General features: G+C 54.6%; 48 protein-coding genes, 3 pseudogenes and 4 riboswitches (1 of these 55 running past the window's edge). Of the genes and pseudogenes, 21 read left to right on the forward strand and 30 right to left on the reverse strand.

Annotated features, from left to right (window positions below):
• Both AD944_RS17255 and AD944_RS10520 read left to right on the forward strand, forming a co-directional pair.
• Nucleotides 1-304: hypothetical protein (locus AD944_RS17255; protein WP_211263335.1), on the forward strand; the 304-nt coding region annotated here is incomplete at its 5' end.
• 183 nt (nt 305-487) lie between these two features.
• Nucleotides 488-1,624: an MFS transporter gene (locus AD944_RS10520; protein ID WP_045542460.1), complete on the forward strand. Its 1,137-nt coding sequence runs from the start codon at nt 488-490 to the stop codon at nt 1,622-1,624.
• A gap of 72 nt (nt 1,625-1,696) precedes the next feature.
• Here AD944_RS10520 and AD944_RS10525 read toward each other — a convergent pair whose 3' ends face one another.
• From AD944_RS10525 to ribD, 6 genes are all read right to left on the reverse strand, one after another.
• Nucleotides 1,697-4,291: an MMPL family transporter gene (locus AD944_RS10525; protein WP_045542461.1), complete on the reverse strand. Its 2,595-nt coding sequence runs from the start codon at nt 4,289-4,291 to the stop codon at nt 1,697-1,699.
• A 112-nt stretch (nt 4,292-4,403) separates the two neighbouring features.
• Nucleotides 4,404-5,444 carry a lysylphosphatidylglycerol synthase domain-containing protein gene (locus AD944_RS10530; protein ID WP_045542462.1) on the reverse strand — a complete coding sequence of 347 codons (1,041 nt, stop codon included), beginning with the start codon at nt 5,442-5,444 and terminating at the stop codon, nt 4,404-4,406.
• 52 nt (nt 5,445-5,496) lie between these two features.
• Nucleotides 5,497-5,979, reverse strand: a complete 483-nt coding sequence (gene ribH, locus AD944_RS10535; protein WP_045542463.1) for a 6,7-dimethyl-8-ribityllumazine synthase — start codon at nt 5,977-5,979, stop codon at nt 5,497-5,499.
• Between the two features lie 46 nt (nt 5,980-6,025).
• Nucleotides 6,026-7,333 (reverse strand): 3,4-dihydroxy-2-butanone-4-phosphate synthase, encoded by a 1,308-nt coding sequence (gene ribB / locus AD944_RS10540; protein ID WP_082741241.1) that lies wholly within the window; start codon nt 7,331-7,333, stop codon nt 6,026-6,028.
• 14 nt (nt 7,334-7,347) lie between these two features.
• The gene (locus tag AD944_RS10545; protein WP_045542465.1) at nt 7,348-7,950 is read right to left on the reverse strand and encodes a riboflavin synthase; all 603 of its coding nucleotides are present in this window, start codon (nt 7,948-7,950) and stop codon (nt 7,348-7,350) included.
• On the reverse strand, nt 7,935-8,957 hold the full coding sequence (ribD, locus tag AD944_RS10550) for a bifunctional diaminohydroxyphosphoribosylaminopyrimidine deaminase/5-amino-6-(5-phosphoribosylamino)uracil reductase RibD (protein ID WP_082741242.1): 1,023 nt from the start codon (nt 8,955-8,957) through the stop codon (nt 7,935-7,937). The genes AD944_RS10545 and ribD overlap by 16 nt, the downstream gene beginning before the upstream one ends.
• Before the next feature lie 131 nt (nt 8,958-9,088).
• Nucleotides 9,089-9,238: riboswitch (FMN riboswitch) on the reverse strand.
• 439 nt (nt 9,239-9,677) lie between these two features.
• Here ribD and AD944_RS10555 point away from each other — a divergent pair.
• The 3 genes from AD944_RS10555 to petA are packed head-to-tail and all read left to right on the forward strand — an operon-like array spanning nt 9,678 to nt 12,422.
• Complete coding sequence (locus AD944_RS10555) at nt 9,678-10,922, forward strand: cytochrome b (RefSeq protein ID WP_236709212.1); 1,245 nt, start codon at nt 9,678-9,680, stop codon at nt 10,920-10,922.
• Nucleotides 10,923-11,747: a cytochrome c1 gene (locus AD944_RS10560; protein WP_082741227.1), complete on the forward strand. Its 825-nt coding sequence runs from the start codon at nt 10,923-10,925 to the stop codon at nt 11,745-11,747.
• 3 nt (nt 11,748-11,750) lie between these two features.
• A complete protein-coding gene (gene petA, locus AD944_RS10565) occupies nt 11,751-12,422 on the forward strand; it encodes a ubiquinol-cytochrome c reductase iron-sulfur subunit (RefSeq protein ID WP_045542466.1) in 672 nt (223 codons plus the stop codon).
• A gap of 214 nt (nt 12,423-12,636) precedes the next feature.
• On the opposite strand, the gene AD944_RS16795 is transcribed toward petA, so the two are convergent.
• The 3 genes from AD944_RS16795 to AD944_RS16395 all read right to left on the reverse strand — a co-directional run bounded on the left by AD944_RS16795 (nt 12,637) and on the right by AD944_RS16395 (nt 15,170).
• Nucleotides 12,637-12,855, reverse strand: a complete 219-nt coding sequence (locus tag AD944_RS16795) for a hypothetical protein (protein ID WP_145912831.1) — start codon at nt 12,853-12,855, stop codon at nt 12,637-12,639.
• A 27-nt stretch (nt 12,856-12,882) separates the two neighbouring features.
• Nucleotides 12,883-13,446 (reverse strand): peroxiredoxin, encoded by a 564-nt coding sequence (locus AD944_RS10570; RefSeq protein WP_236709213.1) that lies wholly within the window; start codon nt 13,444-13,446, stop codon nt 12,883-12,885.
• 161 nt (nt 13,447-13,607) lie between these two features.
• Nucleotides 13,608-15,170, reverse strand: a complete 1,563-nt coding sequence (locus AD944_RS16395) for an outer membrane beta-barrel protein (RefSeq protein ID WP_082741228.1) — start codon at nt 15,168-15,170, stop codon at nt 13,608-13,610.
• A gap of 373 nt (nt 15,171-15,543) precedes the next feature.
• On the opposite strand from AD944_RS16395, the gene AD944_RS10580 reads away from it, so the two are divergent.
• From AD944_RS10580 to AD944_RS10595, 5 genes are all read left to right on the forward strand, one after another.
• Nucleotides 15,544-16,101: a flavodoxin family protein gene (locus AD944_RS10580; RefSeq protein WP_045542467.1), complete on the forward strand. Its 558-nt coding sequence runs from the start codon at nt 15,544-15,546 to the stop codon at nt 16,099-16,101.
• A gap of 164 nt (nt 16,102-16,265) precedes the next feature.
• A complete protein-coding gene (locus AD944_RS10585) occupies nt 16,266-16,706 on the forward strand; it encodes a hypothetical protein (protein WP_045542468.1) in 441 nt (146 codons plus the stop codon).
• A 202-nt stretch (nt 16,707-16,908) separates the two neighbouring features.
• A complete protein-coding gene (locus tag AD944_RS10590) occupies nt 16,909-17,154 on the forward strand; it encodes a hypothetical protein (RefSeq protein WP_045542469.1) in 246 nt (81 codons plus the stop codon).
• Nucleotides 17,151-17,318, forward strand: a complete 168-nt coding sequence (locus AD944_RS16800; RefSeq protein ID WP_156477257.1) for a hypothetical protein — start codon at nt 17,151-17,153, stop codon at nt 17,316-17,318. The genes AD944_RS10590 and AD944_RS16800 overlap by 4 nt, the downstream gene beginning before the upstream one ends.
• A gap of 228 nt (nt 17,319-17,546) precedes the next feature.
• Nucleotides 17,547-18,248, forward strand: a complete 702-nt coding sequence (locus AD944_RS10595; protein ID WP_045542487.1) for a YfdX family protein — start codon at nt 17,547-17,549, stop codon at nt 18,246-18,248.
• Between the two features lie 242 nt (nt 18,249-18,490).
• Here AD944_RS10595 and AD944_RS10600 read toward each other — a convergent pair whose 3' ends face one another.
• The 7 genes from AD944_RS10600 to AD944_RS10625 form a co-directional block, all read right to left on the reverse strand.
• The gene (locus AD944_RS10600; protein WP_045542470.1) at nt 18,491-19,417 is read right to left on the reverse strand and encodes a LysR family transcriptional regulator; all 927 of its coding nucleotides are present in this window, start codon (nt 19,415-19,417) and stop codon (nt 18,491-18,493) included.
• A gap of 103 nt (nt 19,418-19,520) precedes the next feature.
• Entirely contained in the window at nt 19,521-20,579 is a 1,059-nt protein-coding gene (gene moaA / locus AD944_RS10605) for a GTP 3',8-cyclase MoaA (protein WP_179946482.1), read from the reverse strand.
• 38 nt (nt 20,580-20,617) lie between these two features.
• Nucleotides 20,618-22,921: an FdhF/YdeP family oxidoreductase gene (locus AD944_RS10610; protein WP_045542472.1), complete on the reverse strand. Its 2,304-nt coding sequence runs from the start codon at nt 22,919-22,921 to the stop codon at nt 20,618-20,620.
• Between the two features lie 94 nt (nt 22,922-23,015).
• Nucleotides 23,016-23,480, reverse strand: a complete 465-nt coding sequence (locus AD944_RS10615) for a nitrate reductase associated protein (protein ID WP_035380366.1) — start codon at nt 23,478-23,480, stop codon at nt 23,016-23,018.
• Nucleotides 23,481-23,534: 54 nt separating this feature from the next.
• On the reverse strand, nt 23,535-23,684 hold the full coding sequence (locus AD944_RS16400) for a DUF2474 family protein (RefSeq protein ID WP_006558391.1): 150 nt from the start codon (nt 23,682-23,684) through the stop codon (nt 23,535-23,537).
• The gene (gene cydB / locus AD944_RS10620) at nt 23,671-24,690 is read right to left on the reverse strand and encodes a cytochrome d ubiquinol oxidase subunit II (RefSeq protein ID WP_035380368.1); all 1,020 of its coding nucleotides are present in this window, start codon (nt 24,688-24,690) and stop codon (nt 23,671-23,673) included. Before cydB ends, AD944_RS16400 begins: the two co-directional genes overlap by 14 nt.
• A gap of 3 nt (nt 24,691-24,693) precedes the next feature.
• Nucleotides 24,694-26,127: a cytochrome ubiquinol oxidase subunit I gene (locus AD944_RS10625; RefSeq protein WP_006558393.1), complete on the reverse strand. Its 1,434-nt coding sequence runs from the start codon at nt 26,125-26,127 to the stop codon at nt 24,694-24,696.
• Between the two features lie 337 nt (nt 26,128-26,464).
• Here AD944_RS10625 and AD944_RS10630 point away from each other — a divergent pair, with 337 nt between their 5' ends.
• From AD944_RS10630 to AD944_RS10640, 3 genes are all read left to right on the forward strand, one after another.
• Nucleotides 26,465-27,493, forward strand: a complete 1,029-nt coding sequence (locus AD944_RS10630; RefSeq protein ID WP_045542473.1) for a Dyp-type peroxidase — start codon at nt 26,465-26,467, stop codon at nt 27,491-27,493.
• Nucleotides 27,494-27,504: 11 nt separating this feature from the next.
• Nucleotides 27,505-28,299: a family 1 encapsulin nanocompartment shell protein gene (locus tag AD944_RS10635; RefSeq protein ID WP_045542474.1), complete on the forward strand. Its 795-nt coding sequence runs from the start codon at nt 27,505-27,507 to the stop codon at nt 28,297-28,299.
• Nucleotides 28,300-28,676: 377 nt separating this feature from the next.
• Nucleotides 28,677-29,015 (forward strand): tRNA-binding protein, encoded by a 339-nt coding sequence (locus AD944_RS10640; RefSeq protein WP_045542475.1) that lies wholly within the window; start codon nt 28,677-28,679, stop codon nt 29,013-29,015.
• A 210-nt stretch (nt 29,016-29,225) separates the two neighbouring features.
• Here AD944_RS10640 and AD944_RS10645 read toward each other — a convergent pair whose 3' ends face one another.
• A complete protein-coding gene (locus AD944_RS10645; RefSeq protein ID WP_035380504.1) occupies nt 29,226-30,308 on the reverse strand; it encodes a Rieske 2Fe-2S domain-containing protein in 1,083 nt (360 codons plus the stop codon).
• A 329-nt stretch (nt 30,309-30,637) separates the two neighbouring features.
• Nucleotides 30,638-30,874, reverse strand: a riboswitch (cobalamin riboswitch).
• Nucleotides 30,875-31,295: 421 nt separating this feature from the next.
• Between AD944_RS10645 and AD944_RS10650 the strand changes: the two genes are divergently transcribed.
• Complete coding sequence (locus tag AD944_RS10650; protein WP_045542476.1) at nt 31,296-32,195, forward strand: LysR family transcriptional regulator; 900 nt, start codon at nt 31,296-31,298, stop codon at nt 32,193-32,195.
• A 5-nt stretch (nt 32,196-32,200) separates the two neighbouring features.
• Here AD944_RS10650 and AD944_RS10655 read toward each other — a convergent pair whose 3' ends face one another.
• Nucleotides 32,201-34,459 carry a TonB-dependent receptor gene (locus AD944_RS10655; RefSeq protein WP_236709214.1) on the reverse strand — a complete coding sequence of 753 codons (2,259 nt, stop codon included), beginning with the start codon at nt 34,457-34,459 and terminating at the stop codon, nt 32,201-32,203.
• Nucleotides 34,460-34,542: 83 nt separating this feature from the next.
• A riboswitch (cobalamin riboswitch) is annotated at nt 34,543-34,760 on the reverse strand.
• Between the two features lie 97 nt (nt 34,761-34,857).
• A riboswitch (cobalamin riboswitch) is annotated at nt 34,858-35,074 on the forward strand.
• 128 nt (nt 35,075-35,202) lie between these two features.
• Between AD944_RS10655 and AD944_RS10660 the strand changes: the two genes are divergently transcribed.
• The 3 genes from AD944_RS10660 (at nt 35,203) to AD944_RS10670 (ending at nt 39,227) form a co-directional block, all read left to right on the forward strand.
• Nucleotides 35,203-35,616 (forward strand): hypothetical protein, encoded by a 414-nt coding sequence (locus AD944_RS10660; RefSeq protein ID WP_045542478.1) that lies wholly within the window; start codon nt 35,203-35,205, stop codon nt 35,614-35,616.
• Between the two features lie 63 nt (nt 35,617-35,679).
• On the forward strand, nt 35,680-37,746 hold the full coding sequence (locus AD944_RS10665) for a TonB-dependent receptor plug domain-containing protein (RefSeq protein WP_052427176.1): 2,067 nt from the start codon (nt 35,680-35,682) through the stop codon (nt 37,744-37,746).
• Complete coding sequence (locus AD944_RS10670) at nt 37,746-39,227, forward strand: PepSY domain-containing protein (protein WP_261763741.1); 1,482 nt, start codon at nt 37,746-37,748, stop codon at nt 39,225-39,227. The genes AD944_RS10665 and AD944_RS10670 overlap by 1 nt, the downstream gene beginning before the upstream one ends.
• A gap of 135 nt (nt 39,228-39,362) precedes the next feature.
• Here AD944_RS10670 and AD944_RS10675 read toward each other — a convergent pair whose 3' ends face one another.
• Together AD944_RS10675 and AD944_RS10680 are read right to left on the reverse strand one after the other, a co-directional pair.
• Complete coding sequence (locus tag AD944_RS10675) at nt 39,363-40,139, reverse strand: RBBP9/YdeN family alpha/beta hydrolase (RefSeq protein ID WP_082741230.1); 777 nt, start codon at nt 40,137-40,139, stop codon at nt 39,363-39,365.
• A gap of 36 nt (nt 40,140-40,175) precedes the next feature.
• Nucleotides 40,176-40,832 (reverse strand): peroxiredoxin, encoded by a 657-nt coding sequence (locus AD944_RS10680; RefSeq protein ID WP_045542480.1) that lies wholly within the window; start codon nt 40,830-40,832, stop codon nt 40,176-40,178.
• Between the two features lie 160 nt (nt 40,833-40,992).
• Between AD944_RS10680 and AD944_RS16805 the strand changes: the two genes are divergently transcribed.
• Complete coding sequence (locus AD944_RS16805) at nt 40,993-41,169, forward strand: hypothetical protein (RefSeq protein WP_156105416.1); 177 nt, start codon at nt 40,993-40,995, stop codon at nt 41,167-41,169.
• Nucleotides 41,170-41,194: 25 nt separating this feature from the next.
• Here the strand turns inward: AD944_RS16805 and AD944_RS10685 are convergent, their stop codons facing one another.
• The 4 genes from AD944_RS10685 to AD944_RS17440 form a co-directional block, all read right to left on the reverse strand.
• A complete protein-coding gene (locus AD944_RS10685; RefSeq protein WP_045542481.1) occupies nt 41,195-42,262 on the reverse strand; it encodes an MFS transporter in 1,068 nt (355 codons plus the stop codon).
• 77 nt (nt 42,263-42,339) lie between these two features.
• The gene (locus AD944_RS10690; RefSeq protein WP_169796363.1) at nt 42,340-44,730 is read right to left on the reverse strand and encodes a TonB-dependent receptor; all 2,391 of its coding nucleotides are present in this window, start codon (nt 44,728-44,730) and stop codon (nt 42,340-42,342) included.
• Between the two features lie 7 nt (nt 44,731-44,737).
• A complete protein-coding gene (gene betC, locus AD944_RS10695) occupies nt 44,738-46,129 on the reverse strand; it encodes a choline-sulfatase (protein ID WP_236709223.1) in 1,392 nt (463 codons plus the stop codon).
• Nucleotides 46,047-46,271 (reverse strand): hypothetical protein, encoded by a 225-nt coding sequence (locus AD944_RS17440; RefSeq protein ID WP_236709226.1) that lies wholly within the window; start codon nt 46,269-46,271, stop codon nt 46,047-46,049. The genes betC and AD944_RS17440 overlap by 83 nt, the downstream gene beginning before the upstream one ends.
• 118 nt (nt 46,272-46,389) lie before the next feature.
• On the opposite strand from AD944_RS17440, the gene AD944_RS10700 reads away from it, so the two are divergent.
• Entirely contained in the window at nt 46,390-47,322 is a 933-nt protein-coding gene (locus AD944_RS10700; protein ID WP_045542491.1) for a LysR family transcriptional regulator, read from the forward strand.
• Between the two features lie 377 nt (nt 47,323-47,699).
• Here the strand turns inward: AD944_RS10700 and AD944_RS10705 are convergent, their stop codons facing one another.
• From AD944_RS10705 to AD944_RS10720, 6 genes and pseudogenes are all read right to left on the reverse strand, one after another.
• The gene (locus AD944_RS10705) at nt 47,700-50,489 is read right to left on the reverse strand and encodes a bifunctional aconitate hydratase 2/2-methylisocitrate dehydratase (RefSeq protein ID WP_045542492.1); all 2,790 of its coding nucleotides are present in this window, start codon (nt 50,487-50,489) and stop codon (nt 47,700-47,702) included.
• A gap of 735 nt (nt 50,490-51,224) precedes the next feature.
• Nucleotides 51,225-51,440, reverse strand: a pseudogene (locus AD944_RS17445) (IS3 family transposase); the annotation flags it as partial.
• Nucleotides 51,441-51,555: 115 nt separating this feature from the next.
• A pseudogene (locus tag AD944_RS17770) lies at nt 51,556-52,280 on the reverse strand (IS110 family transposase).
• A gap of 199 nt (nt 52,281-52,479) precedes the next feature.
• A complete protein-coding gene (locus AD944_RS10715; RefSeq protein WP_061474846.1) occupies nt 52,480-52,764 on the reverse strand; it encodes a transposase in 285 nt (94 codons plus the stop codon).
• An 84-nt stretch (nt 52,765-52,848) separates the two neighbouring features.
• Nucleotides 52,849-53,125: pseudogene (locus tag AD944_RS17455) on the reverse strand (IS5/IS1182 family transposase); the annotation flags it as partial.
• A gap of 370 nt (nt 53,126-53,495) precedes the next feature.
• On the reverse strand, nt 53,496-54,266 hold the full coding sequence (locus tag AD944_RS10720; protein WP_045542510.1) for a GntR family transcriptional regulator: 771 nt from the start codon (nt 54,264-54,266) through the stop codon (nt 53,496-53,498).
• A gap of 369 nt (nt 54,267-54,635) precedes the next feature.
• On the opposite strand from AD944_RS10720, the gene AD944_RS10725 reads away from it, so the two are divergent.
• Both AD944_RS10725 and AD944_RS10730 read left to right on the forward strand, forming a co-directional pair.
• Nucleotides 54,636-56,792 carry a TonB-dependent receptor gene (locus tag AD944_RS10725; RefSeq protein WP_236709217.1) on the forward strand — a complete coding sequence of 719 codons (2,157 nt, stop codon included), beginning with the start codon at nt 54,636-54,638 and terminating at the stop codon, nt 56,790-56,792.
• A 5-nt stretch (nt 56,793-56,797) separates the two neighbouring features.
• A protein-coding gene (locus AD944_RS10730) for an NCS2 family permease (protein ID WP_045542496.1) crosses the window boundary here: on the forward strand, nt 56,798-57,671 show its 5' portion. Its footprint extends 479 nt past the window's final position; 874 of the gene's 1,353 nt are visible here — the first part of the coding sequence; its start codon is at nt 56,798-56,800; its stop codon lies off the right edge, out of view.

The raw sequence follows: 57,671 nt of genomic DNA on the forward strand, positions 1-57,671 counted from the left end.
CACTGGCACTGGCACTGGCACTGGCACTGGCACTGGCACGTTATTCAGCCAAGTTCCTGCGTCAACAGCACTGTGCGGTGATCGTCTCGGGTTGGACAATGCCCTCTCCATCCACGAGCGAGACGAGAAAATACCCCTCCCTCCCTGCCGCTCCATGCCTGAAGTGTCGGAACGCGAGGGTGAGCAACGGTCCGTGTTGTTCCCACACAAGGAGACACTTTTCTCCTTCACCTGTTACGTGCTCTCTGGCAGGCTGCCGTCTTCTCCTCTTCCCGTGCCCCGATATGCCTGCATAATGGCATAGTCATTTCGCTTCCGAACACCTTGTGGATCGGATAGCCCCCTCTGTTTTTCTTCTGCCTCAGGGATACTTCGTGACCAATCCGACACTCCTTGTCTCCGTTCCCTCCTGTTTTTACCCCTTCGGTGTTTCAGCAACACGCGCAGCGTGCTGCGCCGGGCTCCCCACAACGAAGGCTGTTCTGTCATGATCGCGCGGCTTCTTGTGCTCTCTCTGGGGGCGGTTGTCTGGCAGGTGACGGAAATTCTGCCAATCGGGTTGCTGACAGATATCGCCCATGGGTTGAATGTCTCGGAAGCGCAGGTGGGTATGCTGGTTACGGGCTATGCGTGGCTGGTCGCCCTGACTGCCATTCCGTTGACCATTCTGACATCCGGCATGGACCGCCGCTTTCTTGTTGCGCTGCTTCTGGCTTTGGTGGGGGCCGTAAACCTGCTCTCAGCCATGGTGCCCAGTTACACCCTCATGGCACTGCTGCGCATTGTGCTGGCGCTGGGGCATGGCGTGTTCTGGTCCATTATTTCCGGTCTGGCCGTCAGGCTCGCGCCCGAACTCCCCATTGCGCGCGCAACGGCCATCGCTTTTACGGGCGTTGCCGTTGCATTTGCGGGCGGTATTCCTCTGGCCTCCGCCATCGGGCACTGGATTGGCTGGCGCGCCGCCTTTTCCCTCAGCGGGGTTCTGGGCGTGGTGGTGCTGGCGGCTGCACTGGTGTTGTTGCCGCCGCTCCCCAGTGCCAAGCGACATATTGATATCCGCCACCTGATACGCCAGCCCGTATTGCGCTACATCGCCCTGCTGACTGCCTGCGCCGTCACTGCCCATTTTACCGCCTACACTTACGTGGTGCCGCTACTGCAAACGCTGGCGCACGCGCCATCAGTCCAGATTCCGCTCATGCTAGTGGTATTTGGCGGAGCCGGTATTCTGGGTAACTGGGTTGGCGGGCGGCTCCCCTTCTCTGCCGGGCGGACAGTCGGGTTCTCCCTGATCGGCCTTGTGGCCAGCTTCGGGCTGCTGGTGCTTTCCGCTCAGTTCAATGCCGTGACCTGGGTTGATCTGACCCTGTGGGGCATGGTTTCCGCCCTTATGAATCTCGGTCTGCAAAGTTACGCACTGGAACTGGCCCCCAGCCAGCACGAAGCGGCCTCGTCATTTTGCGTCACGGGCTTTAACGCCGGTATTGGCACAGGCGCGCTGGTAGGAGGCATGGTGCTTTCTGGTGGCGGGGCCATAGCGGTTATGGTCTGTGGAGCCGTGCTGGCCTGCGTGGCCTGGGTTGTGCTGCAAAAAAAGCCGCAGCGCCAAGCCGCTTCCTCCTGAACTCGTCCATAAAAAAGGCTCCTGCATGGAGCCTTTTTTACGCACAGCCTGATGGCTCGGGGCAATCAGAGCTTATTCCTTATCAATATCCCGCTTGGGCAGCAGAGCAGGCACAAACACCAACGTTGCCAGCAACGTGCAGCCCAGAGAGAGCAGCAACAGCCGCCCCATGCTGGCCGTGCCAGGGTGATGGGAAAGTGCCAGAGAGCCAAACGCGGTGCCTGTTGTCAGGGCAGAGAACAGAACAGCGCGCGCAGTGGGAGACGCCAGCGGGTGCTGCACACCATCCCGCCAGTTCATGACGAAATAGATGTTGAAAGACACCCCAACGCCCAACAGCAGCGGCAGGGCGATGATGTTGGCAAAGTTCAGTGTTTCCGGCAGCAGCACAATCAGGATCACCGTCATGAGGGCGGAAAGCATCAGCGGGGCCAGCACCAGCGCCATATCCCGGATACGGCGCAGAGCCAGAAAGAGGATCAGCGCGATCATGACAATGGCGGCAGCCGCGGCCTGTTCAAACGCCCGCACGATAGAGCGCGCGCTCTCCACAATATCCACGGCTGTCCCGGCAATATCGGGTGCTTCCTTTTGCAGGGATGTCACAAACTTGCGGAGCGCCCCACTGTTGGACATCACACCATTGGGGTGCACTTCCACCAGCGCACGGCCATCGGGCAGCAGGTAATCATCCGCCAGTTCAGGCGGCACGTCTTTCACCGTGACCGGCTTTGCCTGAAGCATCACGCGCAACTGGTCCAGTTCCTGCGGCAGGAAGCGCACCAGCGCCGTGTTGGCATCCTGCACAATCTGGTCAGATGACGTGGCCAGTTTCGCCAAAGCCGCCTGAATACGACGGAGCGGGTCCTGCTGCGGCAGTTTATCCAGAATACCGCCAAGAGCCGTGGCCGTGTTCTGCGCGGCATCCCGCAACGCCTGCGCATCTGGCGCTGGTTTGGGAGACGGCACAATCAGGGTGGGCAGCAAGACCGTCGCGGCGTCCTGAATCAGGGCGAGTTTTTCATCCTGCTTTTCCGGCACGAAGGAGCCCAGCCACATGGCATCATGCACGCCGGGCACTGCGGAAAGACGCGCAGCCTGCGCCTTGGCTTCATCCAGAGATTTCACCAGCAGTTCTGCACTGTAAGGCGAAGACTGCGGGTTTGTCATAAGCAGATGCAGCGCCTTCATACCCTCGGAATTGGGGTTCTTGGTGTGCAGCGGGTCACCATCAAATTGCAGGCGCGGCACAAGGGCCAGCCCTGCCACAGCTACGGCACCAAAAATACCCAGCAGAATCTTGCGGTGATGGCGAATTTTCACATCCACCGGCTGCATGAAGGCATAGCCCATGCTCGGGCAATCCAGCGGTGGGTGAAAGATTTTCAGCAAGGCCGGAAGAAGGCTGGTGGTGCAAACAAATGCCACCATCATGCCAATACCCGCAATTAGCCCAAGCTGGGCCACGCCCAGAAAAGCGGTGGGCGTAAAGGCCAAAAACCCGGCGGATGTCGCCAGCGCAGCCACCAGAATCTGGTGCCCGGTTTCATCACCCGTTTCGGCCAGCGCGGCCAGAATACCCTGCTCGCTTTCTCCATTCTGGTGCTGGGCCCGGAACCGGACCGAGAACTGAATGGCAAAATCCACCGCTATCCCGACAAATAGAATGGCGAACGCGACCGAGATCAGATTAAGCGTGCCCACCGCCACGGCGGCAAAGCCGGTGGTCAGCAGCAGCCCCACAACCAGCGTGACCACAATAGGCAGCACCACGCGCCAGGAATGCACGGCCAGCGTCAGCCATAACGTCACCAGAGCCAGAGACCCCAGTAACCCCGCCACCATGCCTTCGGCCACGGTGGCAAATTCCTCATCATCAAGCTGCACCTGGCCGGTGAGATGCACCTTTACATGGCCGTTGCGCACAAACTCCAGAGACTGCGCCGCCTTGCTCATGGCATCCGCCGCTGCACCACCCGGCTGGAAGGAGCCGTAATCCAGCTTGGGCTTGGTAATGACAAACTGGTAACGCCCGGCAAGATCAGAAAGCTTGCCACCCAGCAGATGCTCCCAGGAGAGAAGCTGAGGCTGGCCTGCCGCCGCTTTTTCCATGTTGTCCGCAAAGCCGGAAAGCGCGGTCTGAAAGCCACCCAGATCCGCCTGCCCCTGCTTCACGCCCTCGGCGATAAGGGAAAGGGTGCCAAACAACCCACGGGCAGAGGGGTCCTGCGCCAGAGCGGACAGGAAGGGCTGGGCCGTAATGGTGTCATTCAACACCTGGGAAAGCGGCTGCGGGTCCAGAAACATCAGGCCGTTGCGCACCAGATACGGGTTTGCATCCGGTCGCTCGGCAAAGTTGAAGTGGGTGTGGTCGGCTGCAAGCCGCTCCGCCAGCAGGCGGGCGGTCTCACGCCCTTCCTCCGGCAGGTCGGCCTCAATCTCCGCAACCAGAAGGTTTTCCTTCTGCGGAAACAGCCGCCCCATTTCATCAGACCGCTGTTTCCACTCCAGCCGGTCAGAGAGCATCTTGCTGGTATCTGTGGTGACCCCCAGAAAATTCATGCCCGCAAAAACGGCACCACCCGAGAGAATGAAGAACAGGGCGACCACAGCGTAAGCGTGACGGGCGCAGAATGTAATGAAACGACCTATGGGTGCGGAGAGCATAGCTGGCGATCAGTTCCCAAAAATTCACGGCGCAAGGCCAAAAGCTGTTTTCGTTTGGCCCAACCGCCCCGCTTCATGCAAGGGATGATGTCAAAAGCAGGCACGTCCCGCGTTACAGACCAGAACGGGAAAGAGGATTTTTACCCACAGACTGAGCGCAGGATGCGGGCCGTTCGGCCCCTTGTGCGGGGGTATCCCACCTGTGTTCAAGCACCTGCCACAGGCAAAGGGACGGCACACCCCATGCAATTTCTCGCACACGTTTGATCAGGGAAAGCGCAATGGCGACGGGAGGCGCCACGCCAAACAGGCTGCCCACCAGAATATAGCCGCCTTCAGAAACACCAAGGGCGCCGGGCACGGCAAAGCCTGCGGATTTTGCGGCCTCACCCACGCCCTCAATCACGAAGCCAACGGCCAGAGAGCGGTCATGACCCAGAAAATGCAGAATCAGGCACACTTCCACCGCGCCCAGCGCCCACGCCAGATACTGAAGGATCAAAGCAGAAACGGCGTTCCGCTTGACCTTGTAAAGGCCGAGCACTTCCTGATGCAGCCCGCGTATGCCATCCACACCGTTCCAGCCAAGATGCCCCGCGATTTTCACCAGCAGCACCTCAACAAACGCCACGGCCCCCAACCACTGGCTGGCGAACACCGCCAGCCCGATGGCCAGCGCCACCAGCGCGCTTTCCAGCAGTTCATCCGTCACATGGGAGCGTTTGACCAGAAACAGCAGCAGGCCCAGCCCCACGAAGGTGAATAATACCTGACTGAGCAGTTCGAGCGTGAGATCACAAATGGTCGCGGCGGCAGCCTTGCGCGTGCCAAGCCCGCGTTTGGCGAGCAGACGGCTGGACCACACTTCCCCACCCACCTGCGCGACTGGCAGAAGATTGTTGATTCCCTCCCGCACGCAGCGGAGGGCAAAATAGTCCTGCCAGGAGAGGGATGCGCCATGTTTATGGCCCGCAATGGTGCGCCATGCCTGCGCGGAAAGCGCGACCTGAATTGTGTGAAAAACTATGGCGGCCAGCACACCCCAGCCGCCTGTTACCATCAGGGAAAGGATGGAACGAGCGCCGAACTGCATCAGCATCCAGACAGTCAGCCCCAGTCCCAGAAGACCTGCGATGACGGTAACCCGCTTCATTCTTCCCCCTGCTTTTTCAGGACCGCGCGTTCACGCAGCAGCCCTGTTCTGATCAGACCTTAATCTGACGCAGCAAAGCAAGTGACTCCACACACGCAGCGGCCGCTTCACGTCCTTTGTTATGAATGTCATCGCGGGAGCGAAGTTCCGCCTGCTCATCGGTATAGGTGGTCAACACCCCAAACGCGATGGGCACTTCCGTCGCCAGAGAAGCCTGCATCAGGCCCATGGTGGTGCCCAGACTGATGAACTCAAAATGCGCCGTATCACCCTTGATCACGCAACCAAGGCAGATCACGCCTTCATACCGACCAGATTTTGCCAGTGTCTGCGCCAGAAGCGGCATCTCGAACGCGCCGGGGGCTGCAAAAATATCGTTCTCACCTACGGTAATATTGTGCTCGGCCAGCCACGCAATGGCGCCATCGCGCAAGCCGCCCGTCACGTCCTCATTAAAGCGGCTGACAATCAGGGCCAGACGCGGGGCGGGAACCAGATTGAGGTCCGGCAGAGAAACCGGAATCCGTGTGCTCATAAAATCATCCTTGCTTTGCAGACAGTCTCAAATTCAGGCGGCCGGTTCAGACCGCCGCGCTGACCGTGGCGTCACTCACGGAAAAGTTACTCAGCCGATGCCCCATGCGCTGCCGCTTGGCATTCAGGTAAGCCCGGTTGAAGGGGTTAACAGGTGTTTCCAGTCCGATTCTCTTGCGCACCATGAACCCACGCGCTTCAAGCGCGCGCACCTTGTCCGGATTGTTGGTGAGCAGATCAAGCTGCCCCACGCCCAGATCACGCAGAATGGCGGCGGCGGATGTCCAGTCTCGCACATCGGTTGCAAAACCCAGCTTGTGGTTGGCATCCACCGTATCAAGCCCGGCGTCCTGAAGTTCGTAGGCGCGAATCTTGTTTACAAGCCCAATGCCCCGGCCTTCGTGCCCACGCACGTAAACCAGCACTCCGGTTTCCGCCTGCCCTATGGCTTTCAGGGCTGCGTGCAACTGCGTGCCGCAATCACACCGCAAGGACCCCAGCGCATCGCCCGTCACGCATTCGGAATGCAGCCTTACCAACGGCACAGCACCGGGTGCTGCGGGGTTGCCCTTTACCAGCGCCACGTGCTCCACATCCTGCGCATCTCGGAACGCATGGATCACCAGATCTTCCCCGCCATAAGCGCTGGGCAGCGAGGCTTCCGCCAGATCAACCAGCGTTTCTTCCGGTGAAGAGGCAGGTTCCGCGTCCGTTACATCAGAAGCCAGAGGCGTCAGCCCATGGGCGCTGATCCATCGCACCAGCTCGGCAATGGAGATAATGGGCATGTCATGCTTGCGGGCATACACTTCCAATTCAGGACGGCGAGCCATGGTGCCGTCCTCATTCAGAATCTCGCAGATCACGGACGCAGGGCGCAGCCCCGCCAGCTTGAGCAGATCAAGCGAGCCCTCCGTATGGCCAATCCGTTCCAGCACACCGCCGGGGGCAGCACGCAGCGGAAAGATATGGCCCGGTGTCGCCAGATCAGCCGGGGTTGCGGTTTCAGACGCTGCAACCTGCACCGTATGGGAACGGTCTGCAGCGGAAATACCGGTGGAAACCCCTTCCCGCGCCTCGATTGACACCGTAAAGGCCGTGTGGTGGCGGGCAGTGTTGTCGCGCACCATCATGGGCAGCCCCAGCCGCTCCACCTGCTGCGGTGTAAGAGGCAGACACACCAGCCCCCGCGCATGGGTGATCATGAAGTTCATGGCCTCGGGCGTCATGAACTCGGCGGCCATCACCAGATCGCCTTCATTCTCACGGTCTTCATCGTCCGTCATGATAACCATGCGTCCGGCCCGCAGGGCTTCAACCGCCCGTGCCAGCGCCGCAGAGGGAAGAGCAGGCACCACAGCCGCCCCTTTCACTTTGTCTGGCATAGAACCTCCACGTATTTTGCAATCACATCCACTTCCACGTTCACGGCATCTCCTACGGAAAGGGTGCCAAGCGTGGTGTGGGTCCAGGTATGGGGGATGATCATCAGCGCAATAGGAAATACGCCGTCTTTCACGTCCCCAATCTCGTTCAGGGTCAGGCTGATACCATCCAGTGTGATGGAGCCTTTTTCCACCATGTAGCGGCGCAGGTTTTCCGGCACCTCAAACACCACGCGGCGGGCATCGCCCGAGGGCGTACACTCGGCAAACCGCGCTGTGCCATCCACATGCCCTTGCACAATATGGCCTGAAAGCCGGGTGGCAGGGGTTACGGCGCGTTCCAGATTGACACGGCTGCCAGCCTTGAGCGCCCCAAGGGTGGAGCGGTCCAGCGTTTCACTGCTGATAAAGAACTGCGCCACGCCGGTTGCCGCAGGTTCAACTGCTGTCAGGCACACGCCATTCACGGCAATACTTTCGCCTTCAGCAATATCTGTGAGCCCCGTATCCACTTCCACCATCAGGGATTTGTCTCCCGGTTCGGCTTTCAGAACATGGCCAAGAGATTCAACTATTCCGGAAAACATGCTTGCTCCTGCGTGCACCGAGCCCACTCCGGAAACAGAGCAAGCGGTGTGACATCATGACGGGTTGAAACGGTGTAATGGTCCACCCCGGCGGCGTTCTGGCGAATGGTCAGCCAGTCGTCCCACAAATTCAGTTCTTTCAGGGCGGCCAGAAGTGTTGGCCCAGCCTCCACCAGCACCCACAGGGCATCTGTCTTGGCCAGCAGGGCGGGAAGATCGGCACAGGAGCGGCAGAACAGAACATCAAACTGCTTCTGCCGTTCGGCCAGCCAGTCTTCCGGTGTGTGGGCCTTCTGGCCACACACCACCAGCAGACGGCGACGGTCCGCGTAATCAGGCACATGCCGCACGGTAAAGGCAGGGTTATCCGCCATAACAGTGCCCGTGCCTGTCACCACGCCATCCGTAGCGCGGCGCAGCACATGCGCGAATTTCAGAGATTCGGGAGAAGTGAAGGTTGTCTGCCCTTCAGGCGGCACCATTGTGCCAGCACTGTTCACGGCCTGTTTGACCGTAATCCACGGTCTGCCTTCCGTCATTTTACAGGCAAACGGCGCAAGCAAAGCCTTGCACAGAGCAAACAGGGCAACCCCGTTCGTGCTTTGGGCCAACCAGTGCACGGTAACGCCCGCTTCTGTCAGGCGCGCTCCGCCACCGCCCGCAACGGTGGGGTTGGGATCTTCACTGCCGATCCATACGGTTTTCACAGGAGACTCAAGCAAGGCTTCCGTGCAGGGGCGTGTGCGTCCGATATGATTACACGGCTCAAGCGTGACCACGGCTGTCCGCACACGGTCAAACACACCAGCCTGCTTTGCCTGTTCCAGTGCAAGACGTTCAGCGTGCAGACCACCCGCCTTGTGGTGGGCCGCAGCGCTCAGCACCTCGCCTTCCGCATCCAGCAGCGCGCACCCTACGGCGGGGTTAGGCGCTGTCTGCCCGATAAAGCGAGAAGCCTCCGCTACAGCCGTACGGAAAGCCTGCCCGATCTGCTCAGGCACAAACACTGGCGCAAAGTGCGAAGGATTTTCCTGCAACGCCCTGTCTCCATTATCTGCCTTGATCACACCAGACAGACTCAGGGCATACAGCGGCTTTCACCGCCTGCCGCCTTCCATACAGAAAGGGCAGACGCCGCCATCGTTCTCTCTCATCCGGACTATCACCGTCGGCTCCGGAATTACACCGGATCTGCTGACCCTGCCGTAGCAGGCGCTCGCGGGCTTATGGCAGGCTAACCTGACCACTTACCGCCGGTAGGGAATTGCACCCTGCCCTGAGAACGTCATACCCGCCAGAAAAGCGGATACAATTCGTATGATGGGGATAATACGCTCAGCATGCAAGAGAGAAATACATCACGCTTTTGAGCGAGCCTTTAGCGTGCTTCTCCAACCCTCTGCACCGGCTGGGTTTTGCCGCCCGTGCCCACGCTCTGCAATCTTGTAAAATGTTTCGGTTTATTTATGATTGAACCCATAGCACGCTTCTCTACAAGACCGACCGAGGCCCGCATGATCTCCGTTACCATTCTTCCTGCAAAACCGATCATAAAAGTCTGTATATGAGCCTTCCTGCCGGGAGTTTTGCAGCCTCAACACCTTGTTGTGCCGCAATAAACTTACACAGCCTGCTTTTTCCGGTCCTTGTCCCGCTGGTCCATTCCGCCTGATCTGGATACCATGGGGCCAAGACCCGGCCCCTCTCCGCATTCTATGGAACCACCCATGACCAAACCCAATATGGCAGGCCAACCGCCCTCGCGCTCAACAGAAGAAAGTTCTGGCGTGGCCGGGTGGATTGACCGCCGCCTGCCTGTCATCAGTGGTTTCAGGGCGGAGTATATTGATTTCCGCATGCCGAAGAATCTGAACGGCCTGTGGAACTTCGGTGCGATTCTCACGGTCGTTCTGCTGCTTATGCTGGCAACCGGCACCTTTCTGGCCATGCACTTCATTCCCACCGCAGCAGAAGCCTTTCTTTCTGTTGAGGCCATAGACCGGCAGTTGCCCGGTGGGTGGATGCTGCGCAGCATGCATATGGTCGGGGCCAACCTGTTTCTGGCAGCACTCTATATCCATCTGTTTCGTGGGCTGTATTACGGCTCCTACAAGGCCCCGCGTGAAATTCTGTGGATCAGCGGTCTCGTTCTGATGGTGCTGGTCATGGCCACGGCTTTTGCCGGTTACGTGCTGCCATGGGGGCAGATGTCCTTCTGGGGTGCAGATGTCATCAGCAAGGCCGTCGGCGCGGTGCCGGTTATTGGCAACACGCTGGAACATATTCTGGCGGGCAGTGACCAGTTGGGCGATATTTTTCTGCACCGCTTTTTTGTCATTCACTTCATTCTGGCATTTCTGGTTGTTGCCGTGGTGGGGGTGCACGTTGTGGCAGTTCATGTGGCGGGCTCCAACAACCCACTGGGCATAGAGCCCAAAACCCCCAAAGATACCGTGCCTTTTCATCCATACTTCACCAGCAAGGATCTGGTGGGGCTGGTGCTCTTCGCTCTGGTGTTTGCTCTGCTGATGTTCTTCTGGCCCGGCCTGCTGACTGAACCAGACAATTACGCCCCGGCAGACCCCATGCACACCCCGGCGGATATCGAGCCGGAATGGTACTTCCTGCCTTTTTATGGCATGTTGCAGTCCGTGCCGTCCAAGTTTGGCGGCCTGCTGGCTGCGGCTGGCTCCCTGCTGATTCTTTTTGCCCTGCCATGGCTGGACCGTTCCCCCGTGCGGTCCATGCGCTTCCGGCCTCTTTGCCGCGTCGGCCTGCTGGGGCTGGTCGTGGCGTTTGTGCTGCTGGCGCTGGTCGGCAAACACCACGCTCAGGGAAGCTGGATGGCGCTTGGGCGCGTATCTCTGCTCTATTATTTTGGCTATTTTCTTGTGCTCCTCCCCTTGGCACCGCGTCTGGAAAAAACACGCACCTTGCCTGCCTCCATTTCCGCTGCGCAGGGAGACGCCTGAATGTCTGTTCGCGCATTTTTAGGGGGCGCATGCCTGCTCTCGGGGCTGTTTCTGGCAACACCTGAGCAAACCGCTCTGGCCCAAACACCCTCTGCTCCGGCTTCTTCCCCGACGGCTGCACCGGCAGAACCCGCAGCCCCGCCACATCAGAAATGGAGCTTTGACGGAGCGTTCGGGCAGTTTGATCAGGCCAGCCTGCAACGTGGCTTTCTGGTGTATGACCATGTGTGTTCCACCTGCCATGGCATGCGCAGCCTGACCTATAATGATCTGGCGGGCATCGGCCTGAGCTCCAAAGCCATTTCAGACCTTGCGCATAGCAAGCAGTTCCCCGGGCCGGTAGATGAAGATGGGCAGCCGACAACCCGCCCCGGCACGCCGGATGACCACTTCAAATCCCCTTTCCCGAGTGAAGCCGCTGCGGCTGCCATGATGGGCGGCGTGGCCCCGCCTGATCAGTCCCGCCTTGCCCTGATCAAGCCCCACGGGGCAGACTGGCTTTACGCGTTCCTGACCGGCTACCGCATGCCGCCACCGCCCGGCGCGCCCATGGTGCCCGGCAAGTTCTACAATGAATGGGCTGACGGCCACCTGATTGGTATGCCCCCGCCCTTGGTGGAAGGCGGCGTGAGCTTTCCAGATGGCACCAAGGCCACGGTTGACCAGCAGGCCCGCGATGTTTCAACTTTTCTGGTCTGGGCTGCTGACCCACACCGCAATGCACGCCACCATATTGGCAAAGGGGTTGTGCTTTACCTGATTGTTCTGCTTCTGCTGGTCATTGCATGGAAGAAGAAAATCTGGAACCGCCGGGACGGACACTGAGAGATGGAAAACACCCCCCCTACACCGCAGGACACGCCTGAAACGGATACCCCCGAACAGGCACCCGGCCGCCGTGATTTTCTGGGCATGGTCACCATTGCCGGGACCGTTACGGGCGTTGCCGCGTGCTCCATCCCGTTTGTAGAAAGTCTGACACCGCAGGACAGCGCCTCCGCCCATCTTCCGGTGGATGTGGACCTCTCCAAACTGGCCCCCGGCCAGCAGACCACCGTGGTCTGGCAGGGCAAGCCCGTGTTCATTCTGCACCGCACGCCAGAAGACATTACCAAACTACAGGACGCCACGCTGACAGACCGCCTGCGGGACGGTGACTCGCATGATCTGCAACAGCCTGCCTATGCCAAAAACTGGCATCGGTCGCTCACGCCTGAATACGGGGTGTATGTAGGAATCTGCACCCATCTGGGGTGTGTGCCGTCCTACGCCCCGGCTCCCGGTGGCGCGCCGCCTGACGCCAAAACCACCCCGGCGGGTGGCTACGCCTGCCCGTGCCATGGCTCAAAATTCGATCTGGCTGGCCGCGTGTTCAAAGGCGCACCTGCCCCCTATAACCTGCCGGTGCCGCCCTATTTCATGCCCACCCCCACCACCATCCGGCTGGGTGAGAACCCCAAAGGGCAAGACTTCGACTTCTCAACCATCGTGCAGATCTAAATAACAAAACTCACCCCGTCAGCACCGCGCTGATAGTCTGGCAGGGGTGGGTGCGTTGTTCATCGACCTGATTGAGGCATCCCATTTTAGCACTGAGGTGCCATTGATTTTCTGGCCTCGGTGCACTAGGCACCGGAGCGCTTGGCGTCCCTTTTCCGCCTTCAGATTTTTAGCGATTATGCGGAAAAGCGGTCAGGGCTGATCAGGCTATCTTTTAGCGGCAGAATGCGTTGATTTTTCGTTCCGACACCGCCCACGGTGTCTTCATATCCACCGCTTCAACCTCAAAACCTCCATCTTCCCCGCAAGTGCTGATTTTCAACCAGCCCATTCGTCTGAGCCGGTTCTCCTCTTGCGTTAAAACCCTGGGATGCATGGCCGAACTCTTGCGGTGCTTCCTATCCAGAGCAGCTCCGTTTGCCTGATCCAGCAATGAGGCCGCCTTTCCTGTTTCTATGCCTCAGTGCACTTTGGCATGCCATGCGGTGACAGCATCCAGCGTGTTAGTAACATGCGTTTCCGGGTCCTGACTGGTATAGCTCAGCAGAATCTGGCCATCCGGCGCAATCACATAGGATGTACGGTCGGAGTGCAGAAAGGTGCCCTGCGTGCTAAGTGATTTGTACAGACCGGCCACTTTCGCGCCAGGATCGGCCAGCACTGCAAACTTGTTTCTGCACTCATCCTTTGAGAAATCAGCAACACGGTCCACATTCCCCGCTGTCACCCCCACAACGGTTGCGCCCTGTTTGGTAAAGGTATCCGTTGCCTCGGCAAATGCATGCGCTTCCAGCGTGCATCCTTGGGTGAAAGCCGCCGGAAAGAAATAAAGCACCACGGGGCCTTTTTTCAGCGCATCCTTGAGAGAGAACGTCAGCGGTTTTCCGCCAAGCGCGCCCTGAAGCGTAAAATCAGGCGCTGCCGCACCTTCCGCCAGCGCCGCATGAGCGGAATGCGCCCCCACAAACGGCACAGCGCTAATGCACAGGCCTATCGCCGCTACAGCAGCACAGGACTGCCTCATCACTGCACGCATTACTTTGTTTTTCATCATGCTTTTAACCATCCGGTTCGAGTCATGAGGCATCATGAGCCTAAACGGTACAATTCAACAATGCGCATCTTGATCACCCCCTGCCCGACGCTGGCAGCCACCCACCTTTCCCTCACCGCATATCAAGACATTCAGAAGGCCCAGACTGCATCACAGTTAAACCACAGCATGTTGTTGGTGCCGTTTGTCACCACCGGGTTCTGCACCGTTCCAGCCTGATTGAAAGGCCGCGTACCATTGAGCGATTTATCCAGCCTGATTTCCGGCCGCAATGTCAGTTTGCCCAGCCCCAGATTTCTGTTGATGAAGTCCGGACGGTAAGAAGCCCCAACCGTCAACTCCCCATACGTGGTGGGGGGCGCGTTGTAATACGGGTAAGGCCGGTTGCTCAAAGAATGTGTGTAGGACATGAAACTGGCATATTCGCTGACAGTCCCACCCGTATTATCCCGGAAAACCTCGCCGCGCAGATTGAACGTCAGCCATGGTTTGATATCCCACGCCAGATAGCTGGTGACCCCATACACGTCATCCCGTGTGGCGTTATCATGCAGATAGGTGCCGTCCACCGTAACGCTGAGCTTATCATTCACATGATAGGTGGCCATGATATCCCCATTATACTGCATGAGGTGATTGGCATCAGAACCAAGGCCCGCGCTGGTCCAGCCGTCGGGGGATGTCACGGCCCGCCCGTTGTTCCCTTCCGGCCCGAACCGCCCCATAGCGTGAATATCAAGCTTGCCATCCAGCAGATGGTTGAAGGCAAAGCCAAAATACCCTTTGGGTTTGTTATTGTTGCCTGCCGCGCTAAAGGTAGTGGAATTTCCGGCATCCACGCCCAGAATCCAGTCCACATGCTTGCTGAGATGCATGGTGGCCACAATGCCCACTGTCTGGAAGGGCACAATATAATCAGAAGCGTAATTGAAGGTATAGAAAGGCCGGGCCAGCGCGGGCGTGCCTTCTGCGCCCACCAGGCCGTACATCTGGCCCACCTGCACATCAATGCCGTGTTTGAAAATCCAGGGAAGATGCACGTCCACATGGGCCTGTGTGGGTGCCCACTGATACAACCCTGTAATAGCACCATCGCCCATGCCGATTGTAGGATCAAACCGTGCATCGGAGCCGTACATGGCCTCCAGCACAAACCCTATGCCATATCCGCCACCAACGTCCGTTACCGGATGGGAGAGTGATCCCATAATCTGGTTCATTGTAACGGTATTGGCGCGATCATTATAATACTGGCCAAAGTTTCGGCCTGACCGTGTCCATGGGTTGCCGGTAATTCCGGCTTCAATGGAAAGGTGTCCTTCCAGTCCATCCCAATAAGATGCTGCATGCCCCGGCCTGGGATGAAAGAGATTGCCAATATGGGGCTTGTCCTGCTGTGTCGCGGCAACAGGAGCCGCCTGCTCTGTCTGAACACTTTTAGGTGACAGGGGCAGGTGCTTTTCCGCAGGCGCTACTGCCGCAGGTGATATGGGCTGAGGCGACTGTCGGGGTTGCAGTCCCCTCTTTCCGGCACGGGCAGCGGAAGGATACAGGTGCGCGCGTGCGGGATGCGTCAGGGCCGAACGGGATTGAGGCGGATGCGCAAGCGATGATCTGGCATGCCCCTGCGGCATGCTACCCGTTATCATTACGCTCCCCAGAGCCACACCTGCCAGCCAGCTTTTATGCACCATTGGTCCGCATCATTTCTTGTTCTTTTTGAGCCCGACCTCCCACGCCGGTCCGCCGGGCTCCTTGCCGCGTTCATGCGGCCATTTCATGGCGCACGGAAGTAAATCATTTGCCTCTCCGTACACCGCAGCCGTTAACCGCTTTCACATCTTGTAGCTCTCTACACGCATCTTTCAGAGGGGCCTGATCACACATCTGCCATGCCCCTCCCCACAGCACCTTCTGCCACAAAGCGCGCCTGTGCCACCTCACACCCAGAGTATGATATGACTTTTCATTAAGGCCGATTATCAAACAGAACGAAGGAAGCCATTGTGGCCCCCATGCCGATGGCCACGCCAGTAGCCACCGCTTCTGGTTCATGGAGAAAAGACTATGGCTAATACTATTGTTGTTTATCATTCTGGCTATGGCCACACCCGCCGGGTGGCGGAACATGTCGCCAAAGGAGCCAATGCGGAACTTGTCGCCATCAATGAACACGGGGATCTGACGGAAGCAGACTGGGCCAAGCTGAATGCTGCCCACGCCATTATCTTCGGCGCACCAACCTACATGGGAAACGCAAGCTGGCAGTTCAAAAAATTTGCTGATGCCTCCTCCAAAATCTGGTTCACCCGTGGGTGGGAAAACAAGATTTTCGGTGGTTTCACCAACAGCGCCAGCCTGAATGGCGATAAAGGCTGCACTCTGGCATGGCTGAGCACGCTGGCCGCACAGCATGGTGGTATCTGGGTCAGTCTGGGCCTGTTGCCCAGCAACACCAAGGAAGCCAAACGCACGGATCTCAACAATCTGGGTGGCTCCGTCGGGCTGCTTGTGCAGAGCCCGGCAGATGCCAGCGTGGATGAAATTCCGCAGGGGGATTTGGATACAGCCGTCCATTATGGCAAGCGCGTTGCAGACGTAGCAGCCCGCTTCTCCCCCGCCTAACGTTCCCTCTTGTCAGCAGACGCCCCATGATACGGGGCGTCCTGTTTTTTTGAGTCTCGTTGTTTTCAGCCCCTTGCATCCGATAACAGTTTCAGGCGTTTCAGCCAGAGTTACGGAAACAGATCACACCGTTCCTTACGGTGCCCTTGCAAGGATAACTGGTCATGAAGAACACAGCATTCCGTGCCTGTTTTATTGCGAGCCTTCTGGTTATGGGCATGCCTGCCCCGCTGTGGGCCACCGGCAGAATGAGCCGCCTGCCCCATAAGCCTTTTGCCCAGTCCGGTGCCGCACCGCGTGCTCTCCCCCCAGCGCCAAATACCCCGCGGACTCCCACCTCCAGAACAGCCACGCCACCCCCGCGCTATTCAGATGGAACGGGCAATGAACTGGTTGACCGGCTCAATAATGCCCAGTTGAACCAGAACTATCGTGGCCCGTATTACTATCCCGGCCAACCTGTTCCCCCTTTTCAGGCTACCGCTCCTAATCGGCTCCCTGCTTTCAGCGCCACGCCTCCTTCTGCCACACCAAGCCTCCAACGGCCTGCGCCACCACAGCCTCCGTCAACCCTGCCTGCCTCCAAGGGAACGCCTTTCCGATAAAAAGCCCCCCGCGTATCAGAGCGTTACAGAAAGCGCCCCGAACTGACCTCCAGACATGAGGGTAAACTTACGTAGTTTACCGACCGTTTTCTGTGTGAATAACTGCCATGCTCTCGCCACCGCTGTGATTTCGGGCTGCATGATCCCATCTCTAAAGCAGAGTTGAGTCCGAACAGGACAAGACCTGAAAAAGAGAGACATCATGCCGCACGATAAAGCCCCACACGAAACGAGTTCATTATACCATCTGGCAGAGCGCACCCTTGCGCAGCCCAAACTGGCCACCAAAGCAGAGGTGCTGGAACTGGCGACATTTGTGCTGAAAGGCGGCGAACACGCCTCTGACGTGGAACGTGAAATTGCCAAAAAAGCGCAGCATAATCCCGAAGGTGTGACAGCAGCAGAATTGCAGGGACTGGCAACAAAAGTACTGGCAGGCCGTAAATGAGCCATCCATCCCACACTCCCCCGGCGCTGTCTTCCCTTCAGAAAGAACTGGACGATCTGCAACGCAAAATTGCTGAGGCAGAAAAGAATGAGCCCAACCATGTAAGTGCTCTGCGCAAACGCGAACGTGAGGTTTCGGAAGAAATTACCCGTCTTTCCCGCTAGGAAAAGCATTGCTGCCATGTAAGGCCCACCCACCCGGTATGGGCAGGCAATCTTCCGTGCCGGGGCGGAATGGGCTAGAAACGCAGAGTTGTTTCTGTTTTCCGCTTTGGTAGGCGCAGTGCCTATTTTGCGCTGCGTATCGAGGCTTTTTATTTTTTGTCCGCGGCAACGTGCCCTCCTTTACGGAGGACCACACAGCCCGATTTTATAGATGAGATGAGTATAGATATGCGCTTTATTCCCCTTATGGCCATCGCCGCCAGCCTTGCCGTAACACCGGTTGCCAGTCACGCCACATCCCTGCACACGCATTGGGAACAGTACAAGGCAGGTCGGGCATTCCGCCATCTATCCAATGATGGGCAGAAAGCCTTTGGCGATATTCTCAAAGCGCGTGATCTGCTGGCTGCCGGTAACACGGATGCCGCCATCCCCGCACTGTATGATGCCAACAAGCGCCTGACCGCAGCGGGCAAGGCCAGCACCAAGTTCAAGGCAGCAGAAGCCTCTTTGCAGCCTGCCCCCCAGCATGCACCGGCATCTGGCCATGTGCCTGTCACTACGCCTACAGACTGGATTCCGGTAGGGGGTGAATTTATTGCAAGCGAAACGCTGGCTCCTGAGAAAAAGGCTGCCGTGGCCACCGCCAACAAGCAGCTTCAGGCTGGTGACACGCAGCAGGCAGCCCAGAGCATGCAGGTTGTGGGTGAAGATGTAGACTTCATTGTCGCACTGGCACCGCTGGCACAGACACAGGGCGCCCTTAACCGCGCCACTGTCTTCACGGAAGGCCGCCAGCCCAAGGAAGCACTGGATGCACTTGACCAGACACTGAACAACCTTGTCTTTGTGTCTCAGGATTTTGTGGAAACAGCTATTCCTGCCACACAGGGTGGCAAAGCGGCCTCAGCGCCGAAAGCACAGAAATAAGACTGCTCTCTCAAAGAGGTCTGATTTAACTATAAGGCCTTTTTTCAGAAAAAACAGTGTTGCAAGCGTTAAAGGCGACACCGTTGAGCCCAAAAACTCCTTCTATAGCCCCTACGGCCAAAAACTTCCGCAGCCGAACCTTACTGGGGCCTTTAGCCCGGGTGCCCGGGTTATTAAACTGGCGTGATGCAGCCTTGGCTGATACCGCCACTCCTTTTCTGAAACTCTGATAATCTCCCTTTTCAGGCTGGCTGCGGGCAACATAAATTATCAAACTTCTGCCTGAAATCTATTGTGAGCGCGACCTTCCATACCGCATCAAAAAAATCGGATGGGAGGCGCTCGTTCAGCCGCACCAGACCTATGGAGCCTGCGGAAAATCCAACCAGTCTGCGCATCTGCAATCTGCCAACGGGAGGCACCCTGAGCGGGAAAGAAGAAATAGGCAGGATGGTCGCAAACCGGCCACTCATTATTTCAGCATGGATCACTTCAAGAGACCCGGTTTCAAGACGAACAATCGGTTTGATCCCAGCCGCCTGAAAACCAGTATCCACCAGTTGCCTGCACCGCATGGTCTGACTAAGCAGCGCCAGCGGAAAATGTGCCGCGTCCTCCCAACTGATGTCACGTCCCTCCGGAAAAGCATACGCGGAGGTACCAGCCAGAACCTGTTCTTCCTCATAAAGGGAGCGAACAATAAAGGCCTGTGCCTGCGGGCACTCCTCATAATACATAATGGCGATATCAAGCTGCTTTTTGGTAAGCCGTTCAATAATATCCGCATTGGTCAGAACAGAGACATCACACGAACAATCGCCAATTTTTTCCTGAACCGCTTCCATAAGTGCTGGCACAATATGCACGGCGGTTGGAATAACCCCTATTTTGAGCGCACCGACCAGATCCTGCTTTGTCAGTGAAACTTCATTCTGCATTTCCGTAACACTGTGCAGAATATCATGTGCCCATTTCAGAATACGGGCACCTTCTACCGTAAAGCCAAACACCTTTTTCTTGCGGTCTATAATAACAACGCCCAGCTCCTCTTCCAATTGCCTTACGGCGCGGGAAAGCGCAGGCTGGGACACGTTACAGGCCACAGCCGCTTTTGAAAAACTTCTGAATTTTTCTATCTCTCGAAGATAGTAAAGCTGCTTCAGAATCATATGTACTCCGCAAAACACGCTCTACCTGAAGAGAGACGTGCCATAAATGAGACCAGCAGCCCCCGCCTTCTGCCATCAGAAAGACCAGCCCCTTACACAGCCATTACCCCCCGATGTAATGCATTTCGATTTTATCCTGCGTGTATGGTCTCTTCGGAATGGTTTTGCCCGCAGGGTGAGTAGCTCGTTCTTCGCTGTAGCGATCTGTGCGCTGGCTCCATATATGAGAGAGAACCGTGCGCAAAACCTCATCATCCCCAGCATGCCGCGGGTTACGCAGAAGCGCCCGCAAATCCGTGCCCTGCGTTGCAAAAAGACAGGTATAGAGCTTTCCATCTGAAGAAAGACGCGCCCGCGAGCAGGCACCGCAGAATGGGGCGCTGACAGAGGAAATAAACCCGATCTCCCCCGCACCATCCACATACCCATAACGGCGCGCCACCTCACCCGGATAATGAGGAGAGAGTGCCGCCACCGGCCAGATGGCGTTGATGCGCGTTAGCAATTCCTGAGAGGGCACAACATCCATCCTCTCCCACCCGTTACGGTTGCCAACATCCATGTATTCAATCAGACGGACCACACATTCTGTATTGCGAAAATGGGCAAGCAGATCAGGCACACCAGCATCATTTACGCCACGCTGCACAACAGTATTGATCTTTATATGTCCTTGAAAACCGGCCTGTTCTGCGGCTTCAATGCCTTTCATTACCGCAGCCGGGTCTCCCCTGCCACCGCTCATTCGCGCAAACACGGCGGGGTCAAGACTATCCAGACTGATAGTCACGCGCTGCAACCCTGCCTGCCGCAGTGCCTGCGCGCAACGCGGCAACAACACCCCGTTGGTTGTCAGGGCAACATCCTCAATACCCGGCACATGGACCAGACGCTCTATCAGATCAGGCAAGTCGGCACGCAACAGCGGTTCACCACCCGTCAGGCGTATTTTGGTTACACCCAGACTGGCCGCAACCCGCGCCACGCGCTCTATTTCATCAAAACCCAGCCGGTCCCTGGGGGCCAGAAACTGAAACCCTTCATGATACGTGCTCTCAGGCATGCAGTAGGAACAGCGGAAATTGCACCGATCCATAACCGATATCCGCAAATCCCTTAGCGGGCGGCCATGCCTGTCAACATCCTGTGCAATGTTGCGCACTGGCTCTCTCCTGTCAGCCATAGCTGCCCGGCTGCCCCTTACCCGGCAATTTTGATAGGCGGTGCTGACGCCACACTTTCCACCACTTTTACGGGAATGGATTTGGCTGCGGGTGTGCCACTGATTTCATCAAAATAATCCAGCGGCAAAAGAGGGTTGAGTTCCGGGTAGTATCCGGCAATCGCCCCACGAGACATGGGGTAAGCAATTACGCTCAACCCATCCACATACCGCCTTACGCCATCCTCGCTATAGGTTTCCAGACCGATAACAGTACCGTTCTCCAAGCCCCGCTCCGCCATGTCTTCCTTATTCATGAAGATAACAAGCCGGGTGTTATACACCCCGCGATACCGGTCATTATTACTGTAAATGGTGGTGTTATACTGGTCATGCGAACGGATGGTGGCCAGCCGCAACATAGCCTTATCGGTTATGGGCTCATTTACCTCCAGCCCCGGCATGACGAGAAAATTGGCTTTACCATTAGGCGTTTTCCACACACGCCGGCGCGGTGGAATATCCAGATGGAAGCCTCTGGGGTTTTTGATCTTCTCCGCAAAATCAGCATAGATTTCGGGATACACCTCGGCAATTTTGTCGCGTATCGGACCGTAATCCACCATATACTGCGCCCATGCCGTTTTAGAGTTGGGCAGTGCTTCCATGGCCATACGGCACACAATTTCCGTTTCCGGCAGAACATGATCACTGACCGGTTCAAACACCCCACGGGATGCCGTCACGTTAGACATGGCATCTTCAATAGTTATGAACTGCTCGCCTGCCGCCGTACGAATAATTTCAGACCGCGCAACAACAGGCAGGATCAGCGCATCCTTGCCATGCACCAGATGCCCTCTGTTCAGTTTTGTGGCAATGCCAACCGTCAGGTTCAGCTTACGCATAGCGGCATAAGAGCGGGGGGTATCCGGCACGGCATGAATAAAATTGCCACCCAGACCAATAAACACCTTGGCCGTACCAGCTTCCATGGCTTCAAGAGCCTCAACCACATGGTGACCGTGCTCACGCGGGGGCTCAAACCCAAACGCATCCCGCACGCGGTCCAGATAAAGCTGGGTTGGTTTTTCATCTATCCCGACCGTGCGATCCCCCTGCACATTGGAATGGCCGCGAATAGGTGCAATACCGGCACCAGGTTTACCAAAATTCCCGCACAGAAGCAGAATATTGGCCACCTGCTGCAACAGGCGAGAGCCTTCCTGATGCTGGGTCAGCCCCATACCGTAGCAGATGATAGTGGCTTTAGAGTTTTTGTAAATTTCACCAATTTTACGGATCTGTTCTTCAGAAACACCGGAAATACGGGTAATATCCGCCCAGGAACATCCCATCACATCCTCCCGCAACGCCTCAATCCCTGCGGTGTGTTCCTGAATGAAAGCGGTATCCAGCACGTTCTCCCCACGCGCCTCGGCTTCAAACAGCACTTTCATCATACCTTTGAAAATGGCGAGATCTCCGCCAATCCGCACATGCACGAATTCGCTGGAAATTGGGGTTGAACCGAACGTACCCATCTGCAGCACGTCCTGCGGCTCCGTAAAACGGATGAGCGCCCGTTCCGGCATGGGGTTAATCAGGATAATCGGCACGCCGCGTTTGCGGGCTTCCACCAGATTGGTCATCATGCGTGGCGAATTTGTGCCCGTATTCTGCCCCACCACAAATATGGCCTCAGCGTGCTCAAAATCCGCCAGCACAATTGTGCCCTTGCCAATGCCTATAGATGGCGGCAGGCCACGGCTTGTAGGCTCGTGACACATGTTTGAGCAATCAGGAAAGTTGTTGGTACCAAATTCACGAATAAAAATGGAATACAGGAAAGCCGTCTCATTCGCGGTGCGGCCCGATGTATAGAACTCGGCCTGATGTGGGCTTTCAAGCGCCTGCAAATGGCGGCCGATCATGGCGAACGCATTATCCCATGTGACGGGCACATATTTGTCTGTTGCGGCATCATACCGCATGGGCTCTGTCAGGCGACCCTGCATTTCCAGCCAGTAGTCACTTTTCTCCATCAGCTCCGTAACGGTGTAGCGCTCAAAAAAATCACGCGTGATACGCGCCTTTGTGGCTTCATGCGCAAGCGCCTTGGCACCGTTTTCACAAAACTCCAGTTTTTTACGATGATCCGCATCAGGAAAAGCGCAGCTTGGGCATTTAAAGCCCCCCGGCTGGTTCATGGCCAGAAGCCCGCGTGATCCCTTGACAAGAACACTTTGCTCCATCAGCACTTTTGCCGTGGCCCCTGCCGCCCCCCAGCCTCCTGCTGGATGATGATAGGGCTTGAATTCAGACTGTTTTTCTTTGCTCATGATATCAACCCTCTTGATAGGCGGCAGAGTAGTGCATGCCCCGCGCAGCACGGTTTTCTGATCGTCACTCTTTGTAAAACAGCGTCAGCAGATATCAGGCGTGTTCTGGTTGCAGCACGCCAAATTCCTTCATGGCAGGCACAAAGTTTTCGTTTTCATGCTTTGAACGTGCCAGTTTGATCAGTGCAAAACGCTGAAGCGGCGTCAGCCCCGCCCATTGGGCTGGTGTGGGCGGCACCACGCCATCCACCTGCGCCTGCCCCATCACCGCCTCCGGCATCCGGTCAGGCTCCTGCCAGTCTGCCAGAGTGGGGGCGTCCAGCGGCCGGAGGGGCTCATTACTGCGGGCGGCAATCAGGTGTGCCACAAGAGCGCGATACGCGGCCTGTTCATCTGCTGTGGTGCAGGGGAGTTTCGTCAACGTCTCCCGGTCTTCACGCGAGAACTGGCTCCATTGCCGCAGGCTCAGCTTGATGCAGACAATATCCAGCTTCTGTCGTGCAATCATTGGAATGCAACGCAATGACCCGGCAAAATCACGTTCAAACTCAAAAAGCATCGGACCCTGTCCTGAGTGAGCGGTGGAGGAAAGAGTGGCAAAAGCGTTGCCGCCCTACTTGGGAATCAACAAATGGAGGAGAGATGCAGCGGCAATGAACGCCGCCGTGCTGAGCGACCAGATGACCACAAACCAGCCAACCCGTGCGCCGGTCCGTTTGGGTGCGCCATCCCCATTGCCCTGAACAATATCAGTGATAGCCATCTGTTTCCGTCACCTTTCCGCGAAACACGCGATAAGAGTAGATTGTGTAGGTCAGGATGATGGGCAGCAGGATGGCCGTGCCAACAAGCTGAAAAAACTGGCTTGATGGCGGAGAGGACACATCCCACAACGTCAGCCCCGGCGGCACGGCATAGGGCCAGATGGTAATGCCCAGCCCGGAGAGGCACAGAAAGAACCAGCCCAGCGCGCACAGGAACGGCCCCTTGGAATGGTCCCGCCGCAGGCCCATGACCATCAGGCCACCAAGCAGCGCGACCAGAACAGGCACAGGCGCAACGAACAGCATATTGGGCCACGCCGTCCAACGGCGCAGATAAGGCGCATGCAGCAGCGGGGTCCAGATACTGACAGCAACAATGCAAAGGAAGAGCCCCACAGCCAGACGCGCCGCCCACCTGCGGCACGATGCCTCCAGAACGCCGGTTGTACGCCAGATCAACCATGTTGCACCCAGCAGGGCGTAGCCGCACATCACGGATAAGCCACACAGAATGCTGAACGGTGTCAGCCAGTCCAGTGGCCCACCGGCAAAAGCGCCATCCGTAACGGTAACACCCTGAACCACACCGGCCAGAATGGCACCCTGACAGAAAGCGGCCAGGCCGGAACCGACCATGAAACCAGTGGTCCAGAGCCGCTCACGCGGGGTGCCGCGCGTCATGACACGAAATTCAAACGCCACGCCCCGGAAGATCAACGCCAACAGCATCAGCACGATGGGCAGGTAAAAGGCGGGTAGCAGAGTGGCATACGCACCGGGGAAAACCCCATACAGCACGGCGCCGCCCAGAACCATCCATGTCTCGTTCCCGTCCCATACAGGGGCGATGGTGTTCACCATCACATCCCGGCGGCCGGGATCACGCTCCAGCGCAAAGAGCATGCCGATGCCCAGATCAAAACCATCAAGAATGACGTAAATACTTATGGCTGCAATCAGAATGACAGCCCAGACAATGGGGAGCCAGTATGCAAAGTCCATCATGGATCAGGCTCCTTTGCCAGCAGACGGGTCAATCACATCCGGATGCATGCGGGCTGCCAGAATATCGGATGCGTGAGAGGGGGGAGTGTCATGTTCGCCTTCCTGCGGCGCACGCCCCAGCAGGCGCACCAGAATGCCCATGCCAGAACCAAACACCAGCACATACACCACCACAAAGGCCGTCATGGTCACAGCCATGCTGGACAAAGCAATGGGAGAAACGCTGTCTGACGTGCGCAGCAGGCCGTAAACAGTCCAGGGCTGACGGCCGACTTCGGTGGTGATCCAGCCGCACAGCAGCGCCAGAAAACCAGCGGGAGCCATGCACAGGGCAACACGATGGAAGAGTGTATTGGTAAACAGGGTACTGTTGCGCCGTAACCAGAGGGACCAGAACCCCACAAGCGCCATAAGCATGCCCAACGCCACCATGATGCGGAAGGAGAAGAAAATAACAGGCGATGGCGGCCGTTGATCACGGGGGAAATCCTTCAGCCCCGGCACCTTGCCTTCCAGACTATGGGTGAGAATGAGTGAGCCCAGCAGCGGCACCTTGACGGCATAATCCGTCCGCTCTTCCTTCATGTTGGGAATACCAAACAGCAGTTCCGGCGCACGCCCTTCTGACGTCCAGTCACCTTCCATCGCTGCAATTTTTGCGGGCTGGTATTTCAACGTGTTCAGGCCATGGGCATCCCCGGCCATGATCTGGATAGGAGCCACAATGGCGGCCATCCACATGGCCATGGAGAACATCACCCGCACAGGTTCGCTGGCAATCCGCCCTTCACGCCGGGCCTTGAGCATGTGCCACGCCCCGGTTGCCCCAACAATGAACGCCACGGAGAGAAACGCCGCCAGCCCCATATGCACCAGCCGGAACGGGAAAGAGGGGTTGAAGATAATGGCCAGCCAGTCCGCTGGCATGAAGCGGCCGGTTGTGGGATCAATACTGTAGCCGCGCGGCGTCTGCATCCAGGAATTGGAGGAAAGGATCCATGTCATGGAAATCAGGGTGCCAATGGAAACGCAGCACGTGGCGGCAAAATGCAGCCCCCGTCCCACCTTGTTCATGCCGAACAGCATGACGCCCAGAAAACCCGCCTCCAGAAAAAAGGCGGTCATGACTTCATAGGATAACAGCACCCCGGTAATTGGCCCGGCCTTTTGAGAAAAGACAGACCAGTTGGTGCCAAATTCATAGGACATGACCAGGCCGGAGACGACGCCCATGCCAAAGACAATGGAGAAAACCTTGATCCAGTACCGGTAAAGATCAAGAAAAACTGGTCTTCCGGTCTTGAGCCAAAGCCCCTCCAGCACAGCCAGATAGGCCGCCAATCCAATGGAAAAAGCGGGGAAAATAATATGAACGCCTACTGTAAAGGCAAACTGAAAGCGCGCCAGAAGAAGCGCAAGGTCATGGGCAGGCTGCATTGGGTCTCATCCAAACATATGCATGTGGCTGCTCCACCAGAAAACAGCCTCCACAAACCCTGAAAGAAAGGGGCTGCTTCCTGCCATAAACGCCGCAGGGAACCATCCTGTTCCGCAACGAGCCACAATGCTCTTGCCCTGCACTAGATCAGCAAGAGCTCTGCCGTCCAAGACCTTTTCCTTATATAATAATAAACAGCAGTTATAATGGTGACCCGTTTGTGATCATTCTGCTTATCTGTCGCATTCTTGTATCTTGCCACGCTGCGCTGCATGCCTATGCTATGGCTCTGATATCGTTACACGATCGCGTTGTTGCGCGAGGAGCTTCAGACCGTTGGCCACACCTCAACCCATTGACACAAAACTGACCCAGGCCGCCCTTTTCCTGGTGGTAACCCTGAACAGTGATACCCCGGATGCCGCGGCCATAACGCAGATCAAGGCCCTTATGGGTGACCTGTCCTCCCTTGTTCGCGGTGTGGGATTCCGGGTGCCTGACGGCAGGCTAAGCTGCATTACGGGCATTGGGTCCAACGCGTGGGATCACCTTTTTGGCACACCACGCCCGCGTGAATTGCATCCCTTTCGGGAAATCAATGGCGTGCATCACGCCCCCTCCACACCGGGAGACCTGCTGTTCCATATCCGCGCCACCCGCATGGATCTGTGTTTTGAACTGGGCACGGCTATCGTGTCCCGGCTGGAAGGCGTCGCCTCCGTTGTGGATGAAGTTCACGGTTTCAAATATTTTGATGAACGTGATCTGCTCGGCTTTGTCGATGGCACGGAAAACCCCACCGGCCAGCCAGCCCTTGATGCGACCCTCATTGGTGAGGAAGACCCGGCTTTTGCTGGCGGCAGCTATGTCATTATTCAGAAATACCTGCATAACCTGAAAAAATGGGATGCCATCCCAACTGAAGTGCAGGAACATATTATTGGCCGCAAGAAACTATCGGATATTGAACTGCCAGAAGCCGATAAACCAAGCTATGCCCATAATGTGCTGACCAATATTGAAGAAAACGGGCAACAGCTTCAGATCGTGCGCGACAACATGCCGTTTGGTGAAGTGGGTAAAGGAGAGTTTGGCACCTACTTTATCGGCTATGCGTGCTCCCCTTCCCGCACGGAACAAATGCTGCAAAACATGTTCGTGGGCAAACCACCCGGAAATTACGACAGACTTCTGGATGTCAGCACCGCCGTTACGGGAACGCTGTTCTTTATTCCCACAAGTGATTTTCTGGACGGCGCGCCTGATCTGGAAACAGCCGATCAGCCAGCACCTGCCCCCACTCCAGCCCCTTCACCTACCCCTGATCTGCCGAGCGGCTCTCTTGGAATTGGGTCACTCAAATAAGGAGTTCTGACATGAACAATCTGCACAGACATCTGGCTCCCATTTCCTCCGCCGCCTGGGCCGAGATTGAAGATGAAGCCGCCCGCACCATCCGCCGCCATCTGGCTGGCCGCCGGGTTGTGGACACATCAGACCCCAAAGGCACCGCTTTTGCCGGTGTGGGCACCGGCCGCGCCAAACAGATTGAAACACTGGGCGAAGGTGTGCGGAGCGTTCTGCGGGATGTTCTGCCGCTGGTGGAACTGCGTGTTCCCTTTACCGTATCACGCGATGAAATTGATGCCGTGGAACGCGGCTCCCTTGATTCAGACTGGCAGCCAGTCAAGGACGCTGCAAAGAAAATTGCCTTTGCAGAAGATCGCGCCATTTTTGACGGATATGCCGCAGCAGGCATGACGGGCATCCGTCAGGGCACGTCAAACACGCATCTCAAACTCCCTGCATCGGTCAAGGATTATCCTGCCGTTATTTCTGCCGCGCTCAATGAATTACGTCTGGCGGGCGTCAATGGCCCTTATTCCATTGTGCTGGGAGCCTCGGCATTTGAGGCCGTCAACGGCGGCGATGATGAAGGCTACCCCATCCGCAAACATCTTGAGAGCCTGATTGACGGCAAGATCATCTGGGCCCCCGCCATTGAAGGTGCGTTTGTTGTCTCCACCCGTGGAGGTGATCTGGCGCTGGATATTGGGCAGGATTTTTCCATTGGCTATTTGAGCCACACGGCTGAAACGGTGGAGCTTTACCTGCAGGAAAGCTTTGTCTTCCGTGTGCTGACAAGTGAAGCCACTGTCGCCATTGACTAGTACACCTAAGGCCGTAGCCGTCTCCACAAGACGGCTACGGTTGATTACGCCCTACGCTCCCCGGTTTTCTGGATAGAACACAGAACGAGTTCTTTCCTCCACTCGCCTGCCCCTGGCACTCGCCCCCAAGAATAAAAGCCCCCTCTCCTGCAAAAATTGATCACCGTTTGGGGCAAGCCTATCAACAATAGGGAGGAAAAGTGTGCATTGGTAATAGCGCCTCCCCGCATCTCCTTGAGAAGCACGGTTTTATCTGTCGTGTTATCCAGGTGGGAGATATGCCCCACTCATCCAGAAACAGGTAGTCACAGTGCCGGAATTATTGCCCCCTAAAGACAGTTTGAAAACTTGCTTCACACAAAAGGAAGACTCGTCTCATGACCACGATTTCCATTGATGACTTCACCAAAATCGATATTCGCGTTGGAACAATCACTGATGTCCAGCCTTTCCCGGAAGCCCGCAAACCAGCTTGGAAACTAACCATTAACCTTGGCGCAGACATTGGGCTGAAACGCTCCAGTGCCCAGATTACGGAGCTCTATTCCGCCGAGGCTCTGATTGGCCGGAAGGTTGCATGTGTGGTGAACCTGCCACCCCGCCAGATTGGCCCGTTTGTTTCTGAAGTTCTGACCTTGGGCTTCCCTGATGATCAGAAGCGCGTGGTTCTGACTATCCCTGAACGAGATGTGCCTGATGGCAGCCGCCTCTTTTAAAAAGGCGTTTTTTTCTTATAACTATACAGAACAATACACCCACTACCCGTTTTGGTATAAAGGTATCCCTTGATGGGTGTTGCTCTCTTATGAAAGAGCACTCTTTCTATTCAGAGTGGCGTGCGTCTGATTGAAAGGCCGTGCACATAATGACGCAAACGGCCTGCCCTCTGTCTGCTTGAAGCATCACAGCACTGCGCAAACGCGCTTTCACTCCCCCTGAGGGGGCGACACACCTCTGTCTCGCAAAAGCTGCCGCAAAGCGAGAATAACGGGAAAAACTTCCACGTTATGATCGCCCCCCAGTTCCTTCCATGCTTGCTGTTCCAGTTCCACAATTTCACGATCTTCAAAGAAAACGCGCTCTGTAAAAGCAACCAGCACGGGCCATGCCAGATCAAGCAGAAAGGGCACTTTCAGCCGTTTAATTGATAACAGCCCGAAAACCCGGTTTGTCAATTCCTGCCTGTCTTGAGGAACATAAGAGATCCATAACTCCATGACAGGCTCATCAATACCCTGCGTTTCAATACGCAGGGTTTGATAGGGATACTGTGTGCGGATGGTCATCACATCCCTATAAGCGAAGTCCCGGCCATCCTTACGCCTCTGGCCGTAAATCAGGGCCTCACTCAAGGGTTGCTTGCCGCCTGTGCGGGCAAATGTATAACGCGCTTCTACAAAGTCCTCACCACGATCCATGCCAAGGAAACGGGGTTTCATTTTACCTACAAGCCGACTGTGCAACACCTGATGGTTCATATCCATCAGGTTTTCATGCATGAAACTGTAATGACAATTGACCACCTGCCCAAAACGTCTGGTACGATAACGTTTATCTCTTACACGTGGAAAATCAGGAAGCGGTTTGGTCTCGGCCAGCGCCTGATTGCCCATGAAAACAAAAATAAGCCCGTCTTTTTCCCGGCACGCCCACGGCTTGAGGCGAAGGAGACCCGCATCGGCAGCGCCATTTTGGGAAACACACTGCCCTTTTCTATCATATTTCAGACCATGAGCCAGACAGCTTATAAAATCCCCACAAACAGCACCTTTGCTCAGCGGCACCTGCTTATGGGGGCACAAACCATCCAATGCGTAAGGAGCACCGTTTGTAGGCCGCACCACCACCAGAGGATGGCCCGCAAACTGAACACCAAGAGCTTTACCGGGGCGCACTTCACGGGACCACGCAACGGGGTACCAAAAATTCGGATCACTTCTGACCCGTCTTAAATCAGCTTTTTCTAATAATGCAGCCTGCAAGGAATTTATAGTAGATCCATTTTTCATACTTATGGCCATCCCACACAACGCGGCTCAGACACAGGAAAAAAGATCTTCCCCTTGTAAGGATAGGGCTTCTCCTGCTTTTTTCCTGAACGCGTATACTCAGTTATCCGTCTTGAAAAGCACGCATTCCCGTTTGATTTTTGAGCAGATGCCTCAGACGGTAGAAGCCTTCCGCTTAGGGCAAACACGAATTTTACTTTTTTGCTGAGAAAAAGCGGAGCTCTTCAGGAACGTAAGCGCCCCTGACGGTTCTTGCGTGAAAAACGGCTGACACATGCAGCAGACAGACATGTCACTTTTCTCCTCCCTTCGGTACATCCCGCCCGACGGCTGGTGGCTGGACGATGGCAGGTCTCCTGGCTCGCGGATTATGGCTTGCTGATTCAACCTTCCCGTTTCCTGATGAAAACAGTGGCGCACGTTCTACGCGACCAAACCAGAAGCATACCGCCTACAGTTGCGGGAGCAGCCTCCGACTACGCCTTCAAGGTCACTCATTGACCCCTTGAGCATGACGGTGTTCCCTATTAACCCGCTTGCACGGGACCATCGAAGCGTTTTGCAGATACATCATGGGCCTAACCACCCCTCCCGCGCAAGATGCAATATAACATGGTAGAAGAACATAGCCATTAGCTCTGTGCATGGACTATAAAGAACGAACATATAAGAACGCACCCATTCTAAAAGAAAGTAAATTCCTCAGACCTTAGAATAGGACTCAAAAATTCCGTCGAACGTTTTCACTAATATCACGCAGGCTGAGAACAGTATTGACATTATTCGCATAAGACACAGAAACACAGACGTTCTTTTCCCTTTCAACAAGAAGGTCTGGATTAGGAAAAACGAGAGTATGGGTTGTAGCCCTTAAACACTTTCCAGATGCAAGAAGCAGAGGATCTAAAAAGGAACGCTTTGAAATCATGAATAAAAATGGTATAATTTTCATAATTATATAAATTATACGCATACACGGAGCATTGCATGCCTGTTCTTGAACGTAGCCATCTGGCCATTATTCAGGAAGTTGCCCGCGAAGGATCGCTTACGGCAGCCGCAGCCAAGCTTAATCTGACCCAGCCTGCGCTCAGCCATGCCATTCGCAAGCTGGAAGACCAGCTTGGCGTGAAAATCTGGCGGCGGGAGGGGCGCTCCCTTACCCCCACCCAAGCCGGTGAGTGGTTGTTATCCCTTGCCAACCGCTTGCTGCCGCAGTTTGCTCTGGCGGAAGACAGGTTGGAGCAATTTGCCAATGGCGAGCGAGGCACCTTACGCATCGGTATGGAATGCCACCCCTGCTACCAATGGCTTCTGAAAATTGTCTCACCGTATCTGGATCAATGGCCCAAAGTGGATGTGGACGTACGCCAGAAATTCCAGTTTGGCGGGATTGGGGCCCTGTTCAGCAACGAGATTGATATTCTTGTCACGCCAGATCCACTTTACAAACCGGGGCTGAGTTTCACCCCCGTTTTTGATTACGAGCTTGTTCTGGTTGTGGGGCCGGACCACCCCCTTCGGCACACCAAATTCATCCTGCCCCAGCAACTTGCCGGGGAAACCTTGATCACCTACCCGGTCCCTTCAGAACGCCTTGATATCTTCACGCAGTTTCTTCAGCCTGCTGGCATCAGTCCACGCCAGCAAAAGCAGATAGAAACCACGGACATCATGCTGGTCATGGTCGCGCATGGGCGCGGGGTTGCAGCCCTCCCCGGTTGGCTGGTGGAGGAATATGCATCCCGCTTTAATCTTTATCCCGTCCGGCTTGGCAAAACGGGTATTGCCAAGCAGATTTTCCTTGGTCAGCGCGAAACTGATGCCGACATTGAATATATGCGCGCCTTCATCCAGTTTGCGGCAGGAGCCATACCAACCCCCTAACGCGCTCAGAACCCCGCCTGAACGCTAATGGAAAAAGAACGCGGAGCCCCCAGCAGAATCTGCCCCGGATAACTGGTGTCTGCCCACTGCACAAAATGCTTATTGCCTATGTTATCAATCCGGCCATACACCGTAACACCCTTGTAAGCATGCCATCCTGCAAAAACATTTACCAAGGCATAATCTTTCAGGCTCAGGGTGTTGGCGTAATCCCCTTTACGCGCGGAAACATACCGTAACCCGGCCCCCAGATCGAGTGGCAGATCCGCCACCTGAGACCAAATCCCCCACAGGTTGGCCGTAACAGCCGGAACGTTGGGCACCTGATTACCAGAAGCATTCAGAGCGGCGCTGGGATGAAACGAACCATAACGTGAATAGGTGTACGCAACATTCCCGGACAGGCTCCAGTGCTGGTTCAGCACAAGATCACCCTGCCATTCCAGACCACGGGATTTCTGAACACCTGCCGTCGCCACCGTATCCGGGCCTGTTGCCACAAGCATGCGGGTGCGCCGGATATCATAAAACGACAGCGTTGTTGTAAAACGCCCGTGCCATGTGGAGGCCTTGACCCCAATCTCGCCCTGACGGGAATGGCTCAGGCGGCTGAACTGCCCCCGGTTAGCAAGAAAAATGTTAGACCCCGGAGGATCTTCCGCCGTGGTGTAAACACCGTAAAGACTGATATCTTTTGTCAGATCCCACACCGGGCCAATACGGAAATTGTCGGGATTGTAGTGCCCCTTGAAACTGCTGGCCGCATTGTACCCACCGTTCTGATTGTAGTTCTGACGGTTAAGGGCAAGCCAGTCATACCGAAAACCGCCTACAATACGCAGATTATCCCGAACAGTGAGAACATCTTCCAGAAAAAGACCGGCCTGCACCATGGTTGTAGGTGATTTACGGAAAGGATATTCGCCTGCAAACGTGCCCAGCGATGTCTGCTCTGGACTGACAAGAGAGACACTATCCGCATAGGACGCATCAGGAAAACCGCGATTACGGATAAACCGGAGATAATAGGCATCTCCGCCTAACACAAACCTGTTTTTCATGCCGAATATTTTGAAATCAAACTGCGTATGGAGGGTATCTCCTACCTGATGCTGGTTTTGATACACATAAAATCTGTCACGCCCAATCCGGCCTGGCGCGATATTGTTCCCTCCAGCATCCACCGCGCCTGTCTTGCCAATGTAGCTCAGGCTTTCGGCATTGTTCCAACGGCGCTTGGAATACACAAAATAACTGCTGTTATGAATCTGGATAGTGGGGCTTACCTGCCAGTCAAGATGCAGGGTGGGCGTTGCATTGACAGAACCCGCTCGTCCATCACGTACGTTATAATAGCGCCACAAGGACCCTCTGGTGACCCCCTGCCCCTTGGAGGAACTGAGCAAGCCGCCAACGCGCCCGCCTGTTTGTGCAAGAGAGACCAGTGGTGTGCCATAATAGGTGGAGAGACGGTCTGTCAGGTAATCCATGCTCAGGCGCGCGGTGAAACGGTTTGTTGGTTTCCACAACAGTGTGGTTGTAAAATCATCTGAATGTGGATCTGCGCCTTTTACAAACCCGTCGGATGACGTGCGGCTGAAGTCTGAGCGAATGGCAAGCGTTTTTGTAATGGGCACGGACCCACCCACACCTGCATTCCAGGTGTTGAAGCTGCCGTAGGATAAGAGCGCATTGGCATGGGCTGCATCAAAATCCGGCGTTCTGGCGCGCATGTCCACCGTGCCGCCGACTGCCCCTTGTCCGTACAGCACGGAAGAAGGACCCTTCAACACCTGCACGCTTTCCAGATTGAAGGTATTTTGGGGCCGGTTAACCATGGTTGTTGGCCCGAAATAAAGACCATCACGCAAGATGAGGATCTGGTTTCCGGTAAAGCCGCGCATCATCAACTGTGCCGGGCTACCAGGAGAACCACCGGAGGATACACCCGGCGCACTGTCCGCTGCACTTTCTGCCTGCGCATAACCACGCTGCATCATCAGATCATGCTGAATAACGTTAATGGTAGCAGGCGAATGCTGGATGGAAAGACCAAGCCGTCCACCAACACCAGCCACCGTTTTCAGGAAGGCCGTTTTCCCATGTGTGGTGATGTATTCCGCTTTTCCGGCGGATGTAACATTCTTGGAAAGAGGGCCGGTTACACTCTGTTTCTGACCAGAACCGGTTGTTTCTGCATGGCCCGCGCTCATGCAGAAAAGGCCAGACGCCATAAGCGTCACGATATAATAAACTGGTCGCACGGAATAGCTCCACCAAACATCACCGCGGTGGAGACGAGAGAGCTTCGCCTCGCCCCCGAATCACCCCGTTCGGCGGCTCCGTCCGTGACTTTTCTGCAATGGCAGGTCTCCTGGCTTGCTGGTCAACGGTGTGATGGATACCTTCCCGAACACCCGAAGGGGTATTCAGTGGCGTCATGTTTCCAAAAAACCTCACAGCGCACAGTTGCGGGGGCAGCACCGGCTTTTAACCGGTTTCCCTCTTAGCCTTGCAGCATCCCAGCAAGAGGAGGCTGAAGGCACCATAGCGATTGGCTGATAGACACAAACCCGTGAATTTTGTCAACGTGCGCGACATTTTTCCGAGCACTTCCCCAGTCTGCAAAGAATATTGCGGACTGCCCCATTTGTGTGCATTAGTTTGCTCACTTGTCGACAGTCCCGTGCGAACGGGCGAACAGGGAATGCCGTACGCCTTAGAGACCAAAGGCAAGTCGGCAGCTGCTCCCGCAACTGTATGCGGTATGGGTCTGATTTTTCCGCTGTAAAAGCGGGCCACTGGTGTCACCACCGGGAAGGCTGAATCAGAACCGATTATCCGCGAGCCAGGAGACCTGCTGTCGTCGTCTGACCGTGCCGCCGGGCGGGATGTACCGGAGGCTGGAGAGCGTACTGTGCAATGTGCCGCTGTGTGGTGTCTGTCTCATGCCTTGAAAAACGCAAGGCTTTGTTCCTGCTTTAGCTGGCGGGGAGATTTCTGAGAGATGATACTCGGTTTTCCTTCTCCACCCCGCGCCCGCACACCGCATGATGGTCTGCATCCGCTGGTGCGCACCATGATTGAACGCTGCCCGTCCCGTACGGATGCGCTCAGGGCAGCCCTTATGGCGCACATGCCACCGCCCAATACAGAACCGGACATTGTTCAAAGCGGTTACAGCATTTTTATGAAAACCTTCGGCCCCTGCCCCCGCCCATACCAAGACAGAGGCACTGCACTGGAAGCGGCTTTTCGGCCCATGCTGGCCCATGCCCTTGATCTTCTGGACGCGCTACCGCCCAAGCTGGCCTTTCAGACCACGAAAGACGCAGAGCATATTGTGCAGACATATGTCACGGTGCACTGGACAGTTGGGGCCAGAGCCGCCGCCATGGCGCTTTATGATGGCGTGACCTGAACCACGTTCTCTGATCCTGTCACGCATTTCCCGTTAAACTGCCTTGCTCCGGTTGCTCCCCTCATGCCCGCACCCCGTTTTATCAGCCTCACCTTTCTGGTGTGGTTCCTTACTTCTGGCACTTTGCTGGCCGCAGAAAACACCGCCCCTTCCGCCATGCCGGCACACGTGACAAAAAATAAATATGGTTCCAAAAAGAAGAGACTACAGCATGAACATCTGACTGTGGTGGGGCATTCTCTTGAAGACACGCTCCCTGAACACCTTGCCCGCTCAGGGGTAAAAGTGGATGTTGTTCGGGCGCAAGCCATACGCAACGGAAACTATGTTGATGTGGCTCAGGCTCTCTCCGCCCTCGCGCCCTCCATGTCCGTCGCGCTCAAGAATGGTCCTTTCGATTACGCGGATGTTTCCCTTATGGGCTCACGCACCGAAGATGTGCTCTGGTTAGTGGACGGGGTGCGGATCAACAACCGCCTCTACGGTAGCACCCCGCCCCTTGATACACTGCCAGCCGCCATTGTTGACAGAATTGAAATTCTGGATGGAGGCCAGTCCCTTTTTTATGGCACGCAGGCCGTAGCGGGGGCGGTGAATATTGTTACCCGTCCTTTTTCCGATCATCTCACCGGCCAGATAACCGCATCTGGAGACAGCAACACCGGCAGACATCTTGACGGGTATCTGGCCAATGCGATTGGGAAACATCGTTTTGTTGTCTATGCCTCGGGGGACGGAACAGACGGCTATCGCGCGTTTCGGAAACAGGATTATCAGCCTAGCGCAACACATCGGGACCGTAAATATTCCGTTTATACCGTTGGCGCAAAATACAATGTGGACATTACGTCAAAACTCAATCTGACAGCCACCTACCAGCATACCATTGCCAACTTGGACTATGCCCGCCCTTACCGGGTGGCAAAAAATACAAATGACCGGGTGGAAGATCTTGCCACGCTCAAACTGGATTTTCATCCGCTGGAGCGTCTGAATTTCTATGTGAAAGGGTATTACCATAACTGGGATACCCATTATGACACGATTTATAATGATCTAAAGCACCCCGGCCAGCGTGATGTGCTCTACCGCAATGCCTATTGGGGGTATGAAGATTACGGCGTCAATGTGCTTGGGCGCGCCATCCTGCATCGGGGGCTGGAAGCATGGTTCGGCTATGACATGCAACGCTATGGGGGGCAGGACAACGTTCTGCGTATTCTTCCGCAAACGGAAATGACCAACGCAGGCTTTGCACAACTCAGAATGACCCCAGATCTGCTTCCTCATGCCCATATTGCCGCGGGTTTCCGTTACAACAGCCCCACTACCGGACGCTCAGCCACAATCTGGAATGTGGTAGGGCGATATGATCTCCCCTTCAATCTGTATGCAAGAGGTGAAGTGGGCACCAACTTCCGCCTGCCGACGGCTGAAGAACTGTTTGCTGATGATCCGCAGGATGAAAGAGGCAACCCGAACCTCAAACCCGAAAGAAGCCTGAGTGCCAATTTCTCCCTTGGCCAACGCCTGCAAAGTGGCCGTTTTGGAATACACTGGGACCTGACAGGCTTTGTTCGGCGGATTGATAATCTGATTGACTACACAACCTTTGATGAAAAAACCGGCCAGGAGGTTTTTGGTAACGAGAACGGAACCGTACATGTGAACGGTGTCAGCATTTCAGGGGGAATGGAATTCAACCATAGTTTTTCATGGGACACCGCCTTTACATGGAACCACGCCCGCCAGAATAACGGGTTGCAAATGGTGCAGATTCCCCGCAGCCTCGTTAAAACCAGTCTGGATTACCACCCAAAGGATCTGCCTTTTGGGTTAACCGCAACATTTGTTTATACGGGGTCACAATATATCTCTGTTTCGGGGCAGAGAATAAACTATGGCAATTACCCTGTTCTGAATGTGTCGGGCCGTTATTATATTGATAAGGAGCGCCACCACACCTTGAATTTCAGCATTCAGAATCTGACTGGCGCGGAATACGGCAGACCAAGCCGTGGATGCAAAGATACATCGACTGATGGTCCGTACGGATGCTCCCTCCCTTATCGGTATGTTTCTCTTGGGTGGCCACGCACGTTTCAGCTTGCCTATACCTATCGGTTCTGATGCCCAGATTACCAAAATTGGCTTTACGCACCTTATATCTTACCCACAGGTGGACCGGAATCTGCATGGGCCTGCTTATGGTTTTATGGTGCGCTTCTGGCATTGTCATGCTCTGGCACGGATGGCCGCAACCGGATGAGAAAGCCCAGCAGGCCGTTTATGCTCCACTGCATCTGCCGGATACTCTGCCTGATATTCCCAGCCTGAGCGCGCCCAATGCTCAGTTCCGTGGGTTTCGCCTTGCCTCGATTGGAGATGAACCTGTTCTGACCCTCTATCCAGCCAAGGGTTCATCCTTCGCAGTTGATTTAAGGACAGGACACACTGGAACAATTACCCCAGAAAACGCCAGCGTCAGCGCTCGACGCTATGCGCAGGCCACCGGCACCTATCAGGAACCCGTTTTTGATGGAACCACCACGGATGACCAATGGGTGCTGGATACGCATGGACGGCAGGATGGTTTTCACCGCTACCGCTTTGAAGATGTATCAAGAACTTATCTCTATGTTTCTCGCCTGACAGGCGATGTTGTGCAGGCCACCACGGCAGCATCGCGGCGCTGGGCTTGGGTTGGTGCCATTCCTCACTGGCTGTACCCGGCACTATTACGCAGGCACCCCGCCCTATGGCAGCAGGTTGTTATTGTTTTTTCGGGCATAGGCGTGTTCCTGACCATAACCGGGCTTTTGGTGGGGGTTTTACGCCTGCGCCGTAAATGGCCGTTTTCCTATTATCGACGCTGGCATCTTGTCCACCATCTTGGCGGCACAGTATTTGGCCTTCTGGCGTTATCCTGGATTACAACAGGATTACTGACCATGAACCCGGCTGGACTTTTTGAAAGTGAGCAGGCTCTTCTCTACCCGCAACGTGTGAGTGGCGCTGTGAATGGGCGCACTATTCAAACATTTCTTCAGAAATTCATCACCACCCACCCATCCGCATGGACGCAGGTTCAGGGCGTGGTTCTGGCCGACAAAGTGTCATTACGTGTTGAAAAAAGAGACGGTCAGTCCGAGCGTTTGACCGCACAGCTTCAACCGGAACGTCTGACACCAGACATGCTGGAGAAGGCCCTCCACCAGCGGCATGTTCTTTCCCCACAGTCTGACCTCTCCCTCATAACGCGGCCCGATGCCTATTATTTTAACCATGCCACACGCATCCGCACCTTCCCCGTTCTGAAAGGGACCGCGCCTGATGGCACGCTTCTCTACCTGAACGCGCAAACCGGAGAACTGGTCGCAGCGTTTGATACCCCCGCCAAACAATCCCGATGGATTGTTTACGGGCTGCATGACCTTGACCTATGGGAGTGGCTCCGCAAACCGGTTGCAAGATGGACTATTGTTTTTCCACTCCTATGCGGCGTCCTGCTGATTTACCTTTCAGGCGTTATCATTGCCGCCAAACGCCTGAAGTGGAAAATGGGCAGAAGAACAAGTTCATCAGGACAAAAAAACCTGATTAAATCATGATTTCCTGCAAGTTATATCCGTAAGGGATCATCAGCATAGCTCCTCGCTCTCCAGCAACATCCAGGGAAGAAACAAGGAGTGCCTACATTTCTATCAAGCGTAGCGCATGACGACGCCACGCACCCGGTATAACAGTTATTGCAGCACCTTTTTCTGCTGTTGGGAAACAGGTTGCCTGTCCAGTAAAATGCCTTGTGCCAAACGGTCGAGAAACAACAGACCATCCAGCCAGCAACCAATCTCACTGTGGTTGCCTATATGCCCAACACGCCCGGCATCCACAAAAGTGGCCCCCCAATAGCGCGCCAGAAAGCGGGCTCGGCGGACACTCAGCCATGGGTCATTTCTGCTGGCCACAACAAGGGCCGGAAAAGGCAGGTGAGATAACGGAACGGGGCTAAAAGCTTCCACCCGATGCGCATCTTCCTGCGGGCTGTTCTCCACGTCCGCCGGGGCCACCAGAAGCGCCCCGGCCACCTTTGACAGAAGCCCTTTGTGGGCAGCATGCACAACCACAATACTGCCAAGACTGTGCGCCACAAGCAGAACAGGCTTTTTGCTACGGGCTACGGCGCTGGCAAGCTTTTTCAGCCAGCCATCATAAGAAGGCTTGGTCCAGTTTTCCTGCCGCACACGCCGTACAGCACAGTTATTCTGCGTAAACACCTTCTGCCAGCGAGATTGCCAATGCTTCGGCCCCGAACCATCCAACCCGGGCACAATCACAACCTCAAATGGGGCCAGGGAATAAGAAAGATGATGAAACACATCTTCCGGATCTGTGCTGATATCCCACAGTTTCCGCTCAATATGGCGGAGCGCTGTATGGTACGCAGCATTATCCCAAGGGGTGGCGGGAGATGACACGCGCTTTTCTCCCGCAGCATAAGTCAGGGGCTCATTCTTGTTCATCACAGAATGCCTTGCGTTATCGGGCGGAACCGAAAATCAGGGAACGGACGGTGTTTTGTGGTCTGCGGAAAGTTTGACCAACCGCAAATAGGGCTTGAGTGCCTTCCACCCTTGCGGAAACAGTTTCCGAGCCTCGTCATCACTCACGGATGGCGCAATAATCACCTCTTCACCCGCGCGCCAATCAGCAGGTGTGGTGACTTTCTGGCTGTCTGTCAGTTGCAGACTATCCAGCACACGCAAAATCTCATCAAAATTCCGCCCGGCTGAGGGAGGATACGTCAGTGTGAGTCTGATTTTCTTGTTTGGATCAATAATGAAAACACTCCGGACCGTTACTTTCGGGTCGGCTTCCGGGTGGATCATGCCATATAGGGTCGCCACCTTTTTATCGGCATCTGCCAGAATGGGGAAATCAACCGTGCTGCCCTGCGTTTCGGCAATATCGGCTTCCCATGCGTTATGATCTTTCAGTTCATCCACAGACAAGCCCAGAACCTTTGTGTTCCGCCTGGCCCATGCTGGTGCAAGACGAGCCACCGCCCCCAGTTCCGTTGTGCAGACAGGCGTAAAATCCTTGGGGTGACTGAACAGAATACCCCAGCCAGACCCAAGCCATGAATGAAAATGAATAGGCCCTTGTGTGCTGTCCTGCACAAAATCCGGGGCCGTTTGTCCGAGTTGAATGGTCATATCCGCCGCTCCAAATCACATCAGGAAATATGAAATAAGTTAACCACATATTTTTGTCGTTGTAAAAATTATAATTCAATATATTTAAGTGGATTGAGAGAGGGAGAGTCTTACCCACAGGAGGCTCTTATGGCTTATTCTGAGCAAAGGGAACGCGTGTATGCTGAAAACAGCACTTTGGCCGGGAATTGTCGTGGTCAGTTTCTTGCTTGTGGCAAGTGGTTTGGTTGCATCCCAACCTGATGCAAAATCAGCCATGCTCTCTCTTTCTCAAGCCACATCATGCCTGTTTCAGTATGACGTGGTACAAACCACGTTTGAAACCGCAGCACGCTAAGAAGAGCGGACTGAAGTGTGTGCTTTTATTCCCGGTCTTTTACAAAAGGTTTCACAAAAGATGTGCAAACACTTGAAACAAGACAGAGCAGGAAACTGAGCACCCCTATCCACGCATAATGGCCGGCTGTACCCGCAAACCCCGCCAATAACGTTGTGCCTGCCTGTGAGAGCATCCATGCCCCGCCGGAGCGGGCCGCCAGCCGCCCAGATGGGTCCACCAGGCACGTTAGCCCCACAAGACTGGGATAAATAAAGAACCACAGCGCATAATTTAACGAAAACGCAGCGCAAAATAGTGTTTTGGATGGTGGCCACGCCTGAAGAATGCAAATTAGGCCCGTAATGACAATGGTAGGGGCCAGAAACCGCATACTGGATGCGGTGCGGCTGAGTCTGACACTCGCCAGACAAACACCCAGCCCCAATATGTTTGCGAAAGCCGAGAGCGTGCCAAAGGCTGCCGGAACCAGTCCGACTGAAGCCGCAATCCGCTCCGTGAACGGCCATACGGCCAAGCTTCCCCCTGTGTAACATAATACGGCCAGCAGGGCTGCAGCCTCCTTGCCAGACATCTGCGCCCTGCTGTGGGCCACCGTTGGGGTTTTGCCGTGTGTATCTGGCAACAGAAGCATCAGGGGGGCCAACACAAGCACAATACACGCCAGCGTCAGGAAAATACCGGCCTGCCCGGCCGCTGTGCCAATATAGGGCAGGAAGAGGCTGGACGCCGAAAAAACGATGGTCTGCACCACCATGACAAAAGACAGCACAAAAACGGGACTGCCCAGCCGGCTGGCGCCAATGTTTACCACTGCGTTCAGCGCACCAAGCCCCAAGCCCGAGAGCACCCGCAGACCCAGCAAGCCCCAGAACACATGCATGACGGCGGAGGATGCCTGCGCCACAATAACAGCCCCAGCGGCCATGAGCGCCAGAGAGCGCAACCGCACGCGAGCGGCATAGGAGGCAATGCCGGTCATGGCCACAGCGTAGGAGAGCATTTCCACGCAACTCCACACACCTGCCTGCACAACACTGACCTGATGGCTCTTAACCAGTTCTCCCACAGCAAAAGGGCCAAGCGAATTCATGCTGTGCGCTGCACAATCCGCCGCGCTGATAGCCGCTAACGCCCAAAAACCAATTGTACGCGAGGAGCCAGACACCCCTACAAAGCCCGCATGACTTCAAAGCCGAATGACCGTAAGTCACCGGGGTATCTGCTGATATTCCGGTTAAAAAACCCGCCAAATGCGTTTGTGTATGTCATCTGGTTTATAATGTTATGTAACCAGAAAGCAACTTCAGTTTTTTCATCCACGGAGTGCCAGGCTATCCTGACGTTACCCGTAATAACCGGCTTTTGAGAAAAGGCGCGACGCACCAATGCCTGCGTCTGGGGTGAGGCCAGAAAAGCCGCCGGTGTAGAAGGATGCACATCAGACCATGCCTGAAACCGGTAACGGCTTGTGTAGCGCCAGTCTGTCTGGAGTGTAAAATCGCCAAAAGAAACGGGAATTTTATAGCTTAACAGAAAGTTGCTTGTCACATGGGGCGCCCGCTCCAGTGGCTGGCCGGAAAGATCCACCGGATTACCGCCATTGATAGGCGCAGGAGCACTGGCATTCCGAAAACTGGTGTAATGTGCATCCTGATAAGAGACACCAAACGAGCCGAACAGATTTTCCATCGGGCGCACCTGCCCTTCAAATTCAAACCCATTGGAAACGGCACGTGCCGCATTTGTTGTATGGGTGCCAGTATTTTGCAGGATTGTTACCTGCATGTTGTTATAATCATAATGGAAGCCAGACAGGTTTAGCTGCGCCTTGCCGCGCCACAGCCGCGCCTTGAAGCCCCCTTCATAATCCGTGAGCACTTCAGGGTTATACAGGCTGAAATCAGAGGCCGTTGCAACGTAGGTGTTGTAATTGCCCGTCCGGAACCCACGCGCATACCGAAGATACCCGATAATGCCATGCGAGAAGCGATATTTCAGGCTTGCATCTTCACTGTCCCGATTAAAGGTTTTCTTCAAAGGTGGCCCACTGATGGCCTGCCCTGTTGCAGGGTCAATAAAGGTGCCTGTATTGGTGTTAATATACGTCAGCGCACGGTTGCCCGCATAATAAGGGTTGGAATCCTGAGTGTTATAGGCCCATGCCTCGCCATTGGCATTGCGTGTTTCGGATGTAAAGCGGCCGCCAATATCAAGTGTCAGACGGCGTGTAAGATCAAACGACAAGGCCGAGAAAACAGCCGCATCCTGTGTGTTGATATTAAAACTGGACGCGTTACCGTTCGCCCCGAAATCAATAGGGCTGTAGAGAGGCTGCTGACTGTAGGATTGCGTCATGTTTCGCAAATAATATACCCCGCCAATATAGCGTATTTTCTTGTTCTGAGGAGATGCAACACGAATTTCGTTACTTAAAACACGCCCAACTCCACCAATGTTTTCCTGATAATCAACAGGGGCCGGGCTGGCATCATCATCTGAAAAAACGTTGAAGTGATTCCATTCCAGCGCAAAAATGTTGCTCAGGCTCCAGCCGCCCGCAAAGTCATACCGTGCGTTGACGGAAAGGCCTGCCCGTCGGGTTGTGGCGTCCGTGCGGCCATTGTTCTGAATATTCCTGCGGGACCCTTGAGCATAGCCCTGCGCATCCACTCCGCCTTCCAACAACCCCACATGATCAATAGGCACTTCCGTTCTGTTACGCCCGATATGCCCCTTTATCAGAATGGAAAAATTATCAACCGGCCTGGCCAGAATCTGGCCACGCATATCATAATACTGGTAGCCCCCGGTTGGGTTTTTGTGCGTTCCGTTATAATATTGCCCATCCATACGCCTGTTAACTATGGCAAAACGCGCCATCAGTTTATCTTTGATAATAGGGCCGCCAATCGCTCCTTCCTCACCCAGAAGGCCATAGTTGCCTGCTGTGCCACGCACATACCCATCCAGCGTGTTGGTTGGCTTTTTAGTGTAGTAGGACACCATGCCGGCGGTTGTGTTCTTGCCCTGCAACGTGCCTTGCGGGCCACGAAAGACTTCCACATGGTCCAGATCATAAATCGGTACGCCTTGGGAGGCACCACTATCCAGAAACACTTCATCCTCAGAAACACCAACGGCTGTTGTCATGTTTGCTGAAAAATCGTTCGTGCCGATCCCGCGCAGGCGGTAGCGTGGATTTGTGGAACCAGACGTACTTTCCGCCATCAGACCTGGAATATCCCGCGCTAGAGAAAGCGCATCCCGCACCCCTGTTGTCTGAAGGGTCTTGCCGGTTAACGCCACGATGGAAGCCGGCGTGTTGTTGGCCTGCTGCGTACGCCTGTTTGAGCGCACGGTAATTTCTTCCAGACTGGCAGACCCTTTTTTATGAGGCATACCGGCTGATGCCTTCTGCGTGCTCTGCTTTTGCGGCACGGCTCTCTGCGCCGGGGAGACCTGATACCGCTCGGTTTCTGCGGCATACGCGCTGCACGTGGCCCCGACAGAAACAGCCAGAATAAATGTGGTCCGATACGGAAGGCGATAAAACACCATGACGATATTACCCGATACCCTGTGGCAACAGCCGAGCTTCCGCCTCAAGCTGCTCCAAAGGTCTGTGATTTCTGATATAAGCGCGATGCGCATTGGCAGGAGGCTGATAATCCCATGAGGTACAGCGCCCCGTGGCCAGCGCGCGCTTGACAAGTGCGCGCCGCTGTTGGCTCAGCAGCACACTTTCGGTAAGTTTCCCAAAATCCCAGCGCTGCAAAGCTTCAGTCCGGAATGCATGGGCTATGGCCGCATAAGCCGGAACCTGCGCAAGGTTCCGCTCTTCATCTCTATCTTCCGAAAGATCATATAGTTGATCAGGATCACCCGGCGTATGGATAAACTTCCATTTCTCCCGCCGGATCATGACCGTGGGTTCAAATGTGCCTTCCCCAAGATATTCTCCAAACACCTCATCCACGCCCCATTCCTGCCCTTTCAGCAAGGGGGTCAAATCCCGCCCATCTGTCTGCGGGGCGGCCGCGGCTCCCGCCAGCGCACAGAGTGTCTCCCCCACATCTGTCAGGTTGACGGCCTGTGTTATACGCAAAGGCTGATCATCATCAGGGGTGGACATAATAAGCGGAATACGGCCAGCACCTTCGCGGAAAGACATTTTATACCACTGCCCATGCTCGCCCAGCATTTCACCATGGTCGCTGGTGAAAACAATGGCGGTGGTTTTGTCCAAACCCGTTTCCCGCAGCACCGCCAGCAACTGGCCAAGCTGATGGTCCACATAAGAAATGGCTCCGTAATAAGCCCGTCTGGCGCGCAGGATATCCGCATTGGAAGGCGGCTGGGCTTCAATGCCACAGGCCGCGCGAATACGGTCTTCCGATGGATGAGCCTCCACTGCGGCAGGAACATTTGGCAGTGAAATTTCACTGTCAGCATACAGATCCCACCAGCGCGGTTCGATATTGAATGGATCATGTGGGTGAGTGAAGGAGACAACCATGCAGAAGGGGCGCGTGTCTTCCCGCTTACGCGCCAGATCAAACAGTTTGCGCCGGGCCGCATAGGCAACTTCTTCGTCAAAATCAATCTGGTTACTGCGCAATACCGGCCCTGCATTTAGAACGGAATCCATAGAATGGAACCAGTCAGGCCGGTCGGTCTTATCCTGCCAGTTGGGAACCCACGTGAAATCTGATGGATAAATGTCTGTTGTCAGGCGTTCCTCAAACCCATGAAGCTGATCAGCCCCGACAAAATGCATTTTGCCGGCCAAAATGGTTTGATACCCGGCATTACGCAGCCTATGCCCAAAGGTGGGAATATCTGAATGCCATTCACACCCATTATCAAAAATACCACTATGTGACGGTAAAAGACCGGTCATGAACGCCCCGCGTGAAGGCCCGCAGAGGGGGCTTGCCGTGTAAGCGTTGGCAAACACCCTCCCCCCGTCTGGCAAGGGACTCCAGAACAGGAGCCTTAACAGGCGAAGGGTCACGCCCGCCCAGTAGCGCGGGCAGCGCCAAGGCCGTTAGCTGATCCGCCACCACAACCAGAAAATTCAGAGGAGCGCCTTTTGTCACGGTATCGTTTCCATAGTCTTATTTAACGATTTGAAATAGTTTTTCAATCAAAAATAAACACATAATGTTTGTTGTTTGTGATGTATCTACGTACATATGTGTGATATAAGCCTGGGTTATGACACCCAATCAGGTAGAATATCTTCTGCGTTCCCTGCGGCTGCTTGAAACCGTAGGCCGATGCGGCAGCTTCAGTGCGGCCGCACTTGAATTGGGCATGTCTCAGCCCGCCGTAAGCCAGCAAATTGCACAACTGGAGAAAATTCTGGGGGTCACGCTGTTTGAGCGCCGCCATAGAGGCGTTTCTTCAACCGATAACGGGAAGGCCCTTTACACAACGGTGATGGAAGTTCTCAGCAAGATCCACACCGTTATGGACAAGATATATGAACAGAATACACGTGAAAAACTGACAGTCCTGACTGACTATGGCTTCGCGGCCAACTGGCTCCTTCCCCGCCTGTCTGATTTTGAAGAGCAGTGCCCTGATGTGGATATCAGCCTGCTGACCACTCAGGTCCAGCAGGCCAGGAAGCCAGACCAGCACACTCCACCAGCCGATTTATCCATTCTGTTTGGAGAAAAACCACAGGTTCCGGAACAGGAATCCTTCTGCCTTTTCAGCGAAGAAATTTATCCGGTTTGCAGCCCTAATTATCTTGAACAGGCAGGCCCGTTTACAAAACATGTAGATATTGCACGCGGCCGCCTTCTGCACCTGAGCGGCCCTGACCGGAAATGGTTTACATGGGAAGACTGGTTCAAAGCCGTTAGCCTTCCAACTCGTTCCTCAATTCCCCTTAAAAATTCTCTCTCTTTTGGAAACTACCCTCTTCTCCTTCAGGCTGTGCTGCAAGGGCAAGGGATCGGATTAGGTTGGAGGCCACTGATTGATGATCTTCTTGGAACAAAACAGATTGTTCCTATTTATGCAGAGCCGCTAAGAAGTAGCCGCGGATATTTTGTCTCTGTCATTCAAAAGAAAAAGGAACACACAGCCTTTTTTATTGAATGGATTATCAGAGAAGCCCAAAAAAATGCTGCCATTTAGGATGAAAGAGGCGGGCACGAGAATGACCGCAGAAAAAAGCCCTTCCTTGCCTCCAAAGCGTTCATAAATGTTACGCCTTGATCCCCTTGGCCCGAAGACCTTTTTCGGCTGCCATCATACGTAAAAATGCGCCCTTTAGGGTATAGCAATATACCGTGCCATCATTAAAAAGATCGAAGATCTCTTACCCATGATTTTCGCTATAGAGCAATATTAATGGGTGGTGATCATCATTTAACTTGAAAGATGGATTCTGGAATTATCCAGCTTGGTCGCGGTTACGAAACCAGGTGCGGATAACACCTGGTTTCGTATCTAAGCGCAACAAGATATCAAACGGAGCTTTTACTGCTCCGAATGATCAGATCTAAGCGCCCTTAGTAATGCACGGACAAAGAGTCGAGCGGGGCAACTTTTGGTGGAGCGAACTTGGTGAGTTCGATCCCTTCAACCGCAGCCTTATATTCCTCCTTGGTCGGCATCCGACCAAGAATTGCCGACAACACGACAACAGGGGTTGAGGCCAGCAGGGATTCACCCTTCTTATCACCAGAGTCCTCAACAACACGCCCTTGGAACAGACGGGTCGAAGTTGCCAGAACGGTATCGCCCTTTTCTGCCTTTTCCTGATTCCCCATGCAGAGGTTACAGCCAGGACGTTCCAGATAGAGGATGTTCTCGTATTCGGTCCGTGCGTTGGCCTTCGGGAGCAGGTCACTGAATTCGAAACCGGAATAGCGTTCCAGGATCTCCCAGTCCCCTTCCGCCTTCAGCTCATCAATGATGTTGTAAGTCGGCGCAGCAACAACCAGCGGTGCCTTGAATTCTACCTTCCCCTGCGCTTTCTCAAGATTCTTGAGCATCTGCGCCACGATTTTCATATCGCCTTTGTGCACCATGCAGGAGCCCACAAAGCCAAGATCTACTTTTTTATTGCCACTGTAGTAGGAAACCGGGCGGATCGTATCATGGGTGTAACGCTTGGACACATCCGGGTTATTGACATCCGGATCGGCAATCATCGGCTCGTTGATCTCGTCGAGATCGACCACCACTTCGGCAAAATATTTCGCATTGTCATCGGGGGCCAGCGCAGGCTTTTCACCCGACCGTATCTCGGCAATGCGTTTATCAGCTTTGGCAATCAGACCCTTCAGTGTGCCCGCGGCATTCTCCATGCCTTTGTCGATCATGATCTGGATGCGCGACTTGGCAATTTCCAGAGATTCTATAAGCGGCTCATCCTGCGAAATACAGATCGCCGCTTTTGCCTTCATCTCTGCTGTCCAGTCAGTGAAAGTGAAGGCCTGATCGGCAAGCAGCGTGCCGATATGCACTTCAATAACGCGGCCCTGAAAAACGTTGTCGCCGCATTGCTTGAGCATCTGCGCCTGGGTCGCATGCACCACGTCACGGAAGTCCATATACGGCTTCATCGTGCCTTTGAACGTGACCTTGACCGATTGCGGGATCGGCATCGTCGCCTCGCCGGTGGCCAGTGCCAGCGCCACGGTGCCAGAGTCGGCACCAAAAGCCACGCCCTTGGACATACGGGTATGGCTGTCCCCACCGATAATGATCGCCCAGTCATCCACAGTGATGTCATTCAGCACCTTGTGAATCACATCCGTCATCGCGTGATAGACGCCCTTCGGGTCACGCGCGGTGATCAAGCCGAAGTTGTTCATGAATTTCATGAGCTTCGGGATGTTTGCCTGTGCCTTCTTGTCCCACACGGATGCCGTATGGCAGCCCGACTGGTATGCACCATCCACAAGAGGCGAAATGACGGTGGCCGCCATCGCCTCAAGTTCCTGCGCGGTCATCAGGCCGGTTGTGTCCTGAGAGCCGACAATATTCACCTTCACGCGAACATCCGACCCCGCATGCAGGGTCTTGCCCGGCGTTACGCCAACGGCGTTACGATTAAAGATCTTCTCGACTGCGGTTAGACCCTGACCGTCAACCGTAATTTCCTTATTGGGTGCAAAAACCCGTGGCGCTTCAATCCCCAGCGTCTGAGCTGCAAATGTCTGGAGCTTCTTGCCGAAAACAATAGCGTAAGAGCTACCAGCCTTCATAAACTCCATCTTCTGGGGTGTGAAGGACGCAGCAATATCGACCAGTTCCTTGCCATTCTCGTCACGGAGCTGCTTGTTCTTCACATCAATTGTCAGAACAGTGCCGGTCGCAACCGAATATTTCTGCTCAAGGACAGGATTACCATCCTTGTCCAGAACTGGTTTACCGTCTTCGCCGGTCTTCCTGACCCAGTTTTTCAGGTTCAGACCGATACCGCCGGTCACATCAACTGTGGTTGCAAAAATAGGCGAGATGCCATTCGTCCCTGCGACAATAGGGGCGAAGTTAACGAAGGGCACATAGGGGCTGGCCCGCTTACCGGTCCAGAGAGCCACGTTGTTCACGCCCGACATACGGGAGGAACCAACGCCCATCGTGCCCTTTTCCGCAATCATCATCACGCGCGCATCGGGGTGCTGCTTCTGCAGCGCAACGATTTCCTTCTGTGCTGCGGGCGAGATCATGCATTGGCCGTGCAGTTCGCGATCCGAGCGGGAATGCGCCTGATTGCCCGGTGACAGAAGATCGGTCGAGATATCGCCTTCAGCCGCGATAAAGGTCACAACCTTGATTTCGTCTTCAACATCCGGAAGCTTGGTGAAGAACTCAGCCTTGGCATAGCTCTCGAGCACGTCCTTCGCGACGGCATTGCCCGCCTTGAAGGCATCACGCAGCCGGAACATGTCTGCATCATAAAGGAATACCTGAGTCTTCAGTACTTCGCCCGCCTGCTGGGCGATGGGGCCGTTATCCCCCAGAGCGATGTCCAGAAGCACCTTGACCGAAGGGCCGCCTTTCATATGCGAAAGCAGCTCAAGGGCAAAATTCGGCGTGATCTCTGGCACGACCGTTTCGCCCAGAACAATCTTCTTCAGGAAGTCCGCCTTCACGCCTGCAGCACTCGTGGTACCGGGCAACGTGTTGTAAATGAAGAACTTGAGGGCATCGGCCCGGTGCTCGTTACCGGGCTCCTCAATCAACGTAATAATGTCACGAACGAGACCGCCATCGTCGATTGGCTTGGGAGCAAGCCCCTGACTTTCTCTGTCCTTGATTTCGATCAGGTAATCTGAGTAGGCGTTCATCGCAATCCCAACATCATTGAGGTGTATGGACCTGAAACATGGCCCTGCAAACCAGCTTTTGATAGCTTGGACTGATCCCAGCTACACCGGCATTTGTCATGTCAATTTTCCGGCACTGGGCATAGACTCAACCTATAAAATAGCGGCTTCGTTCAGGCCATGCAGAGAGACCTATTACTTAAAGCAATGACACCCAATTGATAGCTGCATATCGGAACCCAACGTCAGAATAGTCATATCTCAAGCAGTTCAATGCCCCCTCCCGGCACCATGTGGGGCAAAAACGCCTGCCCCGTTTAAAAAACATTCAGAGAGACAGCAGACAGAACCAGCGCTCATTGTCTGCCTAGCTTGACATCAGGCCATGAGGACGTCAAACGGACACCTTGTGAACACCCCACGTATGAAAACCACTCAAAGCCGAAAAGGTGCGGGCTGAGATCATGAGCCAGAGGGGAGTATAAAAACTTGCCTTAGTATAGGATTCTGGACGCCTGGCATCACCAACAATAATCAGCATTTGTTATTGAATTACTGTTTTATCGTTACCGCTTAATAAAGAAAAAACATATGCAGCCCGCAGAAACCTGCGATTTATTGTGAGAAATATCTACTGGATATACCAACGCCTTAGCGCGACAGACTGGCGGAGAGAGAGAGAGTCAATCGAATTTTTTAGATATTATTCTGATTTAAATATATTTTATATAACATAACCTTAAAAGATACCCCTCTTTATACCCCAACATGCCTGCTGCTACATAACATGGTAATCAGATGATTGCGGGGACAGGATTCAATGGCATGACTGTGAGCGCTGGTGGTCGTCACCTTGAACCGTCGTATCCTGACAACACGAATGCCATACTCGCACATCAGGCGTCTAACGCGACGATGCCCGACAGACCGACCAGCAGCCCGGAGTTTCTCTGTTATGCGGGGACGTCCGTAACTTCGCCTGCTCTAAGCGTGAATGGTGCGGAAATGCACCATCAGAATGTCATCCTGTCTTCTGCGGGCACAAACCAGGCCTCGTCGCCAGGCTCGCGAAGAACTGGGTAGCTTCCTAAGAAACAGCAGGCTCGGTGGCTGCAGGGATGGGATGCAGGACAAACCCTAATGACTGCGCGCGTCGGTGGAGGTTGGAGACGACACGTTTACGATGGATTTCATCGTAATGTCCTGCTCCGGGATCGACATAAACCATGCCGTGCCTGAGGGTATTGTAAAACAGAACCGCTAATCTGCATGCCTGTGACACCGGTAATATCGGAGACGACGTGATAGAGTTGCAGGTTCATTTCCATCAGGGCTTTCTGCATGTGCTGGATATGCCCCGCAGCATACTCGACCAGACGCTCACGCTGACGCAGGTAAGCCCGCAATGCGGCAATATCGGCCTGAGGCCGAAAGCTTCCACGTAGCAGGCCATAGGAATGAAGTTTCTGGAGCCATGCTGCATCGCTCACGTCCGTCTTGCAGCCGCGTACATTCTTGGCGTAACGCGCGTTCACCGGAATGACGTCCAAACCATGCAGCTCAAGAATTTCGTAAACCGGAATCCAGTAGACGCTTGTAGATTCCATGGCGAACACTGGTGACTTTGCAGGCCTTGAACCATTCAGCTAAAGCGTGGAGATCCGAGGTGAATGTGCCAAAGGATCGGATTGGATCTTTTGCACTCTCAGGTGACACCGCCGCCATATGCATCCATGATCCGATATCAATCGTAGCGGCTCCGTGAATATGACGGGAGAGCTCAGGGGGTGATTTTACAGATTTTCGAGGTATCGTAACATCTCCCCACAGTGTGCTGGAGGAGGGTGTAGAACATGCCAGTCAATCATCTTCCTAACCGGGATCACCGCAAGGCGGCGTCTCCATTCTCAAGTTCGCACAATTCCATGAACCACGTTTTTTAACGGGGACGACCCCGCCAATAAGCGAACGGCCGCTACCCTCCTGTCCAGCACAATAGCATGGCCTGTTTCTATGCTGCACAGGCGGACAGACGTCTGGGATCGTTTTTTATGAGCTCCCTCTCCTCCTGCAGCAGAAGGTTGTCCAAGCGTAATCTTTCATTCTCGCGCAATAGCGCCGTATGATCTGTTGTGTCAGCGACTACAGTATCAAGCTTCTGCGCATCGCGGATCCATTTCTTCAACGTCGAAGAGCCGATACCCAGATCCTGAGCAATACGCTCATGCGACAGACCGCGGCTCAGAGCTAAACGCACCGCCTCGTGCCTGAACTCAGCCTTATAAACTCGTCCCATTCCAAATCTCCTTCATGACCATCTTCGGTCTTAAAGGTCCGGAACTAAACCGTGACACGTCCAAATTCTTTGACGTGTGGTTGTTTACCGAGCGGTCTGTATGATTGGGATTCCGAGCGTGGCGAGGCAATTAAAAATGGCGACGAGGATGTGAACTTTCGTGATCTGACAGTCGAAGTCCCGCGCCATCAGACGCTGCCCCAGCAATTTGATGCAATACCTTTTAGTCTCGACACAGCTTCGTCAAGGATACCCGCTCCAATGTCGCCAGGACCGGTCCGAAGCGCTTTGATAGCCGCAAAGCTTCGTTTCTGAGCCGGGCGCCAGACACCGTTGGGTTCCAAGGTTTTGCAGTCTGTCGCCTCCAATGCCACCCGTGATTTAAACCCGCCAATACTGCTTGCGCGTAAGCTTTACCCATAAAGCTCGCCCTCTCTCAGACCGGATTATAACTTACGCTCCTGTTTGAAAAACCGGGGCCACCTCTATTAAAGATTAATACTAGATCTCACCGCCCTTCTATCATGCAAGGCTATGCTTCGCATGATCGCACCAGTGAGCGATACCTTCTCACATGAGCCAACAGGTTCAGGATCTAAAAACAAACGACCAAAAAAATTCTACTTATGCAAGCCTTCATTAAACAGATGATAATTTCGATAAATAATGAAACTCTCAAGGGACTCGCTTTGATCCTCCATGCATGAGAACCGAAAAAATTGTTTGATCTCTTACTCGTGCAACATGCCTTCACTGAGCATTTCACCGTCAGCTTTAATCTGAAAATCGGCCGCCCCTTCTGTTACAAGTAGTCTGCTATATTCACATATACCCTGCCCTTTGCAGGACGTGACACGTTTGATCTTCAGCAGTACAGATCCTCTTGCAATATCCAGCCACTCACTCACATCATCAGCAGCCTGTGTCAGGCCGATAGATATATCAGCATGGCTTATCTGAAACTTGAAGATATCCTTTAAAATAGTAGCTGACGTTTTGCTGCCCGCAAGCTCAGGTGTCACCATTTTGGCAAGATGGCCCGGATAAAAAACCTCCGTTACGCCGAGTGGTCCTTCTGCAGAACGATATCCGCGCCGAATAAACAGTACATCTCCTTGTTCACCAAACCCTTTTGCCATGTCCTCTGGTGGGGCCTGCATCCGATAATCCAGAAGCGTCATCCGGGGGCGCAGCCCTTTATCTGCCAGAATTTCAAAAAAAGAATGAATGGTCTTCTGGCGCCCCGGCCGATGCAATGCCCCGACAAATGTTCCTCGCCCATGCTGCCTTACAATCACATCTCTTTTTGCCAGATATGACAGAGCCTGACGCACTGTAATACGACTGACACCATAAAGCCGACATAGCTCGGCTTCGGACGGCAGTCTGTCCAGGAATCGTTCATCTTTACCAATCAAGCCGGAAATATGGTGGCCAACCTGCAGATAGAGCGGAGTTGGGTCATTCGGTTCCAGATAGGCGGAGAAGAGAGCGTCCGGCATAAAAAATCCCATAAATATTTCGATTTTGCATTGAAAAGGATCGGGAAACGATTTAGTTAAGACGTCTTATAACAACACAATACGTCTTTGTTGATCCTTCTCTCGCTTTTTTGTCTCAATCGGCGAGGTTATCCAGGTTTCCGGGCTCCTCCGTATCGTTCGAGAGTTTCTTTCATGCGCACTTTAACCTTTCTGAGTACAGCCCTTGTTAGCAACCTCTTCTGGGTGGCAGCGTATGCTTCGCCGGATGCACCCACAAACCATAGCAGAGAGAAACGCCATTCTCACTCGGCTAGCAAGAGCGCAAAACAGCAAATCTCTAAAGCTGAAGATATTCTTGTTTCCGCAAGAACGGTAGCAGGTGGTCGCATGGTGCCTCAAAATGGCACGAAATCGCGCAGCGAAATTACACAAGCCTACATTGCCAAGCAGGCTCCGACTCCAAACGTATTCAAACTTTTAGGCAATCTCCCCGGCGCCAATGTCGCAAGCGCCGACCCGTTTGGAATGGTCAGTGGTAATATGACAATCCGCGGCATGAACAGTGATCAGATAGGTTTTACCGTGGAGGGGGCTCCCCTGAATGATATCGGTTCCTATATGGCGTTTCCCACCGAATGGGTTGATTCAGAAAACCTGAACGAAGTCACCATGCAGCAGGGGTCCGCCAATCTGGACTCTCCGGTTATCGGAGCATCTGGCGGTATTGTGACAATGAAGCTGATTGAACCATCTCACAAAATGGGCGCCACGATTGCCGGTTCATTTGGTTCTTACAATACCCATCGGGAATATGTCCGATTGCAAAGCGGGGACATCGGAAATACCGGAATGCGGGCGTTTGTCGCATGGTCTCACTTGGAAGAACCGCATTTTCGCGGCGCGGGTGATGACCATAAGCAGCATGTGGACGCCAAGCTGGTTAAAGACTGGGACAATGGCAGTCGCAGCACTGTCGCTGTCACGTTCGATGATTCCATGAAAGTGGCCTATCTCAACCCTAGCCTGTCAGCATGGCAGGAATACGGAAGGCACGCCAACTACACCGAAAATTTCTCTCCCACCGATACAAAATACTGGAAGCTGCATCAGAGCCCCTATCGGGTTCTGATCCTGAGCGCACCTCAGAATATTGTCATTAATGACAAGCTGGGCTTTGACTTCACGCCGTATTTCTATTGGAATTCCGGAACAATTGCCTCCGCCTCTCTCATGTCGGAAAATGCGATCTATTCCGGCACCCAGAAATACAGCATGGATCTGAACGGAAACGGGACCACGACCGATAAGGTCATGATGTATACACCGTTCGGCACACCATATGTCTATCGCCCCGGCCTGGTATCCAAAGTACATTATAATCTGGGCAGACATACTCTTGTTTTTGGATACTGGTTTGACTGGTCACGTGAGCGAATGGTCAACCCTTACAGTGAAGTCGGTGCGAATGGTGGTCCGGCGAATGTCTGGGGTTATCTGGGAAACGTGAAGCTGTCTGACGGCACCCGTCTGGCGAGTTATGACAATCTGACCATTACCCGCGTCAATACGCTGTTTTTTGGAGATACCTTTAACGCCCTCAATAACCGCCTCCGCGTCGAGGCCGGCATCAAGGAATCCATGGTCAGCCGCATCGGCTACAACTATCTGCCGGGGGCGCAATATCGCACCGGTATGAACGTAGCAGTTGCAACGCCTAACCTAGGCGCACGTTACCGTATTGACGATCACAGTCAGATTTTTGCTGATGTCGCCACCAACTTCCGCACCCCCACACTTAATGCGCTTTATAATACATACAGCGCAACCACGGGGAAAATCGTAACACAGGCTAACCCAGGCCAGAAAACGGAGTACTCGATTTCGGAAGAACTCGGCTATCGCTATCAGGGTGGCCTTGTGAATGGATCTATCACGTTCTTCAACTATAATTTCACAAACCGTCAGGTGGCCACACAGGTTACTGTGAACAACGCCCAAATCACGCAGAACATTAACGCAGGCGGTCAGACATCCCGCGGCGTGGATATTGAAATCGGCCTGCGCCCCTGGCACCATCTCCATCCCTATGTCTCTGCCGAATATCTGCATGCCACAATCGATAATAATTATCGGGTAGGCTCCGACTATCTGCCTACTGCTGGCAAAATAGCCGTGCGCAGTCCGCAGGTACAGGCTTCTGTCGGGCTAGATTATGATGATGGCACGTATTTTGCCGGATTTTCTGTCAAGTATGTTGGTCGCCAGTTTTCAACCTTCATGAACGATCAGGCGATGCCCGGCTATGTGAGTGCTGATATGAATATTGGCTACCGTGCCCCAAAAATCCTGAATACACGCCCGGAAATCCGCCTAAACTTCATGAATGTGGGAGATAACAAATATCTCTCCGGGGTTGCTGGCATCGCGGCGTCCTCCAGAGCTACCCGCGGCATTTACGGCAGCACTATCGCCTCGCAAGGGTCGCCAACCTATTATGTTGCTGGCAGCTTTGCCGCTCTTGCCACCGCCAAGATAGACCTCTGAATCTTATGCGATATCCCAGATTAGATCGTTTTTTTGGACTCACGACCAGCGGAACAACCGTTGGTCGTGAAGTGGTGGCTGGTCTGACTACATTTGCGGCCATGGTTTATTGCGTCGCCGTTAACCCGATGATTATGGCAGAAGCTGGCATGGACCGCGCAAGCGTTCTAAGCGCGACATGCCTCATTGCCATTTTCAGTACCACCCTGATGGGTCTTCTGGCCAACCTCCCGCTTGGCGTTGCGCCTGCAATGGGGTCAAACGTCGTCTTTGCCATCATTCTGGTCAAGCAAATGGGTGTGCCATGGCAGGCTGCGCTGGCACTCGTCTGCCTGACGGGTGTGATCTTCATGATCATGAGTCTGACGCGCATCCGCGAGCGCATTGCTCATGATATTCCAGACACCCTGCGTATTGGCATTCAGGTCGCCGTGGGGCTAGTCATCATGTTTATCGGCATGCGTAATTCCGGCTTTGTAGTTGCCAGTCCGTCCACATTTGTCACTATGGGGTCGATCAGCAGCCCGAAAGTCCTCATGACGCTGGCTGGTTTTATTCTCACGCCCGTTCTGGTGGTCAGGCGTATTCCCGGCGCGTTAATTCTTTCAATTATAGTAATCACCGCTGCCGGACTTTTTTTGCCTGATGGAAAAGGCGGCACTCTCACACACTGGCCTGCACATATTTTTGCCCTGCCGCAGTGGCCCTATGCCACGGCCTTCCATCTGGAACCGCTCTATCTTATCCATAACTTCCTCTATGTGCTGCCCATGCTGTTCTTTTTCCTGTGTACAGAACTGTTTGGAACACTGGCTAATCTTCTCGGCGTCGTCACTGCAACGGGCATGATTTCAAAAAACGGACAGATCCCCCGTGCAC

It is taken from the genome of Acetobacter tropicalis, from assembly GCF_001580915.1.
Taxonomy (GTDB): Bacteria; Pseudomonadota; Alphaproteobacteria; order Acetobacterales; family Acetobacteraceae; genus Acetobacter; species Acetobacter tropicalis.

Bases quoted from the DNA above. Each gene is read 5' to 3' on its own strand.
- AD944_RS10520 (WP_045542460.1), top strand. From the start codon at position 488: ATGATCGCGCGGCTTCTTGTGCTCTCTCTGGGGGCGGTTGTCTGGCAG.
- AD944_RS10525 (WP_045542461.1), bottom strand. From the start codon at position 4,291: ATGCTCTCCGCACCCATAGGTCGTTTCATTACATTCTGCGCCCGTCAC.
- AD944_RS10530 (WP_045542462.1), bottom strand. From the start codon at position 5,444: ATGAAGCGGGTTACCGTCATCGCAGGTCTTCTGGGACTGGGGCTGACT.
- ribH (WP_045542463.1), bottom strand. From the start codon at position 5,979: ATGAGCACACGGATTCCGGTTTCTCTGCCGGACCTCAATCTGGTTCCC.
- AD944_RS10545 (WP_045542465.1), bottom strand. From the start codon at position 7,950: ATGTTTTCCGGAATAGTTGAATCTCTTGGCCATGTTCTGAAAGCCGAA.
- AD944_RS10555 (WP_236709212.1), top strand. From the start codon at position 9,678: ATGACCAAACCCAATATGGCAGGCCAACCGCCCTCGCGCTCAACAGAA.
- AD944_RS10560 (WP_082741227.1), top strand. From the start codon at position 10,923: ATGTCTGTTCGCGCATTTTTAGGGGGCGCATGCCTGCTCTCGGGGCTG.
- petA (WP_045542466.1), top strand. From the start codon at position 11,751: ATGGAAAACACCCCCCCTACACCGCAGGACACGCCTGAAACGGATACC.
- AD944_RS10570 (WP_236709213.1), bottom strand. From the start codon at position 13,446: ATGAGGCAGTCCTGTGCTGCTGTAGCGGCGATAGGCCTGTGCATTAGC.
- AD944_RS16395 (WP_082741228.1), bottom strand. From the start codon at position 15,170: ATGGTGCATAAAAGCTGGCTGGCAGGTGTGGCTCTGGGGAGCGTAATG.
- AD944_RS10580 (WP_045542467.1), top strand. From the start codon at position 15,544: ATGGCTAATACTATTGTTGTTTATCATTCTGGCTATGGCCACACCCGC.
- AD944_RS10585 (WP_045542468.1), top strand. From the start codon at position 16,266: ATGAAGAACACAGCATTCCGTGCCTGTTTTATTGCGAGCCTTCTGGTT.
- AD944_RS10590 (WP_045542469.1), top strand. From the start codon at position 16,909: ATGCCGCACGATAAAGCCCCACACGAAACGAGTTCATTATACCATCTG.
- AD944_RS16800 (WP_156477257.1), top strand. From the start codon at position 17,151: ATGAGCCATCCATCCCACACTCCCCCGGCGCTGTCTTCCCTTCAGAAA.
- AD944_RS10595 (WP_045542487.1), top strand. From the start codon at position 17,547: ATGCGCTTTATTCCCCTTATGGCCATCGCCGCCAGCCTTGCCGTAACA.
- AD944_RS10600 (WP_045542470.1), bottom strand. From the start codon at position 19,417: ATGATTCTGAAGCAGCTTTACTATCTTCGAGAGATAGAAAAATTCAGA.
- AD944_RS10610 (WP_045542472.1), bottom strand. From the start codon at position 22,921: ATGAGCAAAGAAAAACAGTCTGAATTCAAGCCCTATCATCATCCAGCA.
- AD944_RS10615 (WP_035380366.1), bottom strand. From the start codon at position 23,480: ATGCTTTTTGAGTTTGAACGTGATTTTGCCGGGTCATTGCGTTGCATT.
- AD944_RS16400 (WP_006558391.1), bottom strand. From the start codon at position 23,684: ATGGCTATCACTGATATTGTTCAGGGCAATGGGGATGGCGCACCCAAA.
- cydB (WP_035380368.1), bottom strand. From the start codon at position 24,690: ATGATGGACTTTGCATACTGGCTCCCCATTGTCTGGGCTGTCATTCTG.
- AD944_RS10625 (WP_006558393.1), bottom strand. From the start codon at position 26,127: ATGCAGCCTGCCCATGACCTTGCGCTTCTTCTGGCGCGCTTTCAGTTT.
- AD944_RS10635 (WP_045542474.1), top strand. From the start codon at position 27,505: ATGAACAATCTGCACAGACATCTGGCTCCCATTTCCTCCGCCGCCTGG.
- AD944_RS10640 (WP_045542475.1), top strand. From the start codon at position 28,677: ATGACCACGATTTCCATTGATGACTTCACCAAAATCGATATTCGCGTT.
- AD944_RS10645 (WP_035380504.1), bottom strand. From the start codon at position 30,308: ATGAAAAATGGATCTACTATAAATTCCTTGCAGGCTGCATTATTAGAA.
- AD944_RS10650 (WP_045542476.1), top strand. From the start codon at position 31,296: ATGCCTGTTCTTGAACGTAGCCATCTGGCCATTATTCAGGAAGTTGCC.
- AD944_RS10660 (WP_045542478.1), top strand. From the start codon at position 35,203: ATGATACTCGGTTTTCCTTCTCCACCCCGCGCCCGCACACCGCATGAT.
- AD944_RS10665 (WP_052427176.1), top strand. From the start codon at position 35,680: ATGCCCGCACCCCGTTTTATCAGCCTCACCTTTCTGGTGTGGTTCCTT.
- AD944_RS10670 (WP_261763741.1), top strand. From the start codon at position 37,746: ATGCCCAGATTACCAAAATTGGCTTTACGCACCTTATATCTTACCCAC.
- AD944_RS10675 (WP_082741230.1), bottom strand. From the start codon at position 40,139: ATGAACAAGAATGAGCCCCTGACTTATGCTGCGGGAGAAAAGCGCGTG.
- AD944_RS10680 (WP_045542480.1), bottom strand. From the start codon at position 40,832: ATGACCATTCAACTCGGACAAACGGCCCCGGATTTTGTGCAGGACAGC.
- AD944_RS16805 (WP_156105416.1), top strand. From the start codon at position 40,993: ATGCTGAAAACAGCACTTTGGCCGGGAATTGTCGTGGTCAGTTTCTTG.
- AD944_RS10685 (WP_045542481.1), bottom strand. From the start codon at position 42,262: ATGAATTCGCTTGGCCCTTTTGCTGTGGGAGAACTGGTTAAGAGCCAT.
- AD944_RS10690 (WP_169796363.1), bottom strand. From the start codon at position 44,730: ATGGTGTTTTATCGCCTTCCGTATCGGACCACATTTATTCTGGCTGTT.
- AD944_RS10700 (WP_045542491.1), top strand. From the start codon at position 46,390: ATGACACCCAATCAGGTAGAATATCTTCTGCGTTCCCTGCGGCTGCTT.
- AD944_RS10705 (WP_045542492.1), bottom strand. From the start codon at position 50,489: ATGAACGCCTACTCAGATTACCTGATCGAAATCAAGGACAGAGAAAGT.
- AD944_RS10715 (WP_061474846.1), bottom strand. From the start codon at position 52,764: ATGGGACGAGTTTATAAGGCTGAGTTCAGGCACGAGGCGGTGCGTTTA.
- AD944_RS10720 (WP_045542510.1), bottom strand. From the start codon at position 54,266: ATGCCGGACGCTCTCTTCTCCGCCTATCTGGAACCGAATGACCCAACT.
- AD944_RS10725 (WP_236709217.1), top strand. From the start codon at position 54,636: ATGGTGCCTCAAAATGGCACGAAATCGCGCAGCGAAATTACACAAGCC.